Origin of the sequence: Flavobacterium sp. ACN2 (genome assembly GCF_002303885.1) — a bacterium.
Lineage (GTDB): Bacteria > Bacteroidota > Bacteroidia > Flavobacteriales > Flavobacteriaceae > Flavobacterium.
Map to the genome: position 1 here is coordinate 1 of NZ_MRCM01000016.1, position 57,671 is coordinate 57,671.

Annotated in this window: 52 protein-coding genes (1 of these 52 running past the window's edge); 34 read left to right on the forward strand and 18 right to left on the reverse strand. The window is 33.7% G+C overall.

Annotated elements, in window-relative coordinates:
• Nucleotides 1-601 (forward strand): hypothetical protein (locus tag BSF41_RS23800; protein WP_172426932.1); only part of this gene is annotated, 601 nt, incomplete at its 5' end.
• A gap of 57 nt (nt 602-658) precedes the next feature.
• Here BSF41_RS23800 and BSF41_RS17700 read toward each other — a convergent pair.
• Nucleotides 659-1,165: a hypothetical protein gene (locus BSF41_RS17700; RefSeq protein ID WP_141248159.1), complete on the reverse strand. Its 507-nt coding sequence runs from the start codon at nt 1,163-1,165 to the stop codon at nt 659-661.
• Nucleotides 1,166-1,973: 808 nt separating this feature from the next.
• On the opposite strand from BSF41_RS17700, the gene BSF41_RS17710 reads away from it, so the two are divergent.
• The gene (locus BSF41_RS17710; protein ID WP_095930836.1) at nt 1,974-2,204 is read left to right on the forward strand and encodes a DUF4287 domain-containing protein; all 231 of its coding nucleotides are present in this window, start codon (nt 1,974-1,976) and stop codon (nt 2,202-2,204) included.
• Nucleotides 2,205-2,259: 55 nt separating this feature from the next.
• On the forward strand, nt 2,260-3,000 hold the full coding sequence (locus tag BSF41_RS17715; RefSeq protein ID WP_095930837.1) for a DUF6882 domain-containing protein: 741 nt from the start codon (nt 2,260-2,262) through the stop codon (nt 2,998-3,000).
• A gap of 171 nt (nt 3,001-3,171) precedes the next feature.
• Here BSF41_RS17715 and BSF41_RS17720 read toward each other — a convergent pair whose 3' ends face one another.
• A complete protein-coding gene (locus BSF41_RS17720) occupies nt 3,172-4,749 on the reverse strand; it encodes a GLUG motif-containing protein (RefSeq protein WP_095930838.1) in 1,578 nt (525 codons plus the stop codon).
• Nucleotides 4,750-5,157: 408 nt separating this feature from the next.
• On the opposite strand from BSF41_RS17720, the gene BSF41_RS17725 reads away from it, so the two are divergent.
• Complete coding sequence (locus tag BSF41_RS17725) at nt 5,158-5,559, forward strand: hypothetical protein (protein ID WP_095930839.1); 402 nt, start codon at nt 5,158-5,160, stop codon at nt 5,557-5,559.
• A 95-nt stretch (nt 5,560-5,654) separates the two neighbouring features.
• Here BSF41_RS17725 and BSF41_RS17730 read toward each other — a convergent pair whose 3' ends face one another.
• Complete coding sequence (locus tag BSF41_RS17730) at nt 5,655-6,293, reverse strand: NUDIX hydrolase (protein ID WP_095930840.1); 639 nt, start codon at nt 6,291-6,293, stop codon at nt 5,655-5,657.
• A gap of 7 nt (nt 6,294-6,300) precedes the next feature.
• On the opposite strand from BSF41_RS17730, the gene pyrE reads away from it, so the two are divergent.
• Complete coding sequence (gene pyrE, locus BSF41_RS17735) at nt 6,301-6,945, forward strand: orotate phosphoribosyltransferase (RefSeq protein WP_095930841.1); 645 nt, start codon at nt 6,301-6,303, stop codon at nt 6,943-6,945.
• Between the two features lie 180 nt (nt 6,946-7,125).
• Nucleotides 7,126-7,518 (forward strand): orotate phosphoribosyltransferase, encoded by a 393-nt coding sequence (locus BSF41_RS17740; RefSeq protein ID WP_095930842.1) that lies wholly within the window; start codon nt 7,126-7,128, stop codon nt 7,516-7,518.
• 195 nt (nt 7,519-7,713) lie between these two features.
• Here the strand turns inward: BSF41_RS17740 and BSF41_RS17745 are convergent, their stop codons facing one another.
• Nucleotides 7,714-8,442, reverse strand: coding sequence for a biotin--[acetyl-CoA-carboxylase] ligase (locus BSF41_RS17745; protein ID WP_095930843.1), 729 nt, complete (start codon nt 8,440-8,442; stop codon nt 7,714-7,716).
• Between the two features lie 92 nt (nt 8,443-8,534).
• On the opposite strand from BSF41_RS17745, the gene rsfS reads away from it, so the two are divergent.
• The 8 genes from rsfS to BSF41_RS17785 all read left to right on the forward strand — a co-directional run bounded on the left by rsfS (nt 8,535) and on the right by BSF41_RS17785 (nt 15,284).
• Entirely contained in the window at nt 8,535-8,906 is a 372-nt protein-coding gene (rsfS, locus tag BSF41_RS17750) for a ribosome silencing factor (RefSeq protein WP_095930844.1), read from the forward strand.
• 15 nt (nt 8,907-8,921) lie between these two features.
• The gene (ftsH, locus tag BSF41_RS17755; protein ID WP_095930845.1) at nt 8,922-10,847 is read left to right on the forward strand and encodes an ATP-dependent zinc metalloprotease FtsH; all 1,926 of its coding nucleotides are present in this window, start codon (nt 8,922-8,924) and stop codon (nt 10,845-10,847) included.
• 116 nt (nt 10,848-10,963) lie between these two features.
• Nucleotides 10,964-11,569, forward strand: coding sequence for a lactate utilization protein B/C (locus tag BSF41_RS17760; RefSeq protein ID WP_095930846.1), 606 nt, complete (start codon nt 10,964-10,966; stop codon nt 11,567-11,569).
• 1 nt (nt 11,570) lies between these two features.
• A complete protein-coding gene (locus tag BSF41_RS17765) occupies nt 11,571-12,461 on the forward strand; it encodes a phosphatidate cytidylyltransferase (protein WP_095930847.1) in 891 nt (296 codons plus the stop codon).
• Entirely contained in the window at nt 12,451-13,104 is a 654-nt protein-coding gene (locus BSF41_RS17770) for a phosphatidylserine decarboxylase family protein (RefSeq protein ID WP_095930848.1), read from the forward strand. The genes BSF41_RS17765 and BSF41_RS17770 overlap by 11 nt, the downstream gene beginning before the upstream one ends.
• Entirely contained in the window at nt 13,105-13,374 is a 270-nt protein-coding gene (locus tag BSF41_RS17775; protein WP_095930849.1) for an acyl-CoA-binding protein, read from the forward strand.
• 6 nt (nt 13,375-13,380) lie between these two features.
• The gene (locus BSF41_RS17780; protein WP_095930850.1) at nt 13,381-14,160 is read left to right on the forward strand and encodes a superoxide dismutase; all 780 of its coding nucleotides are present in this window, start codon (nt 13,381-13,383) and stop codon (nt 14,158-14,160) included.
• 65 nt (nt 14,161-14,225) lie between these two features.
• Nucleotides 14,226-15,284, forward strand: coding sequence for a glycoside hydrolase family 130 protein (locus BSF41_RS17785; RefSeq protein WP_095930851.1), 1,059 nt, complete (start codon nt 14,226-14,228; stop codon nt 15,282-15,284).
• Between the two features lie 172 nt (nt 15,285-15,456).
• Here BSF41_RS17785 and BSF41_RS17790 read toward each other — a convergent pair whose 3' ends face one another.
• The gene (locus tag BSF41_RS17790) at nt 15,457-17,328 is read right to left on the reverse strand and encodes an alpha-amylase family protein (protein ID WP_095930852.1); all 1,872 of its coding nucleotides are present in this window, start codon (nt 17,326-17,328) and stop codon (nt 15,457-15,459) included.
• Nucleotides 17,329-17,613: 285 nt separating this feature from the next.
• On the opposite strand from BSF41_RS17790, the gene BSF41_RS17795 reads away from it, so the two are divergent.
• The 7 genes from BSF41_RS17795 to BSF41_RS17825 all read left to right on the forward strand — a co-directional run bounded on the left by BSF41_RS17795 (nt 17,614) and on the right by BSF41_RS17825 (nt 26,979).
• Entirely contained in the window at nt 17,614-19,293 is a 1,680-nt protein-coding gene (locus BSF41_RS17795) for an OstA-like protein (RefSeq protein ID WP_371611544.1), read from the forward strand.
• Nucleotides 19,294-19,485: 192 nt separating this feature from the next.
• Nucleotides 19,486-20,679: an aspartate aminotransferase family protein gene (locus BSF41_RS17800; RefSeq protein WP_095930853.1), complete on the forward strand. Its 1,194-nt coding sequence runs from the start codon at nt 19,486-19,488 to the stop codon at nt 20,677-20,679.
• 264 nt (nt 20,680-20,943) lie between these two features.
• Entirely contained in the window at nt 20,944-22,338 is a 1,395-nt protein-coding gene (locus BSF41_RS17805) for a tetratricopeptide repeat protein (RefSeq protein ID WP_095930854.1), read from the forward strand.
• Nucleotides 22,339-22,340: 2 nt separating this feature from the next.
• Nucleotides 22,341-23,093 (forward strand): shikimate dehydrogenase, encoded by a 753-nt coding sequence (locus tag BSF41_RS17810; RefSeq protein WP_095930855.1) that lies wholly within the window; start codon nt 22,341-22,343, stop codon nt 23,091-23,093.
• Between the two features lie 68 nt (nt 23,094-23,161).
• Complete coding sequence (locus tag BSF41_RS17815) at nt 23,162-23,908, forward strand: lipid A phosphoethanolamine transferase (RefSeq protein ID WP_095930856.1); 747 nt, start codon at nt 23,162-23,164, stop codon at nt 23,906-23,908.
• A 250-nt stretch (nt 23,909-24,158) separates the two neighbouring features.
• Nucleotides 24,159-26,138, forward strand: coding sequence for a DUF349 domain-containing protein (locus BSF41_RS17820; protein WP_095930857.1), 1,980 nt, complete (start codon nt 24,159-24,161; stop codon nt 26,136-26,138).
• 421 nt (nt 26,139-26,559) lie between these two features.
• Entirely contained in the window at nt 26,560-26,979 is a 420-nt protein-coding gene (locus tag BSF41_RS17825) for an OsmC family protein (protein ID WP_095930858.1), read from the forward strand.
• 63 nt (nt 26,980-27,042) lie between these two features.
• On the opposite strand, the gene BSF41_RS17830 is transcribed toward BSF41_RS17825, so the two are convergent.
• Nucleotides 27,043-28,311, reverse strand: a complete 1,269-nt coding sequence (locus BSF41_RS17830; RefSeq protein ID WP_095930859.1) for a tetratricopeptide repeat protein — start codon at nt 28,309-28,311, stop codon at nt 27,043-27,045.
• A gap of 39 nt (nt 28,312-28,350) precedes the next feature.
• Nucleotides 28,351-30,990, reverse strand: coding sequence for a DNA gyrase subunit A (gene gyrA, locus BSF41_RS17835; protein ID WP_095930860.1), 2,640 nt, complete (start codon nt 30,988-30,990; stop codon nt 28,351-28,353).
• A 257-nt stretch (nt 30,991-31,247) separates the two neighbouring features.
• Here gyrA and BSF41_RS17840 point away from each other — a divergent pair, with 257 nt between their 5' ends.
• From BSF41_RS17840 to BSF41_RS17850, 3 genes are all read left to right on the forward strand, one after another.
• A complete protein-coding gene (locus BSF41_RS17840) occupies nt 31,248-33,794 on the forward strand; it encodes an ATP-dependent Clp protease ATP-binding subunit (protein WP_095930861.1) in 2,547 nt (848 codons plus the stop codon).
• 140 nt (nt 33,795-33,934) lie between these two features.
• Nucleotides 33,935-35,302, forward strand: a complete 1,368-nt coding sequence (gene rimK / locus BSF41_RS17845) for a 30S ribosomal protein S6--L-glutamate ligase (RefSeq protein ID WP_095930862.1) — start codon at nt 33,935-33,937, stop codon at nt 35,300-35,302.
• Between the two features lie 99 nt (nt 35,303-35,401).
• On the forward strand, nt 35,402-35,920 hold the full coding sequence (locus tag BSF41_RS17850) for a DUF421 domain-containing protein (RefSeq protein WP_095930863.1): 519 nt from the start codon (nt 35,402-35,404) through the stop codon (nt 35,918-35,920).
• 13 nt (nt 35,921-35,933) lie between these two features.
• On the opposite strand, the gene BSF41_RS17855 is transcribed toward BSF41_RS17850, so the two are convergent.
• From BSF41_RS17855 to hutH, 6 genes are all read right to left on the reverse strand, one after another.
• Nucleotides 35,934-36,341, reverse strand: a complete 408-nt coding sequence (locus tag BSF41_RS17855) for a hypothetical protein (RefSeq protein ID WP_141248160.1) — start codon at nt 36,339-36,341, stop codon at nt 35,934-35,936.
• 307 nt (nt 36,342-36,648) lie between these two features.
• Nucleotides 36,649-37,281, reverse strand: a complete 633-nt coding sequence (locus BSF41_RS17860; RefSeq protein WP_095930865.1) for a hypothetical protein — start codon at nt 37,279-37,281, stop codon at nt 36,649-36,651.
• 185 nt (nt 37,282-37,466) lie between these two features.
• Nucleotides 37,467-37,802 carry a hypothetical protein gene (locus BSF41_RS17865; RefSeq protein WP_095930866.1) on the reverse strand — a complete coding sequence of 112 codons (336 nt, stop codon included), beginning with the start codon at nt 37,800-37,802 and terminating at the stop codon, nt 37,467-37,469.
• Nucleotides 37,803-37,909: 107 nt separating this feature from the next.
• Nucleotides 37,910-39,250 carry an inorganic phosphate transporter gene (locus BSF41_RS17870; protein ID WP_095930867.1) on the reverse strand — a complete coding sequence of 447 codons (1,341 nt, stop codon included), beginning with the start codon at nt 39,248-39,250 and terminating at the stop codon, nt 37,910-37,912.
• A 30-nt stretch (nt 39,251-39,280) separates the two neighbouring features.
• Nucleotides 39,281-39,925 carry a DUF47 domain-containing protein gene (locus BSF41_RS17875; RefSeq protein ID WP_008462731.1) on the reverse strand — a complete coding sequence of 215 codons (645 nt, stop codon included), beginning with the start codon at nt 39,923-39,925 and terminating at the stop codon, nt 39,281-39,283.
• A gap of 49 nt (nt 39,926-39,974) precedes the next feature.
• Nucleotides 39,975-41,489: a histidine ammonia-lyase gene (gene hutH / locus BSF41_RS17880; protein WP_095930868.1), complete on the reverse strand. Its 1,515-nt coding sequence runs from the start codon at nt 41,487-41,489 to the stop codon at nt 39,975-39,977.
• Between the two features lie 650 nt (nt 41,490-42,139).
• Here hutH and thrA point away from each other — a divergent pair.
• The 5 genes from thrA (at nt 42,140) to BSF41_RS17905 (ending at nt 50,679) form a co-directional block, all read left to right on the forward strand.
• Nucleotides 42,140-44,587, forward strand: a complete 2,448-nt coding sequence (thrA, locus tag BSF41_RS17885) for a bifunctional aspartate kinase/homoserine dehydrogenase I (RefSeq protein ID WP_095930869.1) — start codon at nt 42,140-42,142, stop codon at nt 44,585-44,587.
• Between the two features lie 150 nt (nt 44,588-44,737).
• Nucleotides 44,738-45,658, forward strand: coding sequence for a homoserine kinase (locus tag BSF41_RS17890; protein WP_095930870.1), 921 nt, complete (start codon nt 44,738-44,740; stop codon nt 45,656-45,658).
• 442 nt (nt 45,659-46,100) lie between these two features.
• Nucleotides 46,101-47,390 (forward strand): threonine synthase, encoded by a 1,290-nt coding sequence (thrC, locus tag BSF41_RS17895; protein ID WP_095930871.1) that lies wholly within the window; start codon nt 46,101-46,103, stop codon nt 47,388-47,390.
• Between the two features lie 188 nt (nt 47,391-47,578).
• Nucleotides 47,579-48,619 carry a HEPN domain-containing protein gene (locus BSF41_RS17900; RefSeq protein ID WP_095930872.1) on the forward strand — a complete coding sequence of 347 codons (1,041 nt, stop codon included), beginning with the start codon at nt 47,579-47,581 and terminating at the stop codon, nt 48,617-48,619.
• Nucleotides 48,620-48,924: 305 nt separating this feature from the next.
• Complete coding sequence (locus tag BSF41_RS17905; RefSeq protein ID WP_095930873.1) at nt 48,925-50,679, forward strand: hypothetical protein; 1,755 nt, start codon at nt 48,925-48,927, stop codon at nt 50,677-50,679.
• An 85-nt stretch (nt 50,680-50,764) separates the two neighbouring features.
• Here BSF41_RS17905 and BSF41_RS17910 read toward each other — a convergent pair whose 3' ends face one another.
• Nucleotides 50,765-51,154, reverse strand: coding sequence for a helix-turn-helix domain-containing protein (locus BSF41_RS17910; RefSeq protein WP_095930874.1), 390 nt, complete (start codon nt 51,152-51,154; stop codon nt 50,765-50,767).
• A gap of 136 nt (nt 51,155-51,290) precedes the next feature.
• Here BSF41_RS17910 and BSF41_RS17915 point away from each other — a divergent pair, with 136 nt between their 5' ends.
• The 4 genes from BSF41_RS17915 (at nt 51,291) to BSF41_RS17930 (ending at nt 53,578) form a co-directional block, all read left to right on the forward strand.
• Entirely contained in the window at nt 51,291-51,815 is a 525-nt protein-coding gene (locus tag BSF41_RS17915) for a hypothetical protein (protein WP_095930875.1), read from the forward strand.
• Complete coding sequence (locus BSF41_RS17920) at nt 51,799-52,032, forward strand: hypothetical protein (protein WP_095930876.1); 234 nt, start codon at nt 51,799-51,801, stop codon at nt 52,030-52,032. The genes BSF41_RS17915 and BSF41_RS17920 overlap by 17 nt, the downstream gene beginning before the upstream one ends.
• Nucleotides 52,033-52,265: 233 nt before the next feature.
• A complete protein-coding gene (locus BSF41_RS17925; RefSeq protein WP_095930877.1) occupies nt 52,266-52,772 on the forward strand; it encodes a GNAT family N-acetyltransferase in 507 nt (168 codons plus the stop codon).
• Between the two features lie 257 nt (nt 52,773-53,029).
• Complete coding sequence (locus tag BSF41_RS17930) at nt 53,030-53,578, forward strand: HutD family protein (RefSeq protein ID WP_095930878.1); 549 nt, start codon at nt 53,030-53,032, stop codon at nt 53,576-53,578.
• 275 nt (nt 53,579-53,853) lie between these two features.
• Here the strand turns inward: BSF41_RS17930 and BSF41_RS17935 are convergent, their stop codons facing one another.
• Nucleotides 53,854-54,426 (reverse strand): Crp/Fnr family transcriptional regulator, encoded by a 573-nt coding sequence (locus BSF41_RS17935; protein ID WP_095930879.1) that lies wholly within the window; start codon nt 54,424-54,426, stop codon nt 53,854-53,856.
• Nucleotides 54,427-54,663: 237 nt separating this feature from the next.
• On the opposite strand from BSF41_RS17935, the gene BSF41_RS17940 reads away from it, so the two are divergent.
• Nucleotides 54,664-55,779, forward strand: coding sequence for a polysaccharide lyase family 1 protein (locus BSF41_RS17940; protein WP_095930880.1), 1,116 nt, complete (start codon nt 54,664-54,666; stop codon nt 55,777-55,779).
• 430 nt (nt 55,780-56,209) lie between these two features.
• On the opposite strand, the gene BSF41_RS17945 is transcribed toward BSF41_RS17940, so the two are convergent.
• From BSF41_RS17945 to BSF41_RS17955, 3 genes are all read right to left on the reverse strand, one after another.
• Nucleotides 56,210-56,593, reverse strand: coding sequence for a DUF3037 domain-containing protein (locus BSF41_RS17945; RefSeq protein WP_095930881.1), 384 nt, complete (start codon nt 56,591-56,593; stop codon nt 56,210-56,212).
• Nucleotides 56,583-57,365: a HipA family kinase gene (locus BSF41_RS17950; protein WP_095930882.1), complete on the reverse strand. Its 783-nt coding sequence runs from the start codon at nt 57,363-57,365 to the stop codon at nt 56,583-56,585. The genes BSF41_RS17945 and BSF41_RS17950 overlap by 11 nt, the downstream gene beginning before the upstream one ends.
• 294 nt (nt 57,366-57,659) lie before the next feature.
• A protein-coding gene (locus tag BSF41_RS17955) for an NAD(P)H-hydrate dehydratase (protein WP_095930883.1) crosses the window boundary here: on the reverse strand, nt 57,660-57,671 show its end. Its footprint extends 837 nt past the window's final position; only the last 12 of its 849 coding nucleotides appear in the window; its start codon lies off the right edge, out of view; it ends in the stop codon at nt 57,660-57,662.

A 57,671-nucleotide genomic window follows, 5' to 3' on the forward strand; every position in this document is an offset into this window, starting at 1 on the left:
CTATAGATATGAAATATCTTTTAAACTTTTAAAAATATTAGAATCTTTAAAAAACAAACAAAAAATTCAAATCATTTCAAAAATTGAAACAAATGACATTATTTCAGAATTGATTAAAATTAAGGGACTAATCCAAAATTATCATATAAATTACAATTCAGAAGGTAATTTATTTCTAATTATAGAATTTGAAAAAGCAGCAAATGCTTTTCAAAATTGCATAGATAGATTTATTTTAGGAGAAGAAGAACAAATTGAAACAACAAAACAACTATTAATTAACTATACCAACATTTTTTTAACTGGCAATATCGCTAATCTACCTAAAGAAGAAATTAATTCTGAAAACCAATCTCGTGCGAAAACCAAAATTATCCATTATGTCTTGTTAGGACTCTATTTAACATTACCTATATTTATTGTCGTAATATTAAAAACCGTTTTTAAAATACAAATAGACCAATATGTCCAATCATTGTTGCAAATCCTTTATGTTGTCTGGGCATTTATTGGAATATTTTCAAATCCTTTTATTTTAAATGACGACAATAAAGAGTTAATTAGAGATGTATTAAAAACATTAACTGGTAAAGGAGAATAGCTAGAGCCAGCCCCCTCCCCACTAACGCGAGCATCCCGATTGTAAACACAATCTAAATCAATATTCATTATCCAATTTGAAATAAAGTGTATCTTTTATTTTATTTTCAATTACATTCCAGTCTTTATCACGTCTAGGATAATAAGAAACATAGTTTAATTGTAGAGGTTTAATAAATTTATCTCCATTTACAAAATAAATAACATATTTATCAATCAGAGAATCCTTGACCTTTTTTTCGTCTACAATTTGGTTATACTTTCCGTCAAAATAAAACTTTCTATTTTCAATATATTTTTTAATTGAAAGAACTTTTTTGGGTTTTAGATTTTTGGTTAAATTATCATCGCCAATAAAAAATATGTAGCCATTGGTTTTTGTCCGCTTCATATATTCATTTGTCGTTTTAATCCACTCTGGATATGGTTCGTTTTCTAAATTTGAATTAATGGTGGGGGAAATGGTGTAATATTTATCTATGCCAAAATAAAGCGTGTCTTTTTTCTGAGAGAATATCTTACTCACAAAAAAGAAATAAAATATAGATAGAATATATATTTTCATATTAAATGTTTTTGAGTTCGGTCGCTAGCGCGAGCGTCCCGCTCTAGTGACAACAAAGATTCACATCAAAACGTTCATGCTAGCAAAAAAATTACGACATTTTGATATCTGGCTTTTGTTTTTTCACTATTGTTATGACGTAAACTGATGCTATTAAAAATAAGGTTAAGGGGAGTAAAAAAGCAATATTTATTCTGTGATAATTATTCATTAGTCCTGTAACGTAAACTTGATAAACCAACAACACTACAAAACAGCCCAACAGAACTTTATAATTCCTACTGATTAAAAACAAAATAAGCACAAAAAATACAGGAATAATTGATACCCCTTCCCAAAATATTCCAAACCTCACGCTACTAAAAAGGTCGTGCAAAAATTGGTAGAAATAAATCAGTAGCAGAGCAATAGTTGGAATCCCATTCTCTTGAAGCCCGAAGATTATTAGAAAAGAAAACATTGAGATGAATCTTGCAACTTTTAAATTTATTGGCATGTTCAGTTTATTTTTCCGTAGCAAAATACATTAATAAATTAAAAAACAAAGAAAAAACTTATAAACATAAAAATTACGGGATTCCGTAGTGAAATTCAAAATTTCCGTATTTAATTTATAATTATATATTTTTTTTAACGCAAAACAAAAATTTTAGATATTATGGATGTTAGTATAAAAGATTACGATTATTTGTTGATGTCTTGGCAATTTTTTTAGTAAAAAGTTTGAGCTAAAGAAATTTTAAAAAGCGAATACTAATCTTACTTTAATTTGTACATTCGTCTTGCTTAACTATTTAAATTCTATTTTATGTCATTTCAAGGATATCTAAAAACGATTAAAGAAAAAACAGGAAATGGTCCAGCTGAATTTAGAACTCTCGCTGAACAAAAAGGATTTACCTCAAACGGAGAATTAAAAGCAGAAGTAAAAGCTGGAGATATTGTAAACTGGCTTAAAAATGATTTTGCTTTAGGACAAGGGCATGCAATGGCCATTTATGCTCTCCTAAAAGGCATTAAAAATGAGGATAGTGAATAAAACTTAGCTAGAAAATCAAGAATTTCAATTTTATAATTATACAAGCCACAAAAAAATGGGACTATTCAATAATCTTTTTAAAAAGAAAGAAGAAAATACAGAATCAAATACAAATCAGCTAAATATTGCTAAGCATTTTACCTCTGAAAATGATTTTTTAGAAAAATATGGAGCTTTAGCTTTAGAAAAACAAAGAAATCTATATAATGTAACGGGTGGACTTTCTTGGAATGTTGACATGAACAAGGAAGAAATTACTTTTGGAGACCATCTTACTTTTCCAATGCAGGTTTTGGGGTCGTTTTCTCATTCGTCAGAAACTTGGCTATGGCTTTGGGAAAATAAAGCGGGCGGTTATGCCGAATCTGTTATGCAACAGGCGCTTTTATTAAAGCAATATGGTGAAGAAAATAATATAGAATTATTAAGCGTTGGAAAATTTGATGCAATACAAAACGATTTGCATTTAATAGGAATGATTGCCACTGAAATGTTTAATTTGAGCGGTTATTATCTTGGAAATTATGGACAAGGAACAATGGTTGTTACGATAAAAGATGATACAATTGACAGCTCTGAAAGTGAGGAATTCTCTAGAATTCTGACTGTTTTCCCAGAATTGATTTCGACATTTGAAATTCAGAATCACAGAAATGCTTTCTCAAATTATTTATCACAGAAAGGTTATGAACTGACATCAAACGGAAACGAAGTTAAAGCAGAAAAAGACGGAAATATCATTAATGCCGTTTTTAACGAAAATAATCTTTTGACAGCTTTAAACGGTAATTCTTAATATTAGAAAAATCTGAATTCTACTTTAAATACAAAGTCTTTCACAACTATTTTGCTTAATGTCAAAATAGTTGTGAAAGACTTGAATAACCAAGAAAATACCCTATAAAAAAACAAACCTCGTAAATCACATGATTCACGAGGTTTTATTTTATTTAAAGAAATGATAGTTTTATTGACCTCCAACTCCTACTAAAGTAGGGTATTTGCCTGCAGTAAATTTCCAATTAGCACTTGTCCAAGTACTATTATAAGGAGTTCCTGTTTGCATTTCGGCAGTTGTTTTACCAACCGCTTTACCACCATCATCAGAGGTTGATTGCCCTGTAGTTTGAATATCCCAAAAGCAATCTGGAGCAGCACTCCAGTGAAAATTAAACCCAACCAATCCGCCGCCTGTTACTACTTTTCCTGTAGCATAACAATTAGTGATTTCACATGCATTCTTTCCTATAAGTGCTCCTCCATTTTTATAGGTTCCTGTTAGAGAGCCTGTAGCATAGCAATTTTGAAGAATACAAAGATAATTGTAACCTACTAAACCACCAGCATATGAATTGTTACCAGCTGTCACATTAGCAGTACTATAACTATTTGAAAGCTTACTAGGTTTTGCATTTTCATCATTGTTAATTCCAACTAACCCACCTACATGATTTTGAACCGAAAAATCTTCAAGCTTAACATTTCCAGTCGAATAGCAATGAGATATAGTACCTCCTTTGTTATTACCTACCAACGCACCTACATTCCCACCACCAGTAACATTTACTGAAACAAGCCCAAGATTTTTAATAACACCTTTGGCTCCTAATACAGAAATAAATCCTATATCTTCTGAACTTCCACGTTTAATAGTCAAATTTTTTATTACATGACCATTTCCATCTATTGTTCCTACAAAACTATAAAAATCTCCAATAGGAGTCCAGCCTTGATTTGCATAATTAGGACCTAATGGATATTCGGTACCGTCTACAGGAGGCATTGTAATGTCATTCATCAATTTAAAACTTTCTTTAAGATTATAAGTTGGATCTAATAACTGCTCTGGGGTATATATACCATAAGGGTTTGTATCTTTATTATAAACTGGAATTTTAATAGTATAAGTTTTCTTTGTTTTTTTGTCTGCAGATGTTACAGTAAATGTAAATCCTGTTGTGTTATAATCACTTTCTTCATTACTTCCCGCTGCTGTCACTTCTGCTCCTACAGGCAAGATTGGAAATCCTGTATCAAAATTAACAGACATTGGAGCATTGTAAATTGTATTTACCCCTTCTTTAAGTCCTTTCAATTCCCAATAAATCTCTTGATCGGCATCTTCAAAAGTAAAGCCTAATATATCCGCAGAACTAGGAGGCGTTATGGTATAATCTTGCTTACTGCCATCTTCAGCAATAACTGTATAAATTATGGCTTTACTAAAATCATTCTTAGTTGTACCACTTATCTGCTGTACATTCTCAACTGTAACTTTAGCTCCGGTTGTAGCGAATGTTGCAGCCAAACTAGTTAAATTAGTTCCAGCAGGAAAAGCGATATAAATTGTGTGTGTATTTTCGTCTATTGTACCTGTTACTGCAGGATTTACAAAAGAGAAAGAAGTAATTGCTTTTGCATTGCTTAAAGGGGCTTCAGGCTCCGCTTCATTTGAGGAGCACGAATAATTCAATACGATAAATAATGTAAGTAAACTAGAATACTTAAAAAGTCTGATCATGTTAAAGTTTATTTGTTTTAGCATTTTGGTTTTAGGTTAAATTTTAAATGAAAACTAAAAATGTTTTTTGTTCTTTTGAACAGCAAATCTAACTAATAACGTAATACTTTATTTACGGTTTACCGTAAAGCGGGAATATTTATTTACTATTATTATGTAAAAACTAAAAACGCGAGCAAAGTATTTGTTCGTGAAAAAAAAATCAAAAACAATTAATAATTTTAAAAAAGTATATTGGAATCGTGAGGGATAGAGCCAATCCGCCGCGGCGGAAGCGAAAGCCCGACAGCAATAAAAAAAGACCCAATGAACGCAAAGTTTATTGGGTCTTTTTTTATTAGTGGCACGCCATAACATTAACAATTTTGCTTTCTAGACGCAACCTTTTACAATATATTTTACTGATAATATAGAACTTTAAACAAAAGTAAAATGAAAAAATTATCTATAGTATTTGCCACAATTTTCATTGTTTCATGTTCGAATGATGAAAAAGATGAAGCAATCAGTAAATTTAGCACACCTTCTAACTTACAGGGAACTTACTGTTACATTTCTGGTAGTACAGTTTTTTTTGACAAGGACAATAATGCAAGTTGTATTGCAAAGCCAAAATCTACTTTGACTTTTAAATACAATAGCTCATTAAATGCTACGACCATTCAGTGGAGTATTGAAGCACAACCAGCTGGAAGTATAATTGTAAACGGAAACACTAACCAAGAAACGATAAGTCTAACTTTTAAAGCTGATTTTGAGAAAGGATCGATTAATTCTATTGGTGAGAGCGAAAAAGGAATCTGCGGACCTACTTTATTTATTACAAACAGATAAAGTAAGTTCTTTTAGAATTCCTCTATCATTTTATGATATTAAAAAAGCCCAATAATTTGTTACTGGGCTTTTTGATGTTATTTCAGAAATCTAAATTAAGATTCTAAATTTTCCTTTTTTGACTTTAGATCTACAGGAGCACTTTTATCTTCTTCAAATAACAATTTAATGTTTTCGTAGGAATTTTTTAGTGCTTCTTTGATTTGTTCTGGATTTAACCAGGCAACTTTTTCTATTCCTTCTTCGATTTGTCCGTGTGGGGTTCCTTCAAAATCAGACTGCATTTCGAACCAATGCGTGATTTTGAGTTTGTATTTTCCGTTGCGTTTAAAGATATGATAGGTTTTTTGAAGTTTATTCGTAATACGAAGCTGGTTTACTCCTGTCTCCTCCTCTACCTCACGCATAGCCGTCGCTTCAATGTCTTCCCCTTTCTCGATTCCGCCTTTTGGCAGATCCCATTTTCCGTTTCTAAAGATAAACAAGACTTCGCCTTTCTTATTGTAGACAAAGCCTCCGCCCGCTTTATTTACCGGAATCTTGGCTTTAAGGGTTTTCATGATCTCACTTTCGTCGGGATGATATAGAATGGCTTTTTGAATTTTATTTTGAAAAATTTTTATAATAAGCTGTTCGATATCAATACTCTCCAACAAGAACAATTGGAAATCTGTTTCGCGCGAGATTTCATTTGTCAAAAAAAGTGGTTTGTCGTTTACAAAAACTTTATACATTTGTACTATGATTTTTAATAAAGATACTGCCGAAAAAACAGCCGAATTGCTTTTGCAAATAAATGCAATTAAATTGAATCCCGAAAATCCTTTTACATGGGCTTCTGGTTGGAAATCTCCTATTTATTGCGATAATAGGTTAATTCTTTCATTTCCGAGCATCAGAAACTATGTTCGTGATGAGTTTGCTAAGAACATCGAAAAACAATTTGGAAAACCTGATGTGATTGCTGGTGTTGCTACTGGAGCCATTGGGGTGGGAATTTTGGTCGCCGAAAGTTTAGGTCTTCCATTCGTATATGTGCGTCCGGAGCCAAAAAAACACGGTAGACAAAACCAAGTGGAAGGTTTTTTGCAAAAAGGACAAAATGTTGTAGTTGTCGAAGATTTAATTAGTACTGGAAAAAGCAGTTTGATGGCTGTTGAAGCTTTAAGAAGCGAAGGTGCAAACATTAAAGGTATGGCGGCTGTCTTTACTTACGGTTTTGGCGTTGCAGAAGAAAACTTCAAAGAAGCTAATGTTGATTTATTCACCTTAAGCAACTACGAGAACCTATTAGACTTAGCAGTTCAAAAACAATACATTACAGAAGATCAGCAATCTACTCTTCAAGAATGGAGCGTTAGCCCATCTACTTGGGGACAGGAGTAAGATTTTAGATTTTAGATTTTAAAGTCGCTTTGCCCCTTTTGGAATTTGGGATTTAAAAAAATTGGAATTTTATTTAAAATTTCAGCTTTGCGAACTTAAATAAAGTCAAAGTATATAAAAAAACCTTGCGCCCTTTGCGGTAAAAAAACATTTGCAGTAAAAAACAAAACAAAAAACAATATGAACTTAGAAAGTCCAAAAGTTACTGTTCAGAAATCAGCACAGGATTTATTTGATCAACTGACTGACGTAAAGAATTTTGAAAAATTAATGCCAGACAATATCGCTAAATTTGAAGTGACTGGCGAAGACGCTTTTATTTTTGGATTGAAAGGGATGCCTGAAATCAAATTGAAAATGAAAGATAAAGTAGCTCCAAACAAAATTGTTTTGGGTGCTGCAAGTGATAAACTTCCGTTTACACTAACTTCAAACATTGATACTATTTCTGATTCAGAAAGTGCTGTTCAATTGTTCTTTGAAGGAGAATTCAACGCTATGATGGCGATGATGGTTAAAGGTCCAATCAGTAAGTTTATTGAAACTTTAGCAAACAATATGCACAAGCTTTAATAATGGTAAATTATTAATTGTGAATTATAAATGAAAATGTCCGACTTTTGTTGGGCATTTTTTTTATGCTCTCGCAAAGCTGCAGAGACGCAAAGATTTTTTTTTAAGATAAAACATTAATAACTTAGCGCCTTTGCGACTTTGCGAGATTAAAATAAAAAACTTAAAATCTTAGCATCTCAGAACCTTAGCAACTTAGTAAAGCATTTTAACCTCTTTAATCTCAAACTCTGCAACAGAATCATCTTCCAACAAAACCTGCAGTTTTCCCATTAGAGAAACGCCTTGAATGATTCCCATAAAATCTTGGTTATTATTGTCTCTAAATGCAGTTGGAATTCCTTTTTTAAATAAAAAATTAAAATAGTCATCCCAGAAAGTCTGCGATGAGGTGTTCCAAGATTGAATTTTTTCTTTTAGTTTTTCAACGATTAAGATTGCCAACTCTTCCTTGTCAAAAGTTTTTCCTGAAATTACTGCCAACGAAGAAGCATTTGGCAATTCGTCAAAATCGGTTTGATTGACATTGATTCCGATTCCGACAACTGACACGATTCTGCCATCGCTTTTTAAGGTATTTTCGATTAATATGCCAACCAACTTCTTATTGTATGACAGAATGTCGTTTGGCCATTTAATGCATATATTAGGAATATTTAACGATTTTAAAACCTCTGCAACCGATAAAGAAACCAAGACGCTTAAATTAAAAACTTCGTCGTTATTAAACAGAAAATCTTTCACCAAGACACTCATAGTTAAGTTCTTACCAGCTTCAGTCTTCCATAAGCCTCCAACTTGCCCCTTCCCTTTTGTCTGATTTTCAGCTGTTACCGTTGTAAAATTCTCCAGTTCATCCTGACTTGACAAAGCTTTTAAGAAGTCATTTGTAGAATCTATGGCATCGAGTTTGATTAGTTTCATTAAATAATTTAAATATCTTAATTTAATATTTTGTTAAGGTTCAAAAATAATCACAAAATTTGGTAACTTTACAAATTCATATAAAATAATTCATGGCGAAAAAGACTATTAATAATGATGTTCTACTGGCGAACATAATCAAAGGGATTGAGGAAGTAAAAGGAAATGATATCGATATTCTTGACTTAAGAGAAATAGATACAGCTGTATGCGACTATTTTGTTATTTGCAATGGTAGCTCAAACACCCAAGTTAACGCCATCGTAAACTCAATTCAAAAAATTGTATCAAAAGACTTAAAAGATAAACCTTGGCACGTAGAAGGAACAGATAATGCAGAATGGGTTCTTATGGACTATGTACACATTGTGGTACACGTTTTCCAGAAGCACATTCGCGAATATTACAACATCGAAAGCCTTTGGGGCGATGCCAAAATAACTTCAATCGAGAACAAATACTAAAGAAACTTTCATTAAATGGCTAAAGATAATAATCCAAATCCGAATAAATTTAAAATAAGTCCTTGGTTAATATATACCGCAATACTTTTAGTTTTTTTATTCATAAGTTTTGCTACAGGAGGATCAAGCCTAAGCGAACCTGCTCAATTAACATCTTCTAAGTTCAATACGCTTTTGGAAAAAGGCCAGATTGAAAAAGTAATTGTTTACAACAAAGCAGAAGCTGAGGTATATTTAAATGCTGCGGCTCTTAAAGACCCAGCAAACAAAAAAGTAGCTGAAGATATTTTCAAACAACCAAACAAAGGTCCACATTATACTTTGGAAATTGGTAACGATCAAATCTTTCAAACTAAATTAGAAAAAGCAGTTACTGAGGGGAAACTGAAAGATTTCAACTTCCTTCAAAAAAATAACTGGAGCGATATTTTAATCAGCTTACTTCCTATCATCATCATTGTTGGTGTATGGATCTTTATTATGCGTAAAATGTCTGGCGGAGGCGCTGGAGGTGGCGGACAGATTTTCAATATCGGAAAATCTAAAGCGAAACTTTTTGACGAAAAAACAGATATCAAAACTACGTTTAAAGATGTGGCTGGTTTAGAAGGTGCTAAGGAAGAAATTCAGGAAATTGTTGAATTCCTTAAAAACCCTGAAAAATACACGAATCTTGGAGGTAAAATTCCAAAAGGAGCTTTATTGGTAGGACCTCCGGGAACTGGTAAAACTTTATTGGCAAAAGCTGTTGCTGGTGAAGCGCAAGTACCGTTCTTCTCTTTATCAGGTTCAGATTTCGTTGAGATGTTTGTTGGAGTTGGTGCTTCACGTGTACGTGACTTATTCAAACAAGCAAAAGAAAAATCTCCTGCTATTATCTTTATTGATGAGATTGATGCTGTTGGTAGAGCAAGAGGAAAAAGCAATATGTCTGGCGGAAACGACGAGAGAGAAAACACTTTAAACCAATTACTAACAGAAATGGATGGTTTTGGTACAAACTCTAACGTAATTGTTTTGGCAGCAACAAACAGAGCTGACGTTTTAGACAAAGCTTTAATGCGTGCAGGACGTTTTGACAGACAAATTTTTGTTGACTTACCAGACATTCGCGAAAGAGCAGAAATCTTCAAAGTACACTTAGCTCCTATCAAAAAAGTTGAAGGTCTTGATTTAGATTTCTTAGCAAAACAAACTCCAGGTTTCTCTGGTGCTGATATTGCTAATGTTTGTAACGAAGCTGCACTTATCGCTGCTCGTAACAACAAAGCGGCTGTTGACAGACAAGACTTCCTTGATGCTGTAGATAGAATTATTGGTGGTCTTGAGAAGAAAAACAAAATCATTACTCCAGACGAAAAAAGAGCAATCGCAATTCACGAAGCTGGTCACGCTACTGTAAGTTGGATGTTAGAGCATGCTGCTCCACTTATTAAAGTTACAATTGTTCCTCGTGGGCAAAGTTTAGGAGCTGCATGGTATTTACCAGAAGAAAGACAAATCGTAAGAACAGATCAAATGTTAGACGAGATGTGTGCAACTATGGGCGGTAGAGCGGCTGAAAAAGTAACTTTCGATAGAATTTCGACTGGTGCTTTAAGCGACTTAGAAAAAGTAACACGCCAAGCCCGTGCAATGGTAACTATTTACGGATTGAACGATAAAATTGGAAACGTTACGTATTACGATTCAACTGGACAAAATGAATACAATTTCTCTAAACCGTATTCTGATGAAACTGCAAAAATTATTGATAAAGAAATTTCAGAGTTAATCGAAGGTCAATATCAAAGAGCGATTCAGATTTTAGAGGAAAACAAAGACAAGTTAAACCAACTTGCTGATATTCTGATTGAAAAAGAAGTAATCTTTAAAGATGACTTAGAAAACATATTCGGAAAACGTACTTTTGACAAAAATTTAGAAGAAGTAGTTTCATAAATAATTACGAAAAACGTAATAAATTTTTAAAATCTTAATTCAAAAGTCCCTTTTGAATTAAGATTTTTTTATCTTTGAACGTTTTCAACTAACATGTAAAGCATTTCATATAAAAAATGAATTTTTTCAAAAAAATATTTGGCTCTAGTGAAGCCGCTTCTGACGAAGAGAACGAAAGCGAATATGCAGGTTCATCTGCGCAGAACAGTCATTTATCTTTAGACGAGCAATTTATTTTCAACTTCAAAAAAAATGGAGGAAAGTTCTTGTATTGCGAAAACATGGGAGAAGTTGCTGAACAGTTTGAAAACATTTTAGAAGAAAACGACTGGTTCGAGAATGAAGTTTTATGCTATGAGCAAGGCTTATTTGGCCTACTGGAAGAAAATAAATTATTTTATATCGCTCCAACTAACCCAAAATTTTTATTGGCTAGCTGCGAAAACCTTATAGCCGATGAAGGTTCTATCTTATTTTCATCAAAACAAATCAGACAAAATAAACCAAACGAATTACCTGCAAATATTGTTATTATAGCAACCACAAGCCAAATCCTTCCAATGAAAAGCGACGGATTAAGCGCTATAAAACGAAAATACGAAAGAGACTATCCTACTAATATCACTACAATAAAATATTTCGAAAAAGCGAAAGACGAAGATTTTACACAATACGGAAGTGTTGCGAAAAACCTTTATTTACTGCTTTTAGAAGATCTTTAAGATGAACGAAACACTGAAGAGGGCCATTTCTGGTGCTGTTTATATCGCTTTATTACTAACTTCGATATTGTTTTCTACCGAAAGCTTCATTACTCTTTTTGGCGTTTTCTTAATTATCACGATATACGAGTTTTCTAATATCGTAAACTTAAACAAAGTGTTCTCTATTCTTTTTGGAACTTTAGTTTATGCTTCAATTGTTTTGATAAGTCATTACAACAAACAGACAACCAAGTTTCTTAACGATACCTTTAACACTAACATTAGCTTAGAAACCAATATTAAACAGCTCGATTTAATTCTTCTGGCTATAACTATTGTCGTTTCAATAAAATGCATCATATTCTTATTTTACGATTCGGTTCAAAAAGTTAGCACTTCTTCAAAATACCTATATCTGCTTGGATATATTACGCTTCCTTTTGTATTTATTGTAAAAATCTCTTTTGGAACAAATGATTATAATCCGAAAATTATTATTGGTTTATTTGTTTTAATCTGGACCAATGATACTTTTGCTTATTTAGTTGGAAAATCAATGGGAAAACACAAATTATTTGAGCGAGTTTCTCCTAAAAAAACAATTGAAGGTTTTCTGGGTGGTGTTGTCTTTGCTGCTTTTGCCGGTTTTTTGATTTCTAAACTCTATATTCAGCCTAAACCTGAATTTAGCAACACATCAATCTTAATCTGGACTATTATTGCATTAATTGTCAGCATTTTTGGAACTATTGGAGACTTAATAGAATCCAAATTTAAGCGAATTGCAGGTATAAAAGACAGCGGTTCGATAATGCCTGGTCACGGAGGTATTCTAGATCGATTAGATAGTGTTATATTTGTAGCACCAATTATATTTTTATTTTATCAAATTTTATATTATGTTTCATAAAGAGGGAGGCCCGTCCATTTTATTAGGTACTGTATTTACTGTAGCTGTACTTTTAATTGCTGATAAATTCATTGATATTGCTTGGCTGAGAATGCTTGTGCAATTTGCAGCGCTTGTAATTTTAATTATTATTTTACAATTCTTCAGAAATCCGAAAAGAATTGCAATTAGAAACAGTGATCATATCCTTGCTCCAGTAGATGGAAAAGTGGTGGTTATTGAAGAAGTTTATGAAGGAGAATATTTTAAAGATAAACGTTTACAGGTTTCTATCTTTATGTCGCCAATCAATGTGCACGTAACACGTTACGCAATGGATGGAATCATTAAATTTAGCAAATACCACCCTGGAAAATTCCTTGTTGCTTGGCACCCTAAGGCAAGTGAAGAAAACGAAAGAACTACAGTAGTAATTGAAAATGAAACTTTCGGCGCGATTTTATATAGACAAATTGCTGGTGCATTGGCTCGTAGAATTGTAAATTATGCTAAAGAGGGAATGCAGGTTGTTCAAGGAACTGACGCTGGTTTCATTAAATTTGGATCAAGAGTCGATTTATTTTTACCTTTAGGTACATCAATCAATGTGGAGTTAAATCAAAAAGCAATTGGTGGAAAAACAATTATTGCTACAAAAGCATAAATGACTGATAAAGATTTAGATATTCGCTTTGCTGAAGCTGTAGAAGTTGCATTGACTATGACTCAGGCTTCGCTGCCGCAAGACGTGCAGTTAAGACTTTACGCTTTTTACAAACAGGCTACTTTTGGAACAGCAGTTTATAATCAATCTGAAAATTTTGATTTAAGAGATGCTTTTAAAACCAATGCTTGGATGCAAATTAGCCACATGTCTGTAGATGAAGCCAAAGAAAATTATATCGAGATCATCAATTCATTAACATCAAAATAAAACATTATGAAGAAAAACGTTGTTATTTTAAGCACTTTAACTTCATTTTTACTATTATTTTCTTGTAAAGAAGATAAACTGACAGAAGTAGTTGAAGTTCCTCTTCCAACAAAAGAAGAAAAAATTACTATTGGTTCACCAAATGATGTTAAAGCCGATCCTGGCTCTTTTGAAATGACAAAACTGCCATTTAATTATGACGGTCTTGCTCCCGACATTAGAACCTTAACTTTAGAAACACATTATTCAAAACATTACCTGTCGTACACCAACGCTTTTAATAAAGAGATTGTTTCGACTGAGTTTGAAAATATGCCTATTGAAGACATTTTAAAAAAAATGCCTCTTACGAATTTAAAACTCCGTCAGAATGCTGGAGGATATTACAATCATACGCTTTATTTTAATATTCTGACACCAAAAGAGCAGACTCCAAAAGATACGCTTGCAGGTTCTATTAATAAAGAATTTGGTTCTTTTAACAATCTGACCAATCAATTTAAAGCACAGTCAGAAAAGCAGTTTGGTTCTGGATGGGTTTGGCTGGTTGTAGACCGATATGGTAAATTACAAATTACCACAACAGACAATCAAGATAATCCATTGATGAAGAATGCTTTGATTCCTGGAACTCCGATTATGGGAATTGATCTTTGGGAACATGCATATTATTTAGATTATCAAAACCGAAAAGGCAGTTATATTGACGCTTTTTACAATCATATAAATTGGGAAAAAGTGAACGAATATTACGTTGAAGCACTCAAAAAGGTTAAAAAAGTATAGAAAAAAAGCTGATGCAATTAAGTATCAGCTTTTTTTTATACCTTTTAGGTACTTAAACGAAGATCATGAAAGACATTGCCAATCGTTTTACCGAAAACCCAATATTATCGCCGTCGGATATACCGCCAAGCAGAGAAGGTCTCGAAATTACCTGTCTATTGAATCCGGGCGTATTTGAGTTTCAAAACAAAATCTGGCTAGCGGTGCGTGTCGCCGAAAGACCAAAACAAATTGAAAACATTATTTCTTTTCCGATATTAACAGAAGCAGGAACCATTCAGATTATTGAAATTTTAAAAGATCATCCTGAACTTATCGCAACAGATGCACGCGTCATTAATTATCAAGGAATAGATTATTTAACCACTTTATCGCACATTCGATTATTATGCAGCGAAGACGGAAAACGATTTTATGAACCTGAAGATTATCCGCATTTGGTTGGCGAAGGAATATTAGAAACGTTCGGAATTGAAGATTGCAGGGTTTCTTTCATTGAAGGAAAATATTACCTCACTTTTACATCTGTTTCTCCTAGCGGCGTGGGCGTTGGCTTAAGAACCACAACCGATTGGAAGAATTTCGAAAAACATGGACTGATATTTCCTCCTCACAATAAAGACTGTGCCATTTTTGAAGAAAAAATAAACGGCTTGTTTTATGCCCTTCATCGCCCTAGTAGTGTAGACATTGGCGGAAATTACATTTGGATTGCTTCTTCTCCAGATGGAATTCATTGGGGAAATCATAAATGCATTGTCAAAACCAGAAAAGATAGTTGGGACAGCAAAAGAGTTGGCGCTGGAGCGGCACCGATAAAAACAGAATTAGGCTGGCTCGAAATTTATCATGGAGCCAACGAATTTCACCAATATTCTTTAGGTGCTTTTTTATTGGATTTAGAAGATCCTACAAAAGTGATTTCGAGAACCGAAACCCCTATTATGTTTCCTAAAACAAGTTATGAGCTAAGCGGTTTCTTTGGAAATGTTGTTTTTACAAACGGCCATATAGTGGAACCAGATGGCGATACACTAACTGTTTATTATGGCGCTTCTGATGAATTTGTATGCGGTGCAACATTTTCTATTAAAGAGATTCTTTCGTTGCTTAAAAAGATTTAAAAACAAAAAAATATTTAACACATAGAAACATAGATTTTATACTAAAAAAAGAATACGAAAGAAACTAGTTTCCACACATAAACTATGTGCATTTAAACTAGTGAAACGCCTTTTTCAAGCTTTCTAAGCTATGTTTCTATGTGTTAAAAATCAACTCAAAAGATGAGCTAGTTTATTTTAATTCCAAAATCAAAGATTCTGAAGGCTGAATAGAAACTTTGGCTACTCCTTCTCCATTTTGCACTTTCAATACCAATGTTTTGTTTTGATACAGTTGCTCTTTCAATTGATATTCTCCATCTTTTAAATTCCATTTTGAAATAAGCGATGACGGAACTTTCAAATTGAATTCATTTCCTTTCTCAGAAGAAAAATTAGCAATTACGATCAGTTTTTGATTTTCAGACCAACGTGCGTAAGAATACAACAGCGCATCGTAACCTTCATTATTTTGTCTATTTGCAGATTGAATCTCTTCAAAACTTCCCATTAAAGCACTGCTTTTGATTGTAAAATTCAATAAACGTTTATAAAAATCACGTAATTCTTTTTCTGAGTCAGAAAGCTTTCCTCCGTCAAATTTACCTTCATTCATCCAGCGCTGATGATTTGGAACTCCGATATAATCAAAAATCGAGGTTCTCGAGCGTTTTCCGAAACCTGCATCTTCATTTCCTGCCTCTCCTACTTCTTGCCCAAAATAAATCATTGTTGGCGAAGTGCTAATTGTTGCCGAAACTACCATTAAAGGCTTTCCTCTTTCTGGAGTTCCTGCAAATTCTGGACTTGCTAAACGCTGTTCGTCATGATTATCTAGGAAATGAAGCATGTGATGCTCAATATCCGACATTCCGTTTTGGATTTTTGTTAATTCATCCGGTGAAGATTTTCCGCGAATAACATCTTTCAGCTTATCGTACGTTTCTACTTTATCATACAGATAATCCATTTTTCCTAAGCGAATATAATTTCGGTATTCATTTGGATTATAGACTTCAGCCAACAAAAATGCATTTGGATTTTTCATTTTAATCGAAGAGTTCATATAACTCCAGAATTCATACGGAACCATTTCGGCCATATCGTAACGAAATCCATCAACACCTTTTGCTGTCCAGTATAACGCGATGTCTCTAAACTTTTTCCAAGAATCGGGAACCTCTTTGTCTTGCCAAAAAGCAAAATGTTCCTGATAGGATTTCTGGTCAAAGCCAGCAGGAAGTTCAGGAAAATCTTTACTTCCGTCTGGACGCACTCCGTAATTTACTTTTACCGTTTCGTACCAGTCGTTTTGATCAGGTTTAATTTTACGAGAACCATTCCCTGTCCATTTTGCCGGATTTTCATCAAAAAAACCATCAATCATTGGATTTTTTTCTCCGTTTAAAGGAATATCTCCGTCGGGAATTTCAAAATGTTGCTGCGGAATGTAGTAAAAATTATTATCTCGTTTATATTCAACCGTAAAATTATCATCTGCTCCAAAATCTTTTATACCTTCTGGATTCGATTTTCCTTCATATTTTCTAGCGATATGATTGGGTACAATATCAATTAATACTTTCAGATTGGCATTATGAGTTCGTTTTATTAAAGCTTCAAATTCTTCTAATCGCTTTGCTGGATTTACAGCCAAATCTGGATTTACATTATAATAATCTTTGACGGCATAAGGAGAACCAGCACGCCCTTTTACCACTTCTGGATCATCATTTGAAATTCCGTATGCCGTATAATCACGTACTAAAGCATGATGCGGAACTCCCGTATACCAAATGTAAGTAACCCCTAAATCTTTTATTTCATGAAGGGCTTTATCCGTAAAATCATTAAACTTTCCAACACCGTTCTCCTCAATAGTTCCCCACGGTTTATTGGTTGTATTTTTATTTCCAAATAGGCGTGTAAATACTTGATAGACTACAACTTTTTTATCGGTTGTAGCATTTTCGTTTGCAGTACTCATTTTTAAATCTTTTGTTTTACAGGCTGAAAAAAGTACAGTTAATGTAATTCCGACTGCGATTATTTTTTTGCTTATCATATTTTTTTGGCTATTCTTATCCTATCTCTTTGGTTTCATCTTTAAAAAGCATGAAAACAATTTTCTAAAAATAGCTCATTTTTTAAAACTTCGAAAACGATTTATCTAATTTACACCGTTTTCAGCTCAAAACACAACTACTACAACGTGAGAGTTTGCTATTTTGTTGAAAAATTAAATAATGCCTAAATTCAACTTTAGACTGTTAATGACTAATTATAAATTAATGCTAATAACCGCCACAGGTTCTATCCTTTTTTATAAATTTGACAAAAATTTAATCAGTTGAAGAAATCACTCTTTTTCATATTTACTTGTCTGTCTTTTTTAAGCGTTCAATTCACTTTCGCGCAAGCAAAAAAACCTGCTCAATCTCCGAAAACAATTGTTATCGAGAATGCCGACTTTTCTGATGTGGATCAAGTTAATGTACCTGATGCGCTTTTACTTACTGGAAATGTAAAAGTGAATCATGATGGTGTTGTGCTAACTTGCAACAAAGCTTACTTTTTTCAAAAAGAAAATTATTTAAAAGCATTCGGAAATGTACAATTAGTACAAGGAGATACTTTATTCTTGAATAGTAAATATGCAGAATATAGCGGAAATGAAAAGAAAGCTTTTGCTACAGGAAATGCGGTTTTAACTTCTCCTGATGCCACTTTGCAAACTGATACCATTAATTTTGACAGAAATGTTCAAGAAGCATTTTACAATACAAAAGGTACGATTGTAAACAAAGACAATACTTTGGTGAGTAAATCTGGAAGGTATTATGTAAAAGAAAAGAAATTTCAGTTCTTGACTGAAGTTACGATTACGAATCCGAAATATGTGATTAAATCAAACCATTTGGATTATTACAGTAATTCTGGACATACGTATCTTCTTGGCCCTTCAACCATTACAAGTAAAGCCAATTACATTTATACTGAAAAAGGTTTTTACGATACAAAGAAAAACTTAGCCCATTTTCTGCGAAGGTCCTACATTAAGTACGATGACCGACTTATAGAAGGCGATAGTTTGTATTATAATCGAAATATTGAATTTGCATCGGCAACGCGGAATGTAAAAATTACCGATTCGATTAACAAAGGAATCGTAAAAGGCCATTATGCAGAGCTTTACAAACTCAAGGATTCGATGTTTGTAACCAAAAGAGCTGTTGCCATCAATTTGGTTGAAAATGACTCGGTTTACATTCACGGAAAAAAATTAATGGTAACAGGAAAAGAAGGCGAACGAATTCTGCGCGCTTTTAACAATGTCCGTTTTTATAAAACAGATATGAGCGGTAAGTGCGATTCTATACATTCAGATTCTAAAAGCGCTTTGACAAAACTTATAGGAAATCCGATTCTTTGGAATGGCGACAACCAAATTACGGGCGATGTAATGCACTTAATTGGCGACAATAAAACGAGGAAAATTGATTCTTTGAAGGTGCTAAATAATACTTTTGTCCTCTCCAAGGACACGCTCGGAACAGGTTTCAATCAGGTCAAGGGAATTAATTTGTTTGGAAAATTCCGGGATGGAAAACTGCATGATGTTGATGTCATTAAAAACACCGAAGTCATTTATTACATGAGAAATGATGCCAACGAATTAATTGGTATCAATAAAAATGTCAGCAGTAAAATCAACATGATATTGGAAAATAATGCGATCGAAACCATTACTTTCTTTAATAAAGTGGACGGTGATATTTTTCCTGAAGATGAACTTCCAGAAAATGCTCGAAAACTTCGAGGAATGAAATGGCGAGGCGATGAAAGAATAAAATCTAAAGAGGATATTTTTTCTGCAGAAGATAATGAACTCAATGAAAAACTGATTAAAGAAGGAAAAGATCAAGAGGAAAAAGGCAAAAACGTTCCACTGAAAATTAGGAAAGAAACCTTGAATTACGACAAGAAGAAACCAGCTGCCAAAGCGGAACCGAAGCCTAAAATTAAGTAGTTTTCATTCACAGTCATAGTTTACAGTGGTTTGAGAATAATTAGTTCATGAACGATAACCTGAAGTGTAAAGTTTAAAAACCTTAGAACCTCAGTACCTTTACAACTTTGAACGTCTAAAAAAAGTTAACTTAAGCGTAAAGTTAAAAAAACTTAGAATCATAGTATCTCAGTACCTTAGCAACTTAAAAAAATGAATCCAGATTTTATAAAATACCAAGCGCAAACCTCTCCTTACCCACTCGGAATGGAAGTTTCGCATGCCATTGGCTCTTACATATACGACACAAACGATAAAAAATATTTAGATTTTGTTGCTGGAGTTTCAGCTTGTACTTTAGGACATCAGCATCCACGAGTAAATCAGGCGATAAAAGATCAATTAGACAAATATTCTCATGTAATGGTTTACGGAGAATACTCTCAGAGTCCAGCCGTTCAATATTGCAAATTAATGGCCTCTCTACTTCCAGAATCTTTAAACAAAACCTATTTGGTCAATTCTGGTACAGAAGCGATTGAAGGCTCTTTAAAATTAGCCAAACGAGTTACAGGACGCAGTCAGCTTATTTCATGTCATAATGCGTATCACGGAAACACCATGGGTTCGATGAGCGTTATGGGATTTGAAGAAAGAAAACAAGCTTTCAGACCTTTGCTTCCAGATGTTGATTTTATTACTTTCAATAACGAAGAAGATCTGCAAAAAATCACTACAAGAACGGCAGCCATTCTTTTAGAAACTATTCAAGGAGGCGCTGGTTTTATTCAGCCAGAAGATAATTTCCTTCAAAAAGTCCGTAAACGCTGTGATGAAGTTGGAGCCTTAATGATTGTAGATGAAATTCAGCCCGGTTTTGGAAGAACAGGAAAACTTTTTGGCTTCCAAAATTATGATGTTGTTCCAGATATTGTGGTTATGGGTAAAGGAATGGGCGGCGGAATGCCGGTTGGTGCTTTTACTGCTTCTGCCGAAAAAATGGATCTTTTAACAGAAAATCCAAAACTGGGACATATTACCACTTTTGGAGGTCACCCTGTCATTGCGTCAGCTTGCTTGGCTACTTTGCAAGAATTAACTGAAACAAATTTAATGGCAGAAACGTTGGAGAAGGAAAAACTCTTCAGATCGCTTTTGGTACATCCTTTGATTAAAGAAGTTAGAGGAAAAGGATTAATGCTTGCCGCTATGACAGAATCGGCAGATATTACAAACGAAGTCATTTTAACCTGTCAAGACAGAGGACTTATTTTATTCTGGCTTTTATTTGAAGGATGCGCGATACGAATTACACCTCCTTTGACTATTTCTGAATACGAAATTAGAGAAGGTTGTGCCATTATTTTAGACGTAATGGACGAAATAATGCAGAAGAGCAATAACTAAAATACAAAACTATTTGGAGCGCTGTTTTAATAAAACTGACAGAAATTAAATCTCCATTTCTATTTCAAAAAAGTCTTCTGCTACAAATAAAAAAATGACAAAACCGAAGCTAATCCCTTGACAACAAAAGAGATTTCTTCCCAAAACAGAATAAAAAACGCCATATATTGTTAATTAAATTGTTCAAAACAATTAATTTCTTATCCTTACAGCGATTATATGGTTGCCTAAATTTATAACAGGCTAATTTCAAATATACGAAGTATGCAATTAAGCAACGAAGAAGAAGATTATAACCTATCCCTATCCAAATTTGAGTCGATGTTAAAAACTAACAAAGTGCTCTTTTTTGATTCTGAAGAATTCGAAGAAATTATTCTTCATTACTTAGACATAGGTAAGGCTAATTTAGCAAAAAAGGCCTTAAAACTTGCATTAGACCAGCATCCAAAATCTACAGGCTTAAAGTTAGTACAAGTAGAAATGCTGGTTTATGATGACAAACTCGACATTGCTGAAAAGCTTTTGAATGAGTTATACGCAATTGAACCCAACAACGAGGAAATCTACATCCAGAAAGCCAATATCTGCTCAAAAAGAGATCAGCACGAAAAAGCGGTTGAACTGTTAAAAATCGCACTTCAATATACTGATGATTACGCTGATGTGTACAATTTGATCGGAATGGAATATCTTTTTATGGATAACCTTGAGCTTGCAAAGGACAGTTTTATCAAATGTCTTGAAGAAGACTTAGAAGATCAATCTGCTCTCTATAACGTAGTGTATTGCTTTGAGTTTTTAGACCAAAATCAAGAAGCTATTATTTATCTAAACGATTATATCAACAGAAACCCTTACAGCGAAATCGCTTGGCATCAGCTTGGACGCCTTCATTATGGCATAAAAGAATATGAAGCAGCAATTCGTGCATTTGATTATGCAACTCTGATTGATGATGAATTTTTAGGCGCTTTTATGGAAAAAGCAAAAGCTTACGAGCGTCTAAAAAAATACAATGAAGCAATTGAAAGTTATAACAGAACCATCGAATTGGACGATGCGACTTCGTATGCCCTTCTTCGAATTGGAAAATGTTATGAAAAACTTGGAAATTTAGCGAAAGCAATTCAATATTATAACCAAACTGTACATGAAGATCCGCTTTTAGACAAAGGCTGGATTGCGATTACAGATTTTCACCTTCGCCAGAAAAACTATCAAAAAGCATTATTTTTTGTGAATAAAGCTTTAGCGATTGACAATCAGAATCGTTTGTACTGGAAAAGATATGCTACAATCAACAAACAAATGAATTTCTTTGAAGAAGCCGAATTTGGTTTTAGAAAAGCGGTTGAATTTGGAGATTATGCATTAGACACTTGGCTGTACTGGGTTGATATTCTTCAGTTTTTAGGAGAATTTGAAACGGCTATTCAAACTTTATTGCAAGCTTCAGAATATTTCCCTGAAGAAAACGAAATTGAATATCGTTTGGCTGGATTGTATTTTATGATTCAAGACAATACAAAAGCTAAATTTCACTTAAGCAATGGCTTACGTCTAAATTTTGATAATTATATCTTAATTGAAGACTTATTCCCTGTTGTTTGGGCAAAAAAAACAGTAAAAAATTATATAGAAAAACATCGTAAATAAGAATGGTTGATATTTTATTAAGAAGACGTTTTGGATTATTAGGACGCAACATAAGCTACTCTTTTTCAAAAGGTTATTTTACAGAAAAATTTAATAATGAAGTTTTTGCTGGTAACAGCTATGAGAATTTTGACATTTCGGAGATTAATTACTTCACAGAATTAATTAAAAACAATCCTGATTTAAAGGGTTTAAATGTTACTATTCCGTACAAAGAACAAGTTATTCCATTCTTAGATAAATTATCAAAAAAAGCCACTTTAATTGGCGCTGTTAATACCATTAAATTTACCAAAAACGGCAAATTAAAAGGCTACAATACCGATTATTACGGATTCAAAAAGTCTCTTAAGCCATTATTAGAGCCGCATCACAAAAAAGCGCTTATTTTAGGAACAGGAGGCGCTTCGAAAGGCGTAGCTTTTGCTTTGGACGAATTGGATATTCCGTACACTTTTGTTTCTAGAGAAGCAAAAGAAAACATCATTGACTATGATTTGATTAATGCTACTACTTTTGACAATTTTCAAATTATAATCAACTGTACGCCAGTTGGAACAAGCCCGAATATTGAAGCTTGTCCGAATTTGCCATACGAGTATTTCACAGAAAAACACATTGCCTACGATTTAATCTACAATCCAGCAGAAACCACTTTCTTACGAAAAGCAAAAGAAATGGGCGCTGTAATTAAAAATGGTCACGATATGCTTATTTTTCAAGCTGAAAAAGCATGGAAAATCTGGAACAAATAAAATAAGTATCAAAAAATAAAATGTTAACGTATTTTTTGTATTTTTAATCCACTAACTAACAAGTGGTTATGAAGAAAATACAATTACTTAGCATTTTATTTTTTTTATTACACAACCTACTTTCAGCTCAAAACGCAGACACTCTCAAAAGTCCGTTATCTGAGCCTCGTTACCATTATTTTCTTAAAACAATTCTGTTTTACAATGAGTATCTAGATACCGATAAAGGTTCTTTTAACACCACACAGGTTCGATTTTTACTGCCAATTGGCAATAAAGCCTGGAATCTACGTTTTGATCTTCCTTTGGTTTCTACCAACACAACTTCAACCAACAAGACAGCCATTGGCGATGTTGGAGGCGGAATCAGTTTTATTCCTTACTTAAGAAATAACAATGGTATTGCGGTAAGAACCAGAGTTTATTCTAACACAGCCGAAGATCCAAATTTTGGAACCGGAAAATGGGTTGTCATGCCTGCTATGGTTTACGGAAGATACTTCAATCAAAAAAAGTTTCTGCTATTAACTACCGTTGAATATCAGCAGAGTTTTGCTGGAAATAGTGATCGTTCCGACATTAGTACTGCACTTTTAGAAAATCTGTTAATGCATTTTTTTGGAAAAAACTGGATTTCTGGAGATGTAGCACTTCGATATAATACCGTTATTGAAGGTTTTCAAAATAATACTTTTGTTGAATTTGGACGAAAAATTACCCCCTCAAATCTTGTTTACATACACCCCAGCGCTGGTTTCGGCCCTAACAGAACCTATAATTGGGGAATGGAAGTTGGAGTCTTGATTCTTTTTTAATTTTAAAGAAATAGCAATATAAGTCCCAAAAAAATGGATTATTAAGAGTCTATTTTAGATACAATGCCAATTTTGAATTTATATATCCTTCAGTAATTCACTAAAAACAGATTCAACATACTAGAAAACTTTCGGAAAGAATAGGAATTTCGTCGTAAAATACCGTATAAACAAGTGATTTATTTTGTAGTTAGAAACACCTTTACTATCTTTCGCATTGTTTAAAATAAAAACCTTATACATTTTAAAGATGTTAGAAGAAAAGAATGATAACCTGCATGAAGCAGACGGAAAATCTGGAATCGAAATAAATGATTCTGTAGCAAATGATGCAATCGAAACATCAGATTCTGAAACTTTGACCGAAGATTTGGTCTCAGAAACTGAAAATGAAGTAGAAAAACAAGAAAATGATCATCAAGAAGCATTAGATGTCATTACAAATTCAAATGCTGCTGAAAGTGAAGACGAAACTTTAAAGGATCGTCATGACATTCCTATGCAGGATTACAACACTTTCTCACTTGACGCTCTTGTTGATGAACTTAAAAAACTGGTTAATATAGACAAAGTAATGTCTGTAAAAGATCATATTGAAGAAATCAAAAAAGCTTTTTTACTACAGTATCACCATCTTATAGAGGAGAAAAAAGAAGAATTTTTAGCTTCTAATCCAGATCCTAGTGAAGAATTTGAATATCACCTTCCTTTAAAATCAAAATTTGACGAATATTATAATGTTTTTAGAGATAAAAGAAATGCTCATTTTAAACATTTACAGACCAATCTAAAAAGCAATTTAGAGAATCGTCTGGCTATTGTTGAAGAATTAAAGGAATTAATCAATCCGCAAGAAAACATCAAAGACACTCTTAAGCATTTTAATGAATTAAGAGAAAGATGGAAAAATGCTGGAGCAATTCCAAAAGACAAATACAATCACGTTTGGAACAATTACCATTTTCATGTAGAAAACTTCTACGATTATCTACACTTAGATCGCGAGGCTAGAGATTTAGACTTTAAACATAATTTAGAACTAAAACAAAAGATTATAGCGCGCGTTGAAGAATTGGTAAATGATACCGATGTAAGTAAATCTTTCCGCGAATTACAGGATTTACACAGAATCTGGAAAGAAGAAATCGGACCAGTTTCTAAAGAGCACCGTGATGCCATCTGGAATCAATTTAGCGAATTGACTAAAAAAATACACGATAAAAGAGAACTTTTATTTGAAAGCCAAAGAGCAAACGAGCAAAAAAATCTTGAAACTAAAAAAGAAATTATTGCTAAAATTGAAGCGCTTGGAAGCGAAAAAGTAAATTCTCATTCGCAATGGCTTATTCAGATTCAGAAAGTAGAAGAATTAAGAAACGAGTTTTTTGCTGCAGGAAAAGTTCCTTCTGAAGTAAATGAAGAAACTTGGGCTACTTTTAAAACTGCTGTTCGAAACTTCAACGCTTTCAAAAATTCTTTCTATAAGGATATCAAAAAAGACCAAAACGATAATTTAAATAAAAAATTGGCTCTTGTTGCAAAAGCTAAAGAATTACAGGAAAGCACTGATTTCTCAGCTACAACTCCAGTAATGAAACAGATTCAGGAAGAATGGAAACAAATTGGCCATGTTCCTAAAAAATATTCCGATAAAATCTGGAAAGAATTTAAGGATGCCTGCAACCATTATTTTGATAAATTAAAAGAGCATAAATCGGAAGAAAACAGTGAAGAAGTTGCTGCTTTTGACAACAAAAAAGCATACTTAGACACTTTAAGATCTTTCCAATTAACTGGAGATCACAAAACAGATTTGGATGCCATAAAAGCACATATTGAAACTTGGAAAGGATTTGGTAAAGTTCCTTTCTCTAGAAGGCATATCGAAGGGAAGTTCAATAAAATCTTAGATGCTCTTTTTGAGAAACTAAGCTTAAGCAAAAAAGAATCTGAAATGATGCGTTTTGCAAACCGAATTGATTCTTTATCTGACAGCAATGATACGCGTAAATTAGACAATGAAAAAATCTTTATTATGCGTAAAATTGAAGAAGTTCAAAATGAAATCTTCCAGTTAGAAAACAACATTCAGTTCTTTACCAATACTAAAAATGCTAAAAAAGAGAATTCAATAGTTACAGAGGTTCGTAAAAACATTGCCATTCACAAAGAAAGCCTTGAAGTTTGGAAAGATAAATTGAAACAATTAAGAAACTTGGGACAAGAATAAATACTTGAAATTCCAATTTTTTAAATTCCAAATTCCAATTGGCAACGCTTAATTGGAATTTGGAATTTTATTTTCTTTATAATTTAAAAGATGCAATGATACTCATTGCATCTTTTTTTTTAAACCACAAAGTTCGCAAAATGCTGTTTTAATTATGATACAAAACTTTGTCAAAGTTTTAAACTTTGACAAAGTTTACAAAACCTCGAACAAACTTAAAACTTTGCGTGATTTGCGTTCCCGATAACTATCGGGATTGCGCATTTACGGTTAAAAATCACTCCAGCCTAAAACCCAAAACTTAACAATACAATTAAATTTCATAAAACTATTCTGCAAAATATTGATTATATTTGAGTTACCACTATTAACTGGCAATCAAACAAATAACATTTAATACTAATTTTTAAATAAGGAGAATATGAAATTTACAAGAAAAGCACACGCCAACTGGCAAGGAACCGGTATGGAAGGAAAAGGAACAATAAGCACGCAAAGCACCACTTTAGATAATGCACAACTATCTTTTAAAACAAGATTTGCTGATGGCGTTGGTACAAATCCAGAAGAATTGGTTGCAGCAGCGCATTCGGGCTGTTTTACCATGCAATTAAGTTTTTTATTGAACGAAGCAGGCTTTACAGCCGATGATTTAACCACAGAAGCGACAGTAACTTTTGAAGACGGATCTATCACTTTAATTCATTTAGATTTAAAAGGAAAAGTTCCTTCAATCTCTGCAGAAGAGTTTGCATCAACGGCAGCCAAAGCAAAAGAAATCTGTCCGATTTCAAAACTATTAAATACCACCATTACTTTATCCGCTGAATTAATCAGCTAAAAGCATAAAAAAAAAACCATTCACTGCGGTGAATGGTTTTTTTTTATTTTAAAAAGCTTGTAATTACATTTTTGCTTTCAAAGCTTTAGCTTCTGCAGTCATTTCAAGAGCGTTGTAAACTCCTAATAATGTTTTAGAAACATCCTCGTTTTTAGGATCTAATTCGTTAGCTTTTTTAAGGTAAGGAATAACTCCTTTGAAAACAGCTTCTCTTTGTGCTTTTAAAACATCGTAACGTTTCATGTCTTTAGCAGAAGTACCTAATTTATTCATCTCGTCGATGATTGGTTTTTCAGCTTCTAATTTTAAAGCAGCAAGATTTAAGTAAGCATTTGTATACTCAGGGTTGATTTCAATTGCTTTTAAGTAATATTTCTCTGCGTCAGCATTGTTTTTAGCTCCAGAGCTAATTACTCCTAAATTGAATACTAAATCAGCATTTTTTGGGTCTTTTTCTAAAGCTTCACCAACTAATTTTTTGTATGTCTCGTAATCTTTGCTTTCTAAGTATAAATTCGCTTCAGTTAGAATTAAAGAAGAATCTTCTGGGTTTGCTTTTCTAGCATCAGAGATTGCTTTTTTAGCATCTTCAGTACGTCCTTTTTGAACCAAAATTAAAGCTAAGTTTTTGTAGATTTCACCTCTTTTAGAAGGAATAGCTTCGGTTTTAGGTTTTTCGTGAGTTCCTAATTTAACTGCTAAATCTCTTTCTTTAGCATTAGCAAAGTTATCTTCGCTTCCGTTAGCTTTGTTTACAGCTAAGTATAAAGTTCCTTTTCCAGAAAAGTTTAATTTTTTCAACTCTTCATACATTGGCAAAGCAAGATCGTAATCTTGTGAATTTACAGCTGTAGAAGCCGCATAATACAAGTTGATTGTATCTTTCTTGTCTAACTCGTATGCCTCAAACAATTTTTTTGCACCTTCAGCATGTTTGTTTACTTGCGTGTCAGCAATTGCAGAATTAATTAATAATCCTTTAATGTTAGTAATTGACGCTGCTGCTTGTGTAGAATATTTTTGTTTTCCTGAAGCTTTTTCTACATCAATTAATTTCTTGTAGCTGTCTGCTGCTGCTAATAAGTTTTTACCTTCTTCAACCTTTTTGTTTGCAAGGTCAAGAAAAGCATTTCCTTGAACGAAATAGTATTGTGCCTGTTCTGTATCTTTAGCATTTGCAATTAAGTTCTCTGCATCTTTCAATTGAGCAAGAGCACCTTGTGCATCTCCGCCTTTTAATGCCTTTTCAGCATTCTTAATTTGATCTTTCTGAGCAAACGTAGCTACAGAGATCAGTAATGCTGATGCAAGTATTACATATTTACTTTTCATAATGGTATTATTTGTTTGTATTTAATTTTCTGTTTTTACTTATTCTTCAGACTCTTCGTCTTCTGCTTCAGCATCGTCTTCCTCTTCTACTTCATCATCAGAGTCGTCTTCCTCTTCTACAGATCCGTCATCTTCTAGAACCTCCAAATCTGGTTTAACTCTCTCAATTGCACCGATTACATTTCCATCTTCATCCAATTCTACTTCTTCGGCATCATCTTTCATTACAGTTGTTACAGCAGCGATAGAATCTTTTCCTTTAAGATTAATCAATCGAACACCTTGAGTTGCACGTCCCATAACACGTAAATCTTCGATTGCCATTCTAATCGTTAATCCAGATTTATTAATAATCATTAAGTCATCTGCATCAGTAACAGCGTTGATCGAGATCAATTTACCTGTTTTATCCGTGATATTAAGTGTTTTAACCCCTTTACCTCCACGGTTTGTAATTCTGTACACGTCTTCTCCGTCGTCGTCAACCAATTTAGTACGTTTTCCGTATCCGTTCTCCGTTACAACTAAGATTTGAGATGTAGAAATATCGTTTTTATCTACAGTAACCATTCCGATTACCTCGTCAGTTTCATCTTTTAAGGTAATTCCACGAACTCCAGAGGCTGTTCTTCCCATCGGACGTGTTTTAGTTTCCTCAAAACGAACTAATTTACCAGATTTAACCGCTAAGATAATTTGGCTTTCTCCGTTTGTCAACTGAGCTCCAATTAACTCATCTCCTTCTTTAATTGTAATGGCAGCAACTCCATTTGCTCTTGGTTTAGAATATTTCTCTAAAGAAGTTTTCTTTACCTGACCTTGTTTGGTAACCATTACAAGATTATGCGTATTGATATAATCTTTGTCTTTTAAATCTTGTGTACAAATGAAAGCTTTTACTTTATCATCACTTTCAATGTTTACCAAGTTCTGAATTGCTCTACCTTTTGCTGTTTTACTTCCTTCTGGAATTTCATAAACACGCATCCAGAAACATTTTCCTTTTTGGGTAAAGAACATCATATATTGGTGGTTTGTTGCCACAAACATGTGCTCTAAGAAATCTTGATCTCTTGTTCCAGCACTTTTCTGCCCAACTCCACCTCTATTTTGCGTTTTGTATTCTGTAAGGTTTGTACGTTTGATGTAACCTGCGTGTGAAATTGTAATAACCACATTTTCGTCAGCAATCAAATCTTCAATACTCACATCTCCTCCAGAATATTCAATTTGAGATCGTCTTTCGTCACCGTATTTATCACGAATTTCTGTAAGCTCTTCTTTAATCAAATCTGTTCTCAAATTAACATCTGCCAATAAAGCTTTCAAATGCTCAATTAACTTCATTAATTCTTCAAACTCAGCTCTTAATTTATCTTGCTCCAGACCTGTTAACTGACGTAAACGCATCTCAACAATAGCACGAGCTTGAATATCTGATAATTTAAATCTTTCGATTAATTTTTCTCTAGCTTCATCTGTATTTTTAGATCCTCTAATTAACGCAATTACCTCGTCGATATTGTCAGAAGCAATAATTAACCCTTCTAAGATATGAGCTCTCTCTTCTGCCTTACGTAATTCAAACTGTGTTCTTCTAACTACAACTTCGTGGCGGTGCTCAATAAAATAATGAATCATATCTTTCAGATTCAACATTTGCGGACGGCCTTTTACTAATGCAATATTATTTACACTAAAAGAAGATTGTAATGACGTATACTTGTATAAGGTATTTAAAACCACGTTTGGTGTAGCATCTCGTTTCAAGATATAAACGATACGCATACCATTTCTATCCGACTCGTCACGAATATTGGCAATACCTTCGATTTTTTTATCGTTAACCAAATCAGCCGTACGTTTGATCATTTCGGCTTTGTTAACCTGATATGGAATTTCAGTAACAATGATGCACTCTCTTCCATCCACTTCTTCAAAACCAACTTTAGCACGCATTACAATACGTCCTCTACCCGTTTTAAAAGCTTCACGAACGCCTTCATAACCATATATTACACCTCCCGTTGGAAAATCAGGAGCTTTAATATGTGTCATTAATTCGTCAACCTCAATATCATTATTATCTAAGTATGCTAAAGTACCATTGATAACCTCTGTTAAATTGTGTGGTGGCATATTAGTCGCCATACCAACCGCAATACCAGTTGCTCCATTTACTAATAAAGTAGGAACTCGTGTAGGCATTACTTTTGGCTCATATAAAGTATCGTCAAAGTTCAGCTGAAAATCAACTGTTTCCTTTTCGATATCTGCCATAATATCTTCTGAGATTTTACGCATTCTGGCCTCAGTATAACGCATTGCTGCAGGACTGTCTCCATCGACAGAACCAAAGTTACCCTGACCATCAACTAATAAATAACGCATGCTCCATTCCTGAGCCATACGCACCATTGCATCATATACAGAAGTATCTCCGTGCGGGTGGTACTTACCCAGAACCTCCCCTACAATTCTCGCAGACTTTTTGTGGGCAGATCTTGATGTTACACCTAAATCATACATTCCGTAAAGAACTCTTCGATGCACTGGTTTCAAGCCATCTCTAACATCAGGAAGCGCTCTCGATACAATTACTGACATCGAATAATCGATGTAAGCTGATTTCATTTCATCTTCAATGTTAATAGGAATTAACTTTTCTCCTTCAGACATAAGTTGTTATGTTTTAATAATTACATTAGTTTCAAAGCGTGCCAAGATACGTTTTTTTAAAATTTTTTCAGCTATTTCCTTACACTTATTTAAATGATTTATTAACAACTTTATTTCGGCTTTTAGTTAATAAATTAAGCGTTTTTTAACTCTTTTATTCTCTTTTTTTTCGTCTATTAGCTGACAGTAGTTCTTGAAGGTACGGTTTTTGTTTTTAAAACAGTAATTCACTAAATTTACAATACCAATTATATATTATGGATGATAATTTTTCACCAAGAGTAAAAGATGTAATTACGTACAGTAAGGAAGAAGCTCTTCGTTTAGGGCACGACTTTATTGGTACAGAACATCTTATGCTAGGTATTTTAAGAGATGGTAACGGAAAAGCTATTCATATACTTAATAACCTAGCTGTCGATTTAGATCATTTACGCAGAAAAGTAGAAGTACTTAGCCCTGCCAACTTGAGCGTTGAAGTAAATGCAGAAAAGAAAAACCTTCATCTTACCCGACAGGCAGAAAGAGCCCTGAAGACCACTTTTCTTGAAGCAAAAGTATTTCAAAGTTCATCGATAAGCACGGCACATTTGCTGTTATGTATCTTGAGAAACGAAAACGATCCAACAACCAAGCTATTGAATAAACTAAAAATAGATTATGACGTAGCTAAAGAACAGTATTTAAATATGACTCCAAACGAAGAAGAATTCTTAGAAAACTTGCCAAGAAACGAATCATATAATGATGATTCAGGACAAGATGACAGTCTTAAAGAAAGCAGCTTTAATAATCCCGCCAATAAGTCAAACAAAAAATCTAAGACTCCGGTTTTAGATAATTTTGGGAGAGATTTAACAGAAATGGCCGAAGAAGGAAAATTAGACCCTGTTGTAGGACGTGAAAAAGAAATTGAGCGTGTATCGCAAATTTTAAGCCGTAGAAAAAAGAACAATCCGCTTCTTATTGGAGAACCTGGAGTTGGTAAATCTGCTATTGCAGAAGGACTGGCGCTACGTATTATCCAAAAGAAAGTATCGCGTATCCTTTTCCACAAACGTGTTGTAACTCTTGACCTTGCAAGCTTAGTTGCGGGTACAAAATACAGAGGACAATTTGAGGAAAGAATGAAAGCCGTAATGAACGAGCTGGAGAAAAACGACGATATTATTCTTTTTATTGACGAAATCCACACTATTGTAGGCGCTGGTGGAGCAACAGGTTCGCTTGATGCTTCAAACATGTTCAAACCTGCTTTAGCTAGAGGAGAAATTCAATGTATTGGCGCTACTACTCTTGATGAGTACAGACAATATATTGAAAAAGATGGTGCTTTAGAAAGACGTTTTCAAAAAGTAATTGTGGAGCCAACTTCTGTTGAAGAAACAATCGCGATTTTGAACAACGTAAAAGATAAATACGAAGATCACCACAACGTAACTTATACTCCAGAAGCAATCGAGGCTTGTGTTAAGCTAACAAACAGATATATGTCTGAGCGTTTCTTACCAGACAAAGCGATCGATGCGATGGACGAAGCAGGTTCACGTGTACACATCACTAACATCGATGTTCCAAAACAAATTTTGGATTTAGAACGTCAGTTAGAAGAAGTTCGCGAAATGAAAAATATGGTTGTTAAAAAGCAAAAATATGAAGAAGCAGCCAAACTTCGCGATGATGAAAAACGTATTGAAAAAGATCTTGCTACAGCACAAGAACAATGGGAAGAAGATTCTAAAAACAACAGAATTGAAGTTACAGAAGATAATGTAGCCGATGTTGTTTCGATGATGACTGGAATTCCTGTTAACAGAATTGCACAAACAGAAAGCAACAAATTGGCTCAATTGCCTGAATTGATTCAAAATAAAGTAATTGGTCAAAATGAAGCTGTTTTAAAAATCGCTCGTTCTATTCAACGTAACAGAGCTGGACTTAAAGATCCGAACAAACCAATTGGTTCATTCATTTTCTTAGGTCAGACTGGTGTTGGTAAAACACAGTTGGCTAAAGTATTAGCAAAAGAATTATTTGATTCTGAAGATGCTTTGGTTCGTATTGATATGAGTGAATACATGGAGAAATTTGCGATTTCTCGTTTAGTTGGAGCGCCTCCAGGATACGTAGGATACGAAGAAGGTGGTCAATTGACTGAGAAAGTTCGTAGAAAACCATACTGTGTGGTTCTTTTAGATGAGATCGAAAAAGCGCACCCAGATGTATTCAACATGATGCTTCAAGTTTTAGATGACGGATATTTAACAGATAGTTTAGGTCGTAAAATTGACTTTAAAAACACTATCATTATCATGACTTCTAACGTTGGTGCTCGTCAGTTGAAAGATTTCGGACAAGGTGTTGGATTTGGTACAGCTGCAAGAACAGCTCAGGCCGATGAAAACTCAAAAAGCATTATCGAAAACGCTTTGAAGAAAACTTTTGCTCCTGAGTTCTTAAACAGAATTGATGATGTAATTGTATTTAATGCATTAGAAAAAGCTGATATTGATTTGATTATCGAAATCGAATTGAAAAAACTGTATTCTCGCATTGCAGAGTTAGGCTACAAATTAAGCTTAACTGATAAAGCAAAAGCGTTTATCGCAGAAAAAGGTTTTGATAAGCAATTTGGAGCAAGACCGCTAAAAAGAGCCATTCAGAAATACGTTGAAGATTTATTGGCTGAAGAAATCATTACTTCTAAAATACATTCTGGTGATGAAATTATGATGGACTTAAAAGAAGATTCTCAAGAATTATCCGTTGAGATTCATAAAGCCGAAGAGCCAACGAATCAATAAATTAGTCAAAATTTATAACATTCATAATATGCCCGTTACGTTTTCATAACATAACGGGTATTTTTTTTATCAAAAATCACTATCTTTAGTAAAAGCAAATAGCTATTTTTGAATTTAAATTCTATAATAAAAAACAAAATATGCTTCAAAACAAAGTCATTTTAGGTAGCGAAGAATGGTGCTCATTTCCAGAACTTGGAATCCCGACAATTAAGGCTCGTGTCGATTCTGGTGCCAAAACTTCGGCAATGCACGCTTTAAACATAGCTCCTTTTATAAAAAATGATGCCAATTGGGTTAAATTCGACATTAATCCGATTCAGAATAATATCAAAACCATTATTCATTGTGAAGCGCCTTTGGTTGATAAACGAATTGTAAAAAGTTCGAGCGGATTTAGAGAACATCGTTATGTGATCCAAACCAACTTAAAAATTGGAGATGCCAAATGGCCAATCGAAATGACTTTGACCAATCGCGATTCTATGGGCTTTAGAATGCTTTTAGGACGCGAAGCTATGAGCGGCAGGGTTTTAGTCGATCCCGAGCAAAAATATCTTTTAGGACAGCCAACAGCAGAATCTTTAAAAGAATTGTACCAAAACTCAGAAAAAGCAACTACAGGCCTACGAATTGGTCTTTTAGCTAGCAATCCAGAGCTTTACAGTAATAAAAGAATTATGGAAGCCGGGGAAATGCGCGGGCATGAAATGCATTTCTTAAACATCAAGGAATGCTACATGAAATTGGATGCAAAAAAACCTGAAATTCATTACCGCGGCGGAAAAATCCTAAACGAATTTGATGCTATTATTCCGAGAATTCGCCCAAGTATCACTTTTTATGGTTGCGCCTTGACACGTCAATTTGAAGCTTTAAAAGTCTTTGTTTTAAATTCGGCTACAGCCATAACGCAATCACGAGATAAGCTATATTCTTTACAATTATTACTGAATAGCGGAATCGATATTCCGACTACCGGATTTGCCAATTCTCCGCTTGATACAGACAACTTAATTAAAATGGTTGGCGGATCACCACTAATTGTAAAATTATTAGAAGGAACGCAAGGAAAAGGCGTTGTCTTGGCCGAAACGAAAAAGGCGGCAGAAAGTGTAATCAATGCTTTTAAAAGTTTAAATGCCAATATATTAGTTCAAGAATTTATTAAGGAAGCTAACGGAAAAGATATTCGTTGTTTTGTAATTGACGGAAAAGTCGTTGCCGCAATTCAGCGCGAAGCGATGCCAGGCGAGTTTAGAGCTAATATTCACCTTGGCGGAACTGCATCTGTAATCAAAGTAACTGCCGAAGAGAAAAAAATAGCCATTAAAGCAGCAAAAGCAATGGATTTGAAAGTTGCTGGAGTTGATATTATCCGTTCGTCTAAAGGTCCGTTATTGCTTGAAGTAAACTCTTCTCCAGGTTTGGAAGGAATTGAAGGTGCAACTAATAAAGATGTGGCAGGAGAAATGATTAGAGCTATTGAGAAAAATTTTAAATTATAATTAAGTTCATTTAAACTTAATTTCCCATAAATAATTTAGAAGCTTTGCCGAACTTTAAAACTTGGCAAAGCTTTTTTATTTAACTTTAAAATAAAAAACATGACTTTTCCTTATTTAGATATAATTATTCGGAGTGTTGCCGTTTATTTCTTCATGACAATTGCTTTACGCGTATTCGGCAAAAAAGAACTTTCACAATTAAATACTGCCGATATTATTCTTATTTTATTAATAAGCAACTCTGTTCAGAATGCAATGGTTGGTCCTGACACCAGTCTTATTGGAGGTCTAGTCGCAGCTTTAGTTTTGTTTGCCATAAACTTTGCTATCAAAAAACTGACAAAGAGATTCAAAACCCTCGGCGACTTATTGCTCGACAAACCAGAAATATTAATTCACGACGGTGTGTTAGATTTTAAAACTTTGAGCCGATTAGATGTTTCGCACGAAGAATTAAAAGAAGCTGCGCGTGAACATGGTTTAGAACATTTAACTGATATTAAACTCGCCATGCTTGAAATTGACGGCACCATAAGCATCATTTCTAAAGATCAAAAACACCTTAAACAGACACATTACAAACGCAAGCATAACCATAAAAACCTTCAAAAATTTTAATCGCAAAAAAAAATTATCTTTTATTTTTAAATGAACTTTTTGACTTTCCATAAAAAGATAGAAGTAAATCTTCATTTGCAAACTTTCCATCAAGATCATATTTTGAAGGCGTTTTCACTAAAAGAGTGGTAAAGTTTCCTTCAACATCAATATAAATCTTTTTCATATTATACCTTTCGGATGTTAAAATACAATGGTTAATTGCAAATAACAATTTTCTCCTTGAAGCTTTTTCAATCCCTATCATATCAGTAACTTTTACTATTACCAAGATTGTATCATTTCTTTCTACTGAATAATATTTTAACTTACCTGTATCTATCCCTTTTAAAGACCTGCTAATTGATTCTTTAATGAAATATGAAATTAAATCTGACTCTTCATTTGGACTACTCGTTACCTTCTTTTGATCTACTTGCAAACGAATTCTTCTTATATCATGTTCTTGGCAAGAAAACAATGAAAAAACAATAATTAAGCAATAGAATCTCGAACTTATAATATTTTTTATACTGAACATTCCTTTTGAAATTTGCTGTTGCTCAGAGCTGTTTCAATAACTTTTTCTAATGAAACATACCATGAATAATTGCGCAAATATCAACCTATAGAATACTAACAATGGCTAGTAAAAATTAAAAAAATGTTATTTGAAGACATTTTTTCTAATTAATTCTAATCCAATAAAAAAGCCGATTTCAAATTGAAGTCGGCTTTTTTTTGTCAAATTATTTAGTTGCAAAAATCTTGTATGGAGGATTTATCATTCTTTTACACATCCAGTACAAACAAAAGATCGTGATTATCGCTGTAACAATCAGAAACGGAAGATATCCCACCGTTTTTGATATTTTAACTACAAGAGCAACATACCATTTTACAATTCTTGTACGTGGTGACTCATAATCTTCAAGCTCATAAGCCATCCATGTCAGCAGCCCACCAACAACTGCAACAATCCCTGTCACTATTAAAGGAGAAACCGCAGCGCTAATACGTGTCATTTGCTCTTCTTTTCTAGTTAATCCTAAATTTTCAAAATTTCCTTTAATTAATCTTTCAGCATTTTTTGCAGTTTCCGCATCCTTAAAATCAATTGTTTCATAGCTTGTCCCGGATTCATTTTTCACTCCAAACATGATATGTGAATCAATATCCAGTTCTAACTCATATTCAAAAACAGATTTTACATTTATAATCAATTCAAAATCCGACGGAGCAAATAAGCCATTATTAATTCTCTCGATAGCTGAATCTGCAATCTCTTTCGTAATGTCGCCTATTATGTAATCTGAATAGATTAATACCACATTTTCTTTTTCACCATCAAACATTATTGGCTTTTCAAATACTCTTTCCATTTGCCTTTATGTATTAAAATTTATCATTAAATATTTTTGCAAAGATCTATTTATATGAACATTACATTTACCTGAAAAAGTTTTTAAAATTTCATTTTAAGACATATTTTTAGTACTATCAAATATCAACAACAAAAAAGCCGATCTCAAATTGAAATCGGCTTTATAATATTGTTAGAATGCTATTATCTTATATATGGCCAAATAAATCCATCCGCACTTCCTGTTTTTGACCACACAGTTTCCCAATTGGAAATGATCCATTTTCCGTCTACTAAAATAAAATAAATCGTATCACCAGAACTTTTTTCTGAGCTTACATAATAAACAATTGCGTTATAATTTGCATATTCCAAAACCTTTTTTGATGACATTCCATCTATCATTGAACTAACTTCTTTAGGAATCAAAAATTCTGATTCATGTTTCCAAGTCAAATACTCACATTTTGTAAAAGAATAAAACCAAAAAAGAGTAAAACTAAAAAAAATAATTTTCAATAATTGCTTTATTATTTTCATTCAAAACTTATTTTAAGTAAATTTTATCTTACAAAGATAGTTTTTTGAAACAAAAAAGGATAATCAACTAAAAAGATTATCCTTTATATTCTTTACAAATATTTTAACTAAATAAACACGCTCAGAACAAAGTAAACCAAACCTGCTAATAAAGCCGAAATTGGAATAGTTAAGATCCAAGCCCAGATTAAACTTACCGTAACTCCCCATCTTACAGCAGAAACACGTTTAGTTAATCCAACACCAATGATAGATCCCGTAATGGTGTGCGTTGTACTTACTGGAATTTTTAAGTGTTCTGTAAAGTAAAGTGTCAAAGCACCTGCAGTTTCAGCAGCAACACCTTCAAACGAACTTACTTTAGTGATCTTAGAACCCATTGTTTTAACGATTTTCCATCCACCGCTCAAAGTTCCTGCAGCAATAGCAGAATAACACGCAAGAGGAATCCAACTTGGCATTACACCTTTAATACCTGCGTCATCGTTTGGAAGCACAACATCTAACCAAGCATCCATATGAACTCCTGGATTTGTATTGATATAAACCGCTACAGCAGCAGCGATAATACCCATTACTTTTTGAGAATCGTTTCCTCCGTGACCTAAACTAAATGCCGCAGAAGATAATAACTGCATTTTCTTTAAAGCAGCATCTGCTTGATGAAGATTCAAACTGCTGAATATTAAACAAAATGCGCTTACTGTTAAGATAATGAAGGCTACTAAGAACCATTTAATATTATGAGAATCGAATACAACGCTCCAGAAATGAGATTCGAAACGAGGTTTTCCGTGCTCTAAAATCTCTTCATAAGAAACCATTTGAACGTAAACAAACCAAATAGTTGCAAGCATTAAAGCAACAGTAAAGATTTTTGGTCCGATACTTTTACGTGAAGCATTTAATAACCAAATAGAAATTAAGTAAGATGCAATAACTCCTAAAAGTGGCGCTAATACAATAAAAGCAATAATAATGAGGACTCCCGAGGGCATTCCGCCATCTTTACCAGCCTTATACCAGCTTACAATTTCGTACCAGTAGTGAGTTGCTCCATCTTCTCCAACATAACCAGAGAAACCATGAACGGCAATAGCGTGCGCTACAGCTGCTCCTGCGAAACCTCCAATTAAGGTATGCGAAGAACTTGAAGGGATTCCTAACCACCAAGTCAATAAATTCCAACAGATTGCTGCAATTACTCCGGCTAGGATAACAACAAGGTTAATTTCCATTGTGTGCGCTGTTTTGGCAACAGTATCCGCAACACCAAATCCAAAAACCCAATAAGCCAGAAAGTTAAAAAATGCTGCCCAGACAACCGCCTGAAAAGGTGTCAAAACCTTTGTTGCAACAACAGTCGCTATAGCATTTGCCGCATCATGAAAACCATTGATGTAATCAAAAATTAAGGCTAATACTATAATTAATATAAGTAGCGTCATAAAATTATAACTTCAGATTGAAAAATTGAATTAAGAATGTTTTACAGAAATAGATTCTAGTATGTTCGCAACACTCTTACATTTGTCTGTTGCTGATTCTAAAACAGATAACACCTCTTTATATTTAATGATATTTTTAGCGTCTGTTTCGTTTTCAAAAATTTCAAAAACTGCTTTGTTATATACGTTATCAGACTTGTTTTCTAGTTTGTTGATTCTAGCACAAGCATCTTTAATAACTTTAAAATTTTGTAAGTTTCTCAACTCTTTTACCGCACTGTCAATGTTTTGACAAGCTTCAAGGTTGATTTCTGTCATCTTTCTGATAGATTTTGTAATCTTATCAACCTGATACAATCTCATACGGCTAGATGCACCATGAAGGTAATCGGCAACGTTGTCAATTGAAGTAATTAACGTGTGAATGTCTTCTCTATCAAATGGAGTAATAAAGTTTCTGCTTAACTCAAGGTTAGTCTGACGTGTAATGTCTTCTCCTTTTTGTTCTAATTCGTCAATCTTTTGAAAAAGAATTTCTCTTTCTTTTAATGGTAAATTTACAGCTTCGTGTAAGTTAGAAGCTAATTCAATTAAATTGCTAGAAGCCTCTTCAAAAAGTGGAAAGAATTTTTTGTCTTTCGGCACTAAAAATTGGAAAATACTGTTTATTGACATTGTTTTATTTTTGATAGTGCAAAATTACCTTCAATAACACGTTTCAGTGTTAAGCCATTGTTAACAAATCGTTTTCAATTTGAAAACTCTCAAGGAATAACACCGTGTTTTCTATGTCATTATGTAAGATCCTGTCTTCTTTTACCAAAGGCACAACTTCTCTGTAACTATTTAAGAACATTTCGATAAAATCACTTGATTTTAGAGGCTCTCTGTACGCAATGGCCTGTGACGCATTTAATAATTCAATTGCCAAAATGCGCTCTAAATTATCTAAAACACGTAAGGCTTTTGTTGCTCCATTTGCTCCCATGCTCACGTGATCTTCCTGACCGTTGCTTGAAACAATGCTGTCGATACTCGCTGGAGTTGCCAATTGTTTGTTCTGACTGGCAATACTTGCAGCCGTATATTGCGGAATCATGAAACCTGAATTTAATCCTGGATTATCAACCAAAAATGCTGGAAGATTACGCAATCCTGAAATTAACTGATAGGTTCTTCTTTCTGAAATACTTCCCAATTCGGCCAAAGCAATTGCCATAAAATCTAAAGCTAAAGCTAAAGGCTGTCCGTGGAAATTTCCGCCAGAAATAATCTGATCGGCTTCTATAAATATATTTGGATTATCGGTAACCGAATTGATTTCTGTTTTGAATACTTTGCGAACATAATCGATCGCATCTTTTGAAGCTCCGTGAACCTGTGGCATACAACGGAAAGAATACGGATCTTGAACGTGTTTCTTCTCTTGAGTAATGATTTCGCTTCCGTCCAAAAATTCTGTAATTCTTTGTGCCGTTACGATTTGTCCTTTGTGCGGACGTATATAATGTATCAATTCGTTGAATGGTTCAATTCTTCCATCAAAACCTTCCAAAGAAATGGTTCCGATTAAATCTGCCAAATACGAATATTTATACGCTTTAATTAAAATATGAGCTCCGTAAGCACTCATAAACTGCGTTCCGTTCAGTAAAGCCAAACCTTCTTTGGATTGAAGTACAATCGGTTCCCAGTTGAAATGCTTTAAAACCTCAGCAGAAGCCACTTTTTTTCCTTCAAACAATACAATTCCTTCTCCAATTAAAGGCAAAGACAAATGTGCCAGCGGCGCTAAATCTCCTGAAGCCCCAAGTGAACCTTGCGTATAAATAATAGGCAGAATATCATTATTGTAAAAGTCAACCAGACGTTGCAATGTGATTAACTGAATTCCAGAATGTCCATAGCTTAACGATTGGATTTTAAGCAAAAGCATCATTTTCACAATTTCAGCAGGAACTTCCTCTCCTGTTCCGCAGGCGTGCGACTTTACTAAATTCTCTTGAAGCTTAGATAAGTTTTCATTTGAGATTTTTACACTATATAAAGATCCAAAACCTGTATTGATTCCGTAAATTGGCGCCGTATGCGATGCCATTTTTTTATCTAAATAATCACGGCATTTCTGAACATTTACTTTAGCTTCTTCAGATAATTCAAGTATTTTATTTTGGCTTAAAATTTCTTGTAACGTTTCTAAAGTGATGGTTTCTGAACTTATATAATGGATCTCTCTCATGATGATTTTAAATTTTAAACGCCAAAATTCAACAAATCAATATTAAAAAGCAACATTTTATCACAATAATTAAAATTTCTATAAGAACTCTTAACATACATTTAATTGCTTTTCAAATCAAAATATCCAGCTATATCCCGTTTTTAAGTTCTTTTTGGGCTAAACATCAATCTCTTGCGCGGGTTAAATCTTAAAAAAACGCTGTCCTAAATATATTAAAACATCAATTTAACATCTGCAATTTTAACAAATACTCAATATTGATTTATAGAGATTTGAATTATTAAAATATTCGTAAAAAAGCCTTTTAAGTTTTTAACTCTTATAAAAAGCTGTACTTTTGAAAAATCAAAAATGAAAAGTAACAGCATAAAATATCAATCTACAATTATTACAGCTCAAACGAGAGTTGCAATTGCTGCTACCATTATTTCTACTACAACAACTACTACCCCTTAGGGGTATACATTTTTACATATCATCCTAGGTTACCTATACTTTTTTCTTGAAAGAAGAGAGTTATTGGATACATAAAAAACATTTACAAAGAAAAAAAAATAGTTGCAGTTTTCAGTTTCAGTTCGCAGTTGATAACCTTTGAACATTTGTTACTCAAAATCTTTGCACCTTATTAAAAAATATCAAACAAAATGAAAGTATTAAAATTTGGCGGAACTTCGGTTGCCAATGCTCAAAATATAAAACTCGTTCTCGAAATTGTTAACCAAAAAACAAAACAAGACCAATTAGTCGTTGTAGTTTCTGCCCTGAGCAAAGTGACTGATTTACTGCAATTGGCAGCGGCAAAAGCAGCTGCAAACGACGAAAGCTTTAGAGAAGTGGTTGCCGAAATCGAGAAAAAACACCTTGATACATTAAAAGAACTTATTCCGGTAAGCGAGCAAAGCAGTTTGTTGAGTCATGTAAAAAGAATCATCAACCATTTAGAGACTTTACTAGACGGATGTTTCTTATTAGGTGAATTATCTCCAAGAACTGCCGATACCATTTTGAGTTTTGGAGAATTGCTTTCTTCCTTTATCATTGCTCAGGCATTTCAGCAAACTGAAAAAGATGCGGTTTACAAAGACAGCCGTGAATTGATTAAAACGGATAGTAACTTCGGAAAAGCTGTGGTAAACTTTGAAGTTTCGAATCAGTTAATTCAGGAATATTTCGCTTCGAATAAATCAAAAATAAATATTCTTCCAGGATTTATTGCGCAAACTTTAGACGGAATCACTTCGACTTTAGGGCGCGGCGGATCTGATTATACTGCGGCCATTATCGCGGGAGCAATCGATGCTGAACAACTGGAAATCTGGACTGATGTAAACGGAATGTTTACTGCAAATCCAAAAATTGTAAAACAAGCACAGCCAATTGCAAACATTTCGTATCAGGAAGCGATGGAATTGTCGCATTTTGGTGCAAAAGTGTTGTATCCGCCAACCATTCAGCCTGTTTTAAGAAAAAATATTCCAATTTTAATCAAAAATACTTTTGAGCCAGAAGCTGAGGGAACTTTAATTTCTAGTCATGTTCAATCTAAAGATACTGTCGTTAAAGGAATCAGCCATATCGATCATATTTCGCTTCTTACACTTGAAGGTCCAGGAATGATTGGAGTTGCAGGTTCTTCTAGACGTTTGTTTGAAGTATTGTCTCAAGAAAAAATCAACGTAATTTTTATTACTCAGGCTTCTTCTGAGCATTCAATTTGTATCGGAATCTTGAATTCGGATGCTGATAATGCTGAAATTGCGATTAACAGAGCTTTTGAAATCGAAATTTCGCAGAACAAAATCGATCCTTGTTATGTAGAAAAAGATCTTTGCATTATTGCTTTGGTGGGTGAAAACATGAAAAACCACCAAGGTTTAAGCGGAAGAATGTTCTCTACTTTAGGAAAAAACAACGTAAACATTCGTGCCATTGCGCAAGGTGCTTCTGAGAGAAATATTTCGACTGTAATTAACGAAAGAGATGTTAAAAAAGCATTGAATACTTTACACGAAAACTTCTTTGAAGAAAACACAAAACAGCTGAACCTATTTGTAATGGGAGTTGGAAATGTGGGAGAAAAATTCATCGAACAGATCCACAATCAAAGAAAGTTCTTAAAAGATAATTTAAAGATTAATGTTCGCGTAATTGCTTTATCAAACTCAAGAAAAATGGTATTTGATGAAGACGGAATTTCATTAAAAAATTGGGATGCCGCTTTAAGCGAAGGTGAACCAGCGAGTATTGAAGAATTCATTAAAAAAGCCAAAGAATTGAATTTACGTAACAGTATTTTTGTAGATATTACTGCAAATGCAACGGTTTCTGAAGCTTACGAAAAGTTCTTAAAAGAAAGTATTGCAGTTGTAACTTGCAATAAAATTGCTTGTTCTTCTGCTTACGACAATTATAAAAAATTAAAAAGCTTATCTCGCCAATACAATGCTCCTTTCTTGTTTGAAACGAATGTTGGTGCGGGATTGCCAATTATTGATACAGTAAAAAATCTAATTGCATCTGGAGATAAAGTGCATAAAATTCAAGCGGTTTTATCTGGAAGTTTGAACTTTATTTTCAACAATTTTGACGAAAATAATTCTTTCCACGATGTGGTAAAAGAAGCGGGAGTTCAAGGTTTCACAGAACCAGATCCAAAAATCGACTTAAGCGGAATCGACGTAGCTCGTAAAATCCTGATTCTTATTCGCGAAAGCGGTTACGAAATGGATATTGACGCCATTGCAAACGAATCGTTCCTGCCAGCAGAGTGTTTAGCAACAACAAACAACGAAGACTTTTTCGCATCGTTAATCAAACACGCTGCTCATTTTGAAGGTATTTATAAAGAAGCTTTAGCCAAAGATTCAAGATTGAAATACGTTGCGCAATTCGAAAACGGAAAAGCAAGCGTAGGTCTGCAATTCATTCCAAAAGATCATCCTTTCTACAACCTAGAAGGAAAAGATAATATCGTATTGTTCTACACAGATCGTTACGTAGATCAGCCTTTATTGATCAAAGGAGCCGGTGCAGGAGCAGCAGTAACAGCTTCGGGAATTTTTGCAGATGTAATTAGAATAGGGAATATTTAAAGGTGCTAAGGTTCTAAGATGCTAAGGTTCTGAGTTTTTTTCAAAACTAATCTTAGCCTCTTAGAATCTCGAAACCTTAGAAACTAAAAAATAAAAAGTTGCTATAGAAACCTTAGAATCTTAGCATCTTAGAACCTCAGAACCTTAGAAATGGAAATTAAACTTTTTTGCCCAGCAACTATTGCCAACCTCTCATGCGGATTTGACGTACTCGGACTTTGCTTAGACAATGCGGGCGATGAAATGATTGTTCGAAAAGTCGATCAAAAAGGAGTTCGAATCACTAAAATTGTAGGTGCCGATTTGCCTTTGGAAACCGAGAAAAACGTTTCTGGAGTTGCGGCTTTGGCAATGTTAGAAACTTTAGATGAATTAGATTTTGGATTTGAAATCGAAATTTATAAAAATATAAAAGCCGGAAGCGGAATCGGAAGCAGTGCTGCAAGTTCTGCCGGAGCGGTTTTCGGAATTAATGAATTATTAGGAAGACCGTATTCTCGTAAAGATTTAGTTCAGTTTGCGATGCAGGGCGAAAAATTGGCAAGCGGAAACGCGCATGCCGACAACGTTGCTCCTGCCCTTTTAGGCGGATTTACTTTGGTAAGAAGCTACGCGCCACTTGATATTATTAGAATTGACAGTCCAAAGGAATTGTACGCAACGGTGGTTCACCCGCAAATTGAGTTGAAAACTTCTGACGCGCGTTCGGTTTTAAAACAAAATGTTTCCCTAAAAAGCGCCATCATGCAATGGGGAAATGTCGGCGGATTGGTTGCAGGTCTTTACACCAAAGATTACGAATTAATCGGACGTTCGCTTCACGACGAAATCGTTGAACCTTTAAGAAGTGTTTTAATTCCAGGGTTCGACCAAATTAAACAAACGGCTTACGAAAACGGCGCTTTAGGTTCTGGAATTTCAGGTTCTGGCCCATCAATCTTCGCTTTAAGCCGAGGAAAAGAAACCGCCGACCAAATCGCAAAAGCCATGAGCGACGTTTACGAAAAAATGAATTTACCGTATGAAATTCACGTTTCGAAAATTAATCCTGATGGCGTAAGAATTTTGTAGAAGAGTATTAAGTACAAAGAATTAAGTATTAAGACAAAGTTTGTCAGGCTGAGCCCTTCGTTCCTCAGGATAAACTCCGTCGAAGCCCACGCAAAGTATAGACACAATACATAACCTTGCAGTTTGTCATAACCGCACAGTTTGTCATCCTGAGGAACGAAGGATCACACGAGAAACTCGACAAAGATTGGAATAACGTTACGGAGTTACTTGCGAAGATTTCTCCTCACGTCGAAATGACAAAAATGCTTAAAAATAACTATTGAAATAAAAAAACAATTTAAATAACCACAAAGCTTTGCGAACTCTGCGTTTTCAAAAGAAACCAATTCCTTGCGCTCTTTGCGGTTAAAAACACAAACCATTGGAATTTGGAATTTTAGCATTGGAATTTACTCTCCAAAAAATCTAAAATCTAAAATCTAAAATTTAAAATTTAGAAATGAAATACTACAGTTTAAACCATAATGCCCCAAAAGTTTCTTTTCAAGAAGCTGTTATACAAGGATTAGCAACTGACAAAGGATTATATTTCCCAGAAAGCATAACACCGCTTGATCCTTCATTTTTTGATAAAATCGAAAGTTTAAGCCATGAAGAAATTGCTTTTGAATCGATTAAACAATTTGTTGGCGACGAAATTCCAGCAGAAAAACTAAAAGAAATCATTGCCGAAACTTTAGTTTTTGATTTTCCAGTTGTGAAAGTCGAAGACGGAATCTATTCATTAGAATTATTTCACGGTCCAACAATGGCTTTTAAAGACGTTGGAGCACGATTTATGTCACGTTGTTTGGGTTATTTTAATAAAGATAAAAAAGACGCTAAAAACACCGTTTTAGTAGCGACTTCTGGAGATACAGGCGGAGCTGTTGCAAGCGGATTTCTTGGCGTTGACGGCGTTGATGTTGTCATTTTATATCCGTCAGGAAAAGTGAGCGATATTCAGGAAAAACAATTGACTACTTTAGGACAAAACATTAAAGCACTAGAAGTTGACGGTGTTTTTGACGATTGTCAGGATATGGTGAAAAAAGCATTTTTAGATGAAACTTTGGCACATAAAAACCTGACTTCTGCAAACTCGATTAATATTGCGCGCTGGTTACCGCAAATGTTTTATTTCTTCTTTGCTTACAAAGCATTGAAAAACCAAAATAAACCTTTAGTTTTTTCTTGCCCAAGTGGAAACTTCGGAAATATCTGTGCCGGAATTATGGCAAAGAAATTAGGCTTGCCAATTGAGCATTTTGTAGCATCTACAAACGTAAACGACACAGTGCCAAGATTCTTAGAAAACGGAAAATACGACCCAAAACCTTCTAAAGCAACAATCTCTAACGCCATGGACGTTGGAAACCCAAGTAACTTTATTAGAATTCAGGAATTGTACAATAATGATTTAAAAGCTTTCGAAAAAGACTTTTCTTCTTATAGTTATACTGACGAAGAAACACTTGAAGCGCTAAAGAAAATCTACAAAACAGACGGTTATATTGCTGAACCACACGGCGCTGTTGGTTATTTAGGTTTGAAAAAAGAATTGGAGAAACATAACAACGCAATTGGTATTTTCTTAGAAACGGCACATCCTATTAAATTCTTAGATGTTGTTGAACCTGCTTTAGGAATTACGCTTCCTATTCCTGCTCAAATTGAGAGTGTTATTAATGAGGAAAAAGTTAGCGTGAAGATTGGGACTTATGAGGAGTTGAAAGCATTCTTGGGGTAAATACTAACGCACTTGTGAAATTTAAAAGCCACAAATTACACTAATTTCGTTAGAGTAATTTGTGGCTTTTTTGCTATATTTAAAAAATAATCACATAAAGATTACAGCTTTATATAATAAATATGCTTTAAAAAAATTAAAATTTCATTTTAGAGGTCATCTAACAAAACTAAAAAAAATTCAAGCAAATGAGTTTAGAAATCACATTGTATACTAAATCCTCAACCAAAAGTTCGCTTATAAAATTTTTAATTGGAGAAGGTTTTCAAAAAACAAAGCATTTTCTTGAAGAAATGAATACTAGCGATCAACTACATTATATGTGGTATAGCCTAAATGATTATGAATCAGTTTCTGGAGTTGAAGCTACCGTCTATAAATTATCTGCTGAAGAAAGAAAACAAAATAAATGCGCTGAGTGGATTTTACATACAAGAACAAGAAGTGTAGGCAGTTATGAAGACAAACAAAAACAAAATTTAATAATTAAAAAAGCTAGACAGCAGTTTGAAGGTACATTTTACAATGATTGGTATGGTACCAACAAATACACTAATCTTAAAGATTACAAAAAATTCAGTCCTTTAGAAAAAGGAATTTCAATTGTAGCTAGTAATTCATTGGAAAAATTAGACCAAATTAATAATTGTTTAAATAGTTATAAAAATGAGCTCACTGAAAGCATATTTAACATTCCAAATCAAAACATTAAAAGTTTGTTTGTTACAAAAGATCCAAGCATAATACTTTATAATAGTTTGATGCCTTTTTTAGTATCCGTTCTTGAATATTTTTTTGGCCAATGTTTTGTACATTTTATAAAATATGAAGAAAACTCTAAAATATTATTAGTTGAAGAAAAGATAAAAATTGGAGTTCCTGAGGTTCTACAAATTCTTGAACAAAAATCATCACTTGAGCAAATAATAATGGAAAGTTATAATTTTCAAAATTTAGAATCAATTAACAAAGCTTATAAAAAATATATTGGAATTGATGTTTTTGCAATCTTAAGCAAAAAAAAGAAAGTCAATAATAAAGTTTTTAGAATACTTTTAAAACTTCAAGAAATTTTACAGGCTAGACATAAATTTGTTCATGAGTTAGATATTAATTACGATCTGACAAAGCAAGACTATTTTAACTATATTACCACTGTCGAGAATGTAATAAAGCTAACTGTAGAATCATTTATTAAAACAAAAAAATTAAACATTACAATTGATTAATAACCAGCTAGCGCGAGTGTCCGCTAATGAATAAAACGAGTGTAAAGATTAAGACTTATGATGAGTTGAAGAGTTTCTTTGTGTAAAAACATATGATAAATTATGAAAGCGAGTAAAAAAATTTTACTCGCTTTTTTTATAATCCAAAAAATTATTTTTGAATTTACAAATAAAATATATGGAGTACGGAAATCCGTAAAAATTAGCAGTAGAAAATAAATATATTTGAGAAATTGAAAACCAAAAAATAATTTCACACATATAGAAATTATACTTCATGTTATGAACAATACAACACACTTCTAATGAATATAAAAACGATAGAAATAACCAACATCAAGGGTATTGGACATAAATTGTTTACCCTTGACCTTGTTCCAAATAGACCCAACATACTAGTTGCTCCAAACGGTTTTGGAAAAAGCTCATTTGCTATTGGTTTTGATTCTTTAAGAAGTAACAGAATAGAATTAGACGACAAACACTACTATTTAAAAGATTCTCGTAATAGACCTAATTTGACTCTTACATTAACAACAGGAGAAATTCTAGTAGCGGATGATACACAAAATACAATTTCGAGCTATTTTGATGTATTTGTAATAAACAATCAGACCGAACCAAAATCAGTTGTTCAATCATTTGGAGGGAGAACTTTTGCCAAAACATCACTTGACATAATGCCAACCACTTTAGTTCAAACAATACCAGCAAAAATTCCTTTTGACTACCATTCTGCAACTATAAAATCAAATTTTGGAACAAATGGTGGCAAAGTTTTAAATAATATTTCAAATTTATTTAAGTGTGGACAATTGTTTTCTAGAATTGAAAATGAAATTGATTTTACTCGATTTGCACTGAGAGGATATCAACAAACTTTTAATCACTCGCTCCCTGAAATAAACAAACAAATCGGAACAACTATAGCTATCAAAAGATGGATTCAAACAAACATTTTACAGTCATTTAGAGATTTAGAAGAGTTCAAAAAACTTGCCGATATAATTCATTCATTTGGATTTGACGAAGTAAAAGATGAAGTAGACACCTATTTTACAGCACTTCAAATCATAATTGTAAAAGAAAATATGGGAGCTAATTTCAAAAAAGCCTGTAAATATTTGTACTATCTTGATGAAAAAGATGATTGTACCAAAACAATAGAATCTTTTAATCCAGTTAAAGATAGATTTGACATAAAACCAAGAGTTGAAGGCAATAGTCTAATAGTTAAATGGCCAAAAGCTCATGAAATATCTAATGGTCAAAGAGATATTTTAACATTCATTGCCATGCTTTTAAAATCTAGAAGAAATTTTAAGAAAAAAGATTGCATTCTTGTTATCGACGAGATATTTGATTATATGGATGATGCGAACTTAATAACTTTTCAATATTATGTTTCAACTTTCATCGACGAAATGAAAAGAAAAAAACATAGGATTTTCCCTGTATTACTTACTCATCTTGATCCTTTGTTTTTTAACCATTTCTGTTTTAACGATACAAAGATTAAAGTCAATTATCTGAAAGAAGCAAATATAAAATCCAATCAGAATATTTTAAAAATTATTTATAAAAGGGAAGATCCAAGCATCAAAAATATGGTCGATGCTTACTACTTCCATTATAATCCCGTAATTACGACAGTAGACTTAACAAATGAGTTCAAAATACTTAAACTAAATACAGATTGGGCGAAACCAGATAAATTCTTTCAAAAAGTATGGCGAGAAGTCCGCCGATATTTATTTGAAACTGATGCTTTTGATCCTTTAGCAATCTGTTTTGGTGTTAGAGTTAAAATAGAAAATCTCGTTTATGATTTAATTCCAGATCAACCTAATAAAATAAAATTTATACAAACAAACGGAACAAAAAACAAACTTCATTTCGCTCAAAGTATTGGAATTCATATTCCTGAGACATATTTCTTATTAGGCATAATTTACAACACCTCTTTACATTTAGCTGAAGGTCAAGACATTTCAAAACCACTTGGATTAAAACTTGAAAACGGAACAATTAAGCAAATGATAAAAAATATATTCATTTAACAACAAAAAAAGAACAACCTTAAAAAACAAAAAAAGAGACCTCATCAAAGGTCTCTTTTCAATTTAATATATCTTAAAAAAACGGTTACTTCCCATTCAATAACTTCTCTAAATACTCAACTTTATCTTTTTCAGCTTGCACCAAACGTTCGTAAAGTTCAACAACTTTATCTAATGGATTAAAAGTACAACCGTAATTACCTGTAGTAATAGCACCGTGGTCTTGAAAAGTATTTCCAATAATATTAAATACCGCTTCTTCTGAAAAGTTCTTAATTGCTTCAACAGAAACTCCAAGAGCTTTTGCGATCTCAATTAGTTTTTGTTCGTCTACAGTTTCGCTGTTTTCAATAGCCGAAATCGTCTGCTGATTTGTTCCTATAGCCTGTGCCAGTGCTTCCTGTTTCATATCTTTAAGCTCTCTGATACGGCTTATATTTCTGCCGATATGTTTTGGTTTTGTTGCTGTACTCATAATTCAAAGATATTTAAAATTCTTAAACGAAAATAAATTTCCGTAAAAAACAAAGCTGTTTTTGTAAGATACTTTTTTCATAATTTATATATTCGCAAGCTCGAGAGTAATTACCAATTATTAATCTTATCGTAAAATGGCTGTTTGGCAATATCTTTTAATCGTAGTTCCTGAAGATTCTATTGATAGTAATTACGAATGCATTTTTCAGAATAACAAAACAGAATTTTTACCAGAGACTGATGTTTTTTGGAAAAATTTTGATGGTAACATTCCTTCAATCATTTCCGAACTTGATCAAATTATCCCTAAAGCTAATTGGGGAAATGAGACTTATTTAAACTGGAAAGGAAGTGGACAAAATGAAGAAGATAATGATGCTTGTATTTGTTTAAGCGATGATAAATCAAAAATTGAAAGTTTTCAATTTCGAATTGATTTAAGAAAAGCTTCCAATATTACTGACGTTTTGCAATCTATTTTAAATCTTTGCAAAAAAAATCACTTCATTTTAATTGACTTAAAGGGAGAAATTTTTCAACCAAATTTAGAGGATATTTTCAAAAGTATTAAAGCCTCAAATGCTGCAAGATTTTTAAATGATCCAATACAATTTTTTGAAGATTTAAGTAAAAATAGTTCAGATGAAACCAGAGCATAAACTTATCCTTGAGTTACTAGAATCTTATTTGGAAAAGAATCCAAGTCAGAGATTTGGACAGGCATTGTTCAATCTTAATATTAATGAATTTAAGAAAACTACAGACCCAAGAAATCCGAATTATAATATAAGAGATATTCATGGCGACAATGATTTAGATATTATTGAACGAATCAAAAATCGTTTAGATTTGATTGAATCACAGAAAAATAATTAGTTCTCTCACGTTATCAAATGCGCACAATATTGAAATCAATTGCCTCCAGCTTTAGCTGGAGGTATTGTTTGGCAGAATAAAAGGCTTTAGCCAAAAACGCAAAAGATTAGGCTAAAGCCCTTTTCTACTATAACTTTGTTTCTCCAGCTAAAGCTGGAGGCAATTCAATTTTATCTTTTGCTAAAACAAAATTTAAATTCAAAAACTTAAAAAAAATATATCATAATATTATCATGATTACCCAAGCTACATTACAAGACATTCCAGCATTAACAACCTTAATAAATTCAGCATACAGAGGCGAAACCTCAAAAAAAGGCTGGACAACCGAAGCGCATTTACTAGAAGGAAAAAGAACCGACGAACAAGAAATGACCGAAATCTTTCTTGATCCAAAAAATACGATTCTGAAATTTACCGAGAATGACAAAATTATTGGTTCGGTTTTATTGGTTGAAAAAGGTCATCAATTGTATTTAGGAATGCTAACCGTTTCGCCAGAACTTCAAAACAGCGGCATCGGGAAAAAACTTTTAGCAGAAGCCGAAAATCAAGCAAAATTTTTGGGATTATCGAGTATCATCATGACAGTTATTTCGGTTCGTGAAGAGCTTGTGGCGTGGTACAAACGTCATGGTTATGTAGACACTGGAAAACGTGAGGCTTTTCCTGAGAGTGAAATTCATACTACTGTTTCTGCTGAACCTTTGGAGTTTATTTATTTGGAGAAAGTGTTGTAGGGTTATACTACAAAGATTCGCAAAGAACTACGCAGAGATTCGCTGAGTTTTTTAAATCTCGCAATCCCGATAGCTATCGGGAGCAGAGACGCAAAGTTTTTTTTATAAAGCTTCTATACGGTTTGTCTTCCTGAGCGAAGTCGAAGGATCGCCAAGCTATTCAGCAAAGTTTTTTTTCTTTGTCGAGCTACTTATAATCCTTCGACTTCGCTCAGGAGGACAAAAAAAGAGAATAAAATTTTTAAAATATTCAATAAATGAACGTACAGCATTTCTCTAAAAAAAATACTAAACCCTCTATTTGGAGTGGCGGATTGACATATGAATATATGATCTTTCCAAAAACTGCCATTTATGCCGATAGAGATTTTGGTTTTAGAATAAGCAATGCTACAATAGAGGAAGTGCCTTCAGAGTTTACCAAATTTAAAGGCTATTATCGATATCTGGTTATGCTCGATAATGTCTTAAATGTTGAGATAAACAAAGAAAAAAAGGTATACGAGCAATATGAAATCATGAAATTTAACTCCGATGATAATGTGACTTCTTATACAAAAGTCATTGATTTCAATTGGATGGTTTCTGAAAAAATATCCCATCATAAACTGGAAATATCCAATAGTAATCAGAATTGTAATGCTGAAGTAGTAATTATATTTTCTTTATATACAACAGTTATTACAATTAATGAAAAGCCGTACCATTTAGAACCTTATGATGTATTGGTTATTGAAAATGAAGAAAAGGAAAATGTAATGCTTCATTTTTCTACTGAATGTCTTTTTGGAGTGTTGAATTTTTAATACTTGCCACGAAGGCACAAAGGCGGGAAGTTTTTTTAATCGCGCAATTCTGATAGCTATTAAGAGCAGAGGCGCAAAGATTTTTCACGCAGATTTTGCAGATTTAAAATAGATCATTTATTAAATTAAATCTGCCTAAATCTGCAAAATCTGCGTGAAACAAAAATCATTTTAATCTCTTTAATCTGTGGCAAATACCTAGACGCACCGCAGTTCGCCTCTACAGAAAAACCTTTGTCACTTTGTTACTCTGCACCTTTGAACCTAAAAAAAAATCAAGAAACCGCTCTTTTTATCTTCGAAAGAAACTCGTGCGAAACGCCCAAATACGACGAAAGATTCTTATTATTTATAGAACTTACCTTTTGCGGATAACGCTCTTTAAAATCCAAATAACGCTGTTTTGAGGTTTTATGGAGCACATCTAAAAGCCGCTGCTGAATGGCAACATTGGCACGTTCAATCATCAGGACATGAAACTTAATGAGTTTCGGAATTACAGCAAACAAATACGCTTTTTGCATTTTATTGATGACCACTATTTCACTGTCTTCAATGGCTTTAATGTTGTACGTTGTGGGCTTTTGGTGGTAGAAACTTTCTAGATCACACATCCATTCGTTTTCGAAAGAGAAGAAAATAACCGTTTCGGTTCCGTTTTCGTTTAGAATGTAGGTTTTAAATGATCCTTTTAAAATAAATCCCTCATAACTATTATGAGAATTTTGAATCTGCAAAAACTGATTCTTTTTCAGCTTTATCAATTCGGCTTTAGAGACAATAATATCCCATTCTTCATCCGTGAGCGGAATTTTCCTTTCAATGTTTTTTCTTAGTAGGTTGTACATTTTTTTGTGGTTTTTGTTTAAGGAATAAGTTTGTTATCGCTTCATCATTAATTAGGGGCTTAACCAATGTAATCGATTACGTAAAAATACGCTATTTGTACATTTTTGTAAATTTACAAGTGTTAAAAAAACACATTTCGTAGATTTTTTTGTAAAAGTTTGAACTTGTTCAACTTTTTTCCTACAAATAATACTGAGTTTTGCGCTGTTAAACTTTTTTAAATAACCAAACTTATTATGAACTTAAAATCAAAACTTTCAATGTTCGCTGCAGCATTGATTTTCGGATTTACAGCATGTAATTCTGAAGAAATTGCTTCAAACACAGAAGCAGGGATTCAAAGCAATGAAACAACCGTTGAAACAGCTGCAACCAACCCAACGGGTAAAATTGGAAACTGCGCTGAGGTTCCAGGATGGGCTTCTCAAAACGGAGGCACAACAGGTGGTGGCTCTGCTGCCGAAACTACAGTTACGACTTACGCTCAGTTGAAATCGGCTATTGAGAACACTTCTGTAAAAGTGATTAAAGTCTCTGGAACCATTACAATTACAACAAGATTGTCTTTTCAAGATCAAACAGGAAAAACAATTTATGGAGTAAGTGGAGCAAAATTGGTTTCGACGAATCAAACCAAAGATGGTTCTGGAATCATCAATATTAAAAGATGTAAAAACATCATCATCAGAAACTTGATTTTTGAAGGTCCAGGCGCTTATGACACTGATGGATGGGATAATGCAATTCTTGACGAATGTACAAACGTTTGGGTAGATCACTGCGAATTTAGAGATGGTGTTGATGGAAACTTCGACATCAAAAACAAATCAGATTATATCTCGGTTACGTATTCTAAATTCCACTACCTAAAACCTCCAAAAGCAGGTGGATCTGGTGGATCAGATGATCATAGATATTCAAACTTAATTGGTTCTAGCGATGGTGCAACTGCTGATCGCGGTAAATTGAGAATTACTTTTGCAAGATGCTGGTGGGCTTCAGGCTGTAAAGAAAGAATGCCAAGAGTTCGTTTTGGAAAAGTACATATTGTAAACAGTTTATTTAACAGCACCGTAAGCAACAAATGTGTTGCAGCAGGTTTTGAAGCTGATATTCGCGTAGAAAGCAATGTTTTTGAAGGTGTAAAAAATCCAATCGATTTAATGTCAGGCTATACTGCCGTTACTTCTACTGATAACGTATTTACAAATGTAACAGGAACTCAGGCTGGAAGCGGTACTGCTTTTACTCCGCCTTACTCCATCGTAAAATTGGCTAAAACTGCGGTTAAAGCTGATATTTCTGCAAATGCAGGACCTACTTTAGGTGGGAATGTTTGTGGCTCTTTTTAAATTGAATTAGAATAAAAAGTAAGTTAGTTTTTAGTTAGAACCACGGATTGCATTTCGATGTAGTTCGTGGTTTTTTATTTATTTACCACGAAGACACAAAGACGCTAAGTTTTTTTTAATCTCGCAAAGTCGTAGAGTCGCAAAGTTTTTTTTATAAAGTTTCCATACAGTTTGTCATTTCGACGAAGGAGACTCGAGCGATAGCGAACTGGCGAAGCAAATCTTCGCAAGAAGCTCGACAAAGATTGGCGATATACTTAGTGGAGTTACTCGCGAAGATTTCTCCTTCGTCGAAATGACAATTTTGGGTATACTATATGAAATGAAAAACTTTGCGACTTCGCGCCTTTGCGAGATTTTTTTATGCAATGTCAAACGCACTGTGCGTCTCTACAGAAAACCTTAGCATCTTAGAACCTCAGTACCTTTTTTAAAGCACCAACTCCTCAAACAAGCGCTGAATCGTTTTCTCCAAATCCTGACTCAAACCCGGATGAGGTCTTGAGGTTTGAATGGCCGAACTTCTAATTGCGGTTAACCATCTAAAACGCTCTGGAATCTCAAATTCAGCAATTGGACCGCCGTCTTTTGCTCCGTTGGCGATTTTTACTAACGAAGTCAGGTTACATTCTAATTGTTCGATGTCAAAATCAGAAGAAAGGGCTTGTATTTTTTCTTTATTTAAATGAAACCGAACCTTTATAAATTTGGCTTTTTTACAAAACAAAATGATTCCGATATTCAGGAATTCTTCGCGTTCTACCCTTGGCACAACACGAATCACAGCATATTCGTATAAGTGGTTATCTTGCATTTTGAGCCTGATTTACAAATATTTCTGAATTCTCTAATCTTGTTTTTAAAAACTGCAAATAAACATTTCGCAATCCTTCAGGAGTTTCGTCTGCATCTTCCCATTGCAACCAGTCAAGCGGAATTGTATTGACAATTTCTTCTAAAACTTCTGGGGTTAAAATGGCTTTAAACTCGGCATCAACTTCTTTTAAAAGTGAAGCCTGTGGCAATAAAACGTGATCTTTTATCAACGCAAACGGGCTTTTGGCATGCTGTTCCCAGTTGTTCCAAGAATGATGAAAATACAAACATGCACCGTGATCAATCAGCCATAATTCTTTATGCCAGATTAGCATATTGGTATTTTTGAAAGTTCTGTCTACGTTTGTAATATAAGCGTCCAACCAAACAATTTGTGAAGCCAATTTAGCGTCGACAGTGGTCACAGCAGGATCAAAAGTAATGGCGCCAGATAAGAAATGAAGTGCCAAATTTAATCCTTGGCTTCCTTGAAGTAAATCCTGAATTTCTTCATCGGCTTCTGTTCTTCCGAAAGCTTCGTCAAGATTGGCGAATACTAATTCTGGCAATTGTAATTTTAAGGCTTTTGCTATTTGTCCGCCAACTAATTCGGCTATTAAGGCTTTTACGCCGTGTCCGGCACCTCTAAATTTTAATACGTATTTAAAATCGTCATCGGCTTCTGCCAAAGCGGGTAAAGAACCGCCTTCGCGCAGTGGCGTTATATATCGCATGACGTTTACCGTTCTGAGATCGAAGTTGTTTTTCATTTTTTAAAGATTCTAAGATGCTAAGAAACTAAGTTGCTAAGTCTCTAATCTTGGATGTTACAAACTTAATGATTTTTGATTTTAGATTTTTCCTTTCACGCAGATTCAAAAAGATTTGAGCAGATCTTGGCAGATTTACTCTCATTTTTTGTCATCCTGAGGAACGAAGGATCACACTAGGAGCTCGACAAAGATTGGCAAATTACTTTATGGCTACTGTGCGGAGTTTCTGGTGTGATCCTTCGTTCCTCAGGATGACAAAACGTACAACTAATTATCTAATTGACACATTCTCTAATTCTCTAA

Bases quoted from the DNA above. Each gene is read 5' to 3' on its own strand.
- BSF41_RS17700 (WP_141248159.1), bottom strand. From the start codon at position 1,165: ATGAAAATATATATTCTATCTATATTTTATTTCTTTTTTGTGAGTAAG.
- BSF41_RS17710 (WP_095930836.1), top strand. From the start codon at position 1,974: ATGTCATTTCAAGGATATCTAAAAACGATTAAAGAAAAAACAGGAAAT.
- BSF41_RS17715 (WP_095930837.1), top strand. From the start codon at position 2,260: ATGGGACTATTCAATAATCTTTTTAAAAAGAAAGAAGAAAATACAGAA.
- BSF41_RS17720 (WP_095930838.1), bottom strand. From the start codon at position 4,749: ATGCTAAAACAAATAAACTTTAACATGATCAGACTTTTTAAGTATTCT.
- BSF41_RS17725 (WP_095930839.1), top strand. From the start codon at position 5,158: ATGAAAAAATTATCTATAGTATTTGCCACAATTTTCATTGTTTCATGT.
- BSF41_RS17730 (WP_095930840.1), bottom strand. From the start codon at position 6,293: ATGTATAAAGTTTTTGTAAACGACAAACCACTTTTTTTGACAAATGAA.
- pyrE (WP_095930841.1), top strand. From the start codon at position 6,301: ATGATTTTTAATAAAGATACTGCCGAAAAAACAGCCGAATTGCTTTTG.
- BSF41_RS17740 (WP_095930842.1), top strand. From the start codon at position 7,126: ATGAACTTAGAAAGTCCAAAAGTTACTGTTCAGAAATCAGCACAGGAT.
- BSF41_RS17745 (WP_095930843.1), bottom strand. From the start codon at position 8,442: ATGAAACTAATCAAACTCGATGCCATAGATTCTACAAATGACTTCTTA.
- rsfS (WP_095930844.1), top strand. From the start codon at position 8,535: ATGGCGAAAAAGACTATTAATAATGATGTTCTACTGGCGAACATAATC.
- ftsH (WP_095930845.1), top strand. From the start codon at position 8,922: ATGGCTAAAGATAATAATCCAAATCCGAATAAATTTAAAATAAGTCCT.
- BSF41_RS17760 (WP_095930846.1), top strand. From the start codon at position 10,964: ATGAATTTTTTCAAAAAAATATTTGGCTCTAGTGAAGCCGCTTCTGAC.
- BSF41_RS17765 (WP_095930847.1), top strand. From the start codon at position 11,571: ATGAACGAAACACTGAAGAGGGCCATTTCTGGTGCTGTTTATATCGCT.
- BSF41_RS17770 (WP_095930848.1), top strand. From the start codon at position 12,451: ATGTTTCATAAAGAGGGAGGCCCGTCCATTTTATTAGGTACTGTATTT.
- BSF41_RS17775 (WP_095930849.1), top strand. From the start codon at position 13,105: ATGACTGATAAAGATTTAGATATTCGCTTTGCTGAAGCTGTAGAAGTT.
- BSF41_RS17780 (WP_095930850.1), top strand. From the start codon at position 13,381: ATGAAGAAAAACGTTGTTATTTTAAGCACTTTAACTTCATTTTTACTA.
- BSF41_RS17785 (WP_095930851.1), top strand. From the start codon at position 14,226: ATGAAAGACATTGCCAATCGTTTTACCGAAAACCCAATATTATCGCCG.
- BSF41_RS17790 (WP_095930852.1), bottom strand. From the start codon at position 17,328: ATGATAAGCAAAAAAATAATCGCAGTCGGAATTACATTAACTGTACTT.
- BSF41_RS17800 (WP_095930853.1), top strand. From the start codon at position 19,486: ATGAATCCAGATTTTATAAAATACCAAGCGCAAACCTCTCCTTACCCA.
- BSF41_RS17805 (WP_095930854.1), top strand. From the start codon at position 20,944: ATGCAATTAAGCAACGAAGAAGAAGATTATAACCTATCCCTATCCAAA.
- BSF41_RS17810 (WP_095930855.1), top strand. From the start codon at position 22,341: ATGGTTGATATTTTATTAAGAAGACGTTTTGGATTATTAGGACGCAAC.
- BSF41_RS17815 (WP_095930856.1), top strand. From the start codon at position 23,162: ATGAAGAAAATACAATTACTTAGCATTTTATTTTTTTTATTACACAAC.
- BSF41_RS17820 (WP_095930857.1), top strand. From the start codon at position 24,159: ATGTTAGAAGAAAAGAATGATAACCTGCATGAAGCAGACGGAAAATCT.
- BSF41_RS17825 (WP_095930858.1), top strand. From the start codon at position 26,560: ATGAAATTTACAAGAAAAGCACACGCCAACTGGCAAGGAACCGGTATG.
- BSF41_RS17830 (WP_095930859.1), bottom strand. From the start codon at position 28,311: ATGAAAAGTAAATATGTAATACTTGCATCAGCATTACTGATCTCTGTA.
- gyrA (WP_095930860.1), bottom strand. From the start codon at position 30,990: ATGTCTGAAGGAGAAAAGTTAATTCCTATTAACATTGAAGATGAAATG.
- BSF41_RS17840 (WP_095930861.1), top strand. From the start codon at position 31,248: ATGGATGATAATTTTTCACCAAGAGTAAAAGATGTAATTACGTACAGT.
- rimK (WP_095930862.1), top strand. From the start codon at position 33,935: ATGCTTCAAAACAAAGTCATTTTAGGTAGCGAAGAATGGTGCTCATTT.
- BSF41_RS17850 (WP_095930863.1), top strand. From the start codon at position 35,402: ATGACTTTTCCTTATTTAGATATAATTATTCGGAGTGTTGCCGTTTAT.
- BSF41_RS17860 (WP_095930865.1), bottom strand. From the start codon at position 37,281: ATGGAAAGAGTATTTGAAAAGCCAATAATGTTTGATGGTGAAAAAGAA.
- BSF41_RS17865 (WP_095930866.1), bottom strand. From the start codon at position 37,802: ATGAAAATAATAAAGCAATTATTGAAAATTATTTTTTTTAGTTTTACT.
- BSF41_RS17870 (WP_095930867.1), bottom strand. From the start codon at position 39,250: ATGACGCTACTTATATTAATTATAGTATTAGCCTTAATTTTTGATTAC.
- BSF41_RS17875 (WP_008462731.1), bottom strand. From the start codon at position 39,925: ATGTCAATAAACAGTATTTTCCAATTTTTAGTGCCGAAAGACAAAAAA.
- hutH (WP_095930868.1), bottom strand. From the start codon at position 41,489: ATGAGAGAGATCCATTATATAAGTTCAGAAACCATCACTTTAGAAACG.
- thrA (WP_095930869.1), top strand. From the start codon at position 42,140: ATGAAAGTATTAAAATTTGGCGGAACTTCGGTTGCCAATGCTCAAAAT.
- BSF41_RS17890 (WP_095930870.1), top strand. From the start codon at position 44,738: ATGGAAATTAAACTTTTTTGCCCAGCAACTATTGCCAACCTCTCATGC.
- thrC (WP_095930871.1), top strand. From the start codon at position 46,101: ATGAAATACTACAGTTTAAACCATAATGCCCCAAAAGTTTCTTTTCAA.
- BSF41_RS17900 (WP_095930872.1), top strand. From the start codon at position 47,579: ATGAGTTTAGAAATCACATTGTATACTAAATCCTCAACCAAAAGTTCG.
- BSF41_RS17905 (WP_095930873.1), top strand. From the start codon at position 48,925: ATGAATATAAAAACGATAGAAATAACCAACATCAAGGGTATTGGACAT.
- BSF41_RS17910 (WP_095930874.1), bottom strand. From the start codon at position 51,154: ATGAGTACAGCAACAAAACCAAAACATATCGGCAGAAATATAAGCCGT.
- BSF41_RS17915 (WP_095930875.1), top strand. From the start codon at position 51,291: ATGGCTGTTTGGCAATATCTTTTAATCGTAGTTCCTGAAGATTCTATT.
- BSF41_RS17920 (WP_095930876.1), top strand. From the start codon at position 51,799: ATGAAACCAGAGCATAAACTTATCCTTGAGTTACTAGAATCTTATTTG.
- BSF41_RS17925 (WP_095930877.1), top strand. From the start codon at position 52,266: ATGATTACCCAAGCTACATTACAAGACATTCCAGCATTAACAACCTTA.
- BSF41_RS17930 (WP_095930878.1), top strand. From the start codon at position 53,030: ATGAACGTACAGCATTTCTCTAAAAAAAATACTAAACCCTCTATTTGG.
- BSF41_RS17935 (WP_095930879.1), bottom strand. From the start codon at position 54,426: ATGTACAACCTACTAAGAAAAAACATTGAAAGGAAAATTCCGCTCACG.
- BSF41_RS17940 (WP_095930880.1), top strand. From the start codon at position 54,664: ATGAACTTAAAATCAAAACTTTCAATGTTCGCTGCAGCATTGATTTTC.
- BSF41_RS17945 (WP_095930881.1), bottom strand. From the start codon at position 56,593: ATGCAAGATAACCACTTATACGAATATGCTGTGATTCGTGTTGTGCCA.
- BSF41_RS17950 (WP_095930882.1), bottom strand. From the start codon at position 57,365: ATGAAAAACAACTTCGATCTCAGAACGGTAAACGTCATGCGATATATA.